This window comes from Bradyrhizobium sp. Y36, from assembly GCF_002531575.1.
In the GTDB taxonomy this organism is placed as follows: domain Bacteria; phylum Pseudomonadota; class Alphaproteobacteria; order Rhizobiales; family Xanthobacteraceae; genus Bradyrhizobium.
On the sequence record NZ_NWTI01000026.1, the window covers coordinates 55,456 to 102,355 of the forward strand.

Sequence of the window (46,900 nt, forward strand, 5' to 3'; positions counted from 1 at the left end):
ACGTGTTGCGGGATCATCCGCAATTCGTCGGCCGCGAACGGATTACGCTGCTCCAGAGCTTGCGGACCGTGCGCCTGACCTTGTGGGATGAGGAACGGCTGCGGCTGGTATCCTTTGGCGAGGCAGCCTCGGCTTCAACCGCCTCGCCCGTGATCAGCTAGTTACCCCTCCGGCCAATATTCAGCAGAGAAGCGCTGGGCGCTTAACTGCCCTTTTCAGCCAAAGCTTGTCGCTCGGCAACAAGACGCTGGCGCAGTGCGCAGTCGTCAAAGCGGGGACGTGGGCGATCTGTGACCGGATTGTGGTCTCTGGGGCGCTCGGCTCGGAAATGGGGCGGATATCCGGGATTTCGTCGTCGCGGCGGCGGACATTCTGCCGCAGCGATGGACCACCAGCTTCAGGCCAGTCTTGGCCACAAGCCGCCCTTTCGCCCGCGCGGGCCGTCGTATATGAGAGATTTGCCGCCGGAAGAGGCCGTAGAGCGTTGGATTCGGAACAGATGGCGGCTGCGATTTCTTAATCCAAAGACTGCAATCTGACCGATGATCGACGTAAGCACGGACTGACAACCGGGGTAAGGCATGAAAGACCGACTGACAACGGCGCAATTCACCGGTGCGATGCGGCGTTGGGGCCCTCCCGGACTTGTGACGTTGGCGGCGATGGCGGTCCTGGCGGCGGTCGCGCCGGCGAGCGCGGCCAAGCAGGCGCGCCAGCCGGCCGAGGCGGTGGCCCCGCGCCCGGCCGGCGAGCCGATCATGGCGATCGTGTCGATCAAGAGCCAGCAGGTCACGTTCTACGATTCCGAGGGCTGGATCCTGCGCGCGCCGGTGTCGACCGGCACCACGGGACGCGAGACGCCGGCCGGCGTCTTCGCCATCGTCGAGAAGGACAAGGACCACCGCTCGACCATGTATGACGATGCCTGGATGCCGAACATGCAGCGCATCACCTGGAACGGCATCGCGCTGCATGGCGGACCGCTGCCGGGCTACGCCGCCTCGCACGGCTGCGTGCGCATGCCGTTCGGCTTTGCCGAGGGCCTGTTCGACAAGACCTATATCGGGATGCGGGTGATCATCTCGCCCCACGATACGGTCCCGACGGAATTCTCCCACCCCTCGCTGTTCGTGCCGAAGCCGGAAGCCATCGCCGCCGTGCCCGGCCGGGCGTCCAAGCTCTCCGCCGAGGCCGAGGAGGCGACACGAGCTGCCGACGAGGCCAAGAAGGCTGCTTCCGCTGCTGCAAAGGAAGCCTCCTCGCTGCCTGCTGCGCTGCGCAAGCTGGAACAGCAGAAGGCCCGCGCCGACGCCGAGCTCGCCTTCGCCGACAAGACGCTCGCCAACGCCAAGACCGATCAGGCCCGCGCCAAGGCCGAGGAATTGAAGCAGAAGGCGGCGACCAAGGCCGCCGACGCGGCGACGCAGCTCGACGCCGCCAAGGCCGCGGCGCAGCCGAAGCGCGATGCGGTGGCAGCGACCAAGGACGCCGCGAAAGCCGCTGCGACCAGGAAGACCGAGGCCGTCCAGGCGGCGACCGATGCAAAGCTCGCGGGCGAGCCGGTCTCTGTCTACATCAGCCGCTCGACGCAAAAGCTCTATGTGCGGCGAAACACGCATAAGCCGGCGCCCGATGGCGGCGGCGAGGTGTTCGACACCAGCATCGAGGTGCCCGTCACGATCCGCAATCCCGAACGGCCCCTCGGCACGCATATCTTCACGGCGATGGCGAAGTCCGACACGGGCCTGCGCTGGAGCGTGGTGACGATCGAAAACGGCGACGAGGCCCGCAACGCGCTCGACCGCATCACCATCCCGCAGGACGTGTGGGACCGCATCGGCCCGACCGCCTTGCCGCGCTCCTCGATCATCATCTCGGACGAACCGCTGAGCGCCGAGACCAATTACCGGACCGAGTTCGTCGCGGTGCTGAGCGACCAGCCGCAAGGCGGCTTCATCACCCGCAAGCCGACCGCGCCGGCCATGATCGCCAGCGATGACGGCTGGGACAATGGCGGCAACGGCTTCGGCTTCTTCTACCAGCGTGATCCCTACGTCCAGCCGGCCAATCCGCGCCGGCAGCGTGGCCAGTACCAGTATTATCAATCGACGCAGCCGATGCAGCGGAGCTGGTGGTAACTGCTCGCCCGCTGCGGCGGACCGCGGTCGTCTCTACGCGCGCGCTTCGATCACGATCGCCTGGATCTTGCCGTCGACCGCTCCGGATCCATGCTGGCTTCGGAGCGCTTCGGCAACGAGGTCGGTCGCGGCCTGAAGCTTGCTGGCATCTCTTGCCTCGATTTCGCTGCGCAGCGGCGTGCCCTGGCACAGGGCGAGCGCGACATATTCGGGCGAGGGCGCGCGGCTCGTCTCGGATCGCGTCTCGATCGAGATGTCGCGGAAGCCTGCGCGTTCGAGGTCGGTTCGGATGACGGCTTTGTCGTAATAGCCGTGCGGCGTGCGGACCATAAAACGCGGCGGATCATCGGGAAACATCTGGCCGAGTGCAATTGTCGCCTCGTGGGTGACCACATTGTCCTCGATGCGGTCCCAGACGTTGAACACGAACGTGCCGCCGGGCTTCAGGACGCGCTTGATCTCTCCGTAAGCCTTGACGCGGTCGGGAAAGAACATCGCGCCGAACTGGCAGCAGACCACGTCGAACTCGGTGTCGCCGAACGGCAGGGCCATGGCGTCCGCCTGCCGCCAGGTGATGCGATCGTCGTTTGCCTGGCGCTGCGCGGCAACGGCGAGCATGGGCTCGTTGAGATCGCTCGCGACATAACGAACGCCGTCGGGCAACGCCGCCGCCACCGCGCGCGTCACGGCGCCCGTGCCAGCGGCGATCTCCAGCAGCACGGCGGGAGAGCGGGCCGCGACGCGTTTCGCGATATCCTCCGCATAGACGGAGAAGATCATCGGCACGAGATACTCGTCGTAGATTTTCGGAATCGAGCCGGCGAAAACCTTGTCAGTGTTGGACATGTTTGCCTCGCTGAAGGTTCGGACACGGGACCTATGTTAGCACGGCTCGCCGCCTACCGCGCCAGCAGCGACGTGAATCCCGCCGGTTCCTGCATCGCCTTGCGCGCTTCCAGCGACATCGGCTCGAAACGGCTGCCGCTGGAGATGCTGAGCCGGCTTTCGATGCCGTTCGAGCCGGTGTAGCAGCCCTCCGGCGTATAGCTGACATAGCCGTCGTCGCCGAAGCCGATCGCGGTGAGAAGCACGCGCCGCTCGGCGATGTCCCACACCTTGATGGTCTTGTCCTCGCTCGCCGAGATCAGCCGCGTGCCGCCCGGAAAGAACGCGACCGCCTCGACGTCCTCCTGGTGACCCGCGAAGCTGGCGAGCAATCGGCCGCTGTCGGCGTCCCACAGATTCACCGACTTGTCGCGCCCGCCGCCGCCGGTCACGATGCGCTTGCTGTCTGTGGACCAGCTCGCCGACACCACGTAATCCCGATGGCCGGCGAGGAGCCGCGATGCGCCGCTCCTGACGTCCCACACTTTTGCCGAGCCGAGCTCCGCATCCGAGCCGGCGGTGACCACGCGCAGGCCGTCGGGCGAATAGGCCACGCGCAGCGCCTTGCGGCCATAGGCGTCCTTTGCGTCGATGGCACCGCTGGTGCGATAGAACCTGATCTTGCCGTCATAGCCGGCCGAGACGAACTCACCCGAGCCGGACGGCGCGTAGCTCAAGGAGCGCACTGCGGCGCGCGCCGCATCGCCGCTCTGGTGATCGAGCTTGCTCTTGGCGAGCTCGCGGGTCACGAGGTTCCAGATCCGCACGACGCCGTCCTCGCCGGCCGAGGCCAGGTATTTGAGCGACGGCTCCGGCGCGAAGGCGACGGCGAACTGCTTCGCGCCGGCGTCGAAGCTCACACTGCGACCGTCGCTTCCGAGGTCCCATACCCTCACCTTGCCGTCCCATCCGGCGGAGGCAAGCTGTTTGCCGTCGGTCCAGTAGTCGAGCGCGTAGACCGCCCCGGTGTGTCCCCGCAGCACCCGCGTCAGCCGAAATGAGGCGGCGTCCCAGAGCCGGATCACGCCGTCGTCGCCCGCGGTGGCGACCTCCCGGCCATTGGGCGATACGGCGATCGTGCGCACGCTCGCCCCCTCGACATTCGGCTTGATCGAGACCGGAATGAACGGGCCGCCGACGGCATCGTTGCCGCGGCGCGCGGTTCGCGTGGTGCAAGTCGATGCCGGCCCGGCGGCAACGCTCTTCGTCTCGCCTGCCGCGGCGCCGGTGAGCGCGAGCGGGACCACGGCGGCCGGAGCAGCCGCCATTTTGGGTGCAGCCATGGGTTTTGCGGCGTCTGGCTGCGGCGGCAGGACAGGTGAGGTCTGCACCTTCTTCGGCTCGTTCTCCACCGTGGCCGGAGGCGTGCGGGGCGTTGCCGCGGCGAGCTTGTTGCGCTGAACCTTGGCCAGATCCGTGTAGAACCCGCTCGGATGCGCTGCGGTGTAGAGATCCCAGGCCTCCACGGTCCCGACGCGCTCGGCAAACTCATAGTCGCGCGATGCGCTCGCATCGCCGGAGCCCACGGGCGCGGCCGGCGCGGAAGCAAGCGCAGCCGCAGGCGCCAGTACGACGTCGTCGCCGCCGAGCGAGCCGTAGATGAACGGCTCCTGCCTGTTGGTGGTGGCCTGCAGCACCTCGTCGCGGACGTAGCCGAACGCCTTGCGCAGATCGAGGCCGGGCGTTGCGAGGTGATGCGCCAGCGCGGTGGCGAAGGGGCTGTTCTTGCCGTCGCCGTCGAGCGCCGTCAGCCCGGCCTTGGCGGCAAAGGCCACCAGCGTGTTCGGGCTCGACGGTTCGACCTTGGCAAGGCCGCGCGCGACCGCCCGCGACGCCATCGTGCGCTTCATGTTCTTTGCGAACGGATTGTCGCGGCAGGCATCGAGAATGACGAGGCGCAGCCGCTTCGCCGGCTCGATGGCGACCAGCACGCGGTCGAGCCCGATGGTCTCGTCATAGACATCGGTGTCGTTCTCGAGCTGGGCATCGACGGGAACGAGATAGTTGTTGCCGTCGATCTCGATGCCATGGCCGGCATAGTAGATCACGGCGATGTCGGCGCCACGCGCCTTGGCGCCGAAGTCGCGCAAGGTTCGGCGCATGTCCTGTGCGGAAAGATCGTTGCGTGCTTCGACGACGGTGAAGCCGGCCTTCTTGAAGGTCTCGACCAAGAGGCCGGCATCGTTGGTGGCATTGGCGAGCTTGGGCGCACGTTGATAGGCCGAATTTCCCATCACCAGCGCCATGCGCTGGTCGGCGAATGCTGCGGCCGGCTCCAGGACAAGCACCAACGTGCCGAGAACAAAAAGAAAAAGAAACTTCATCACGGCCCCCAAAAGCCGGGATCTATAATGGCTGCGAGAATAGCCGACCCTCGCCGCAAAACAAACTCTATTTGGCCCTGTCCTGCGTCTGCGGCGGTTGCGCCGCTCTGAGGCAGGCCAGCAATCGCTTGCCGGTCCGGAGGATGGGGCCCGATTGCTGGCGCAGCCGTTGTTCGGACAGACGTCCTGCGACCACCGTGCGTGCGCCTTCCCAGTCTTCCTGCGTGTCGTTGAAGTAAGGCGCCAGCTTGTTGCGGCCGTTGCCGAAAAAGAATGCGAAGGTCGCGCGGGAATCGATGCTGGCGTTGAACAGCAGATCTGGCTCGTCGGCGAGCGGTTCGCCAATCAGCGCTCCAATGTCCTGGTATCGGTCGTGGCCGGTCAGCTGAACGAAGCCACGGCCATGATACAACGAGCTTGCGGCCGTCCTGTAGCCGGGGTTTTCGGACAGCACCCTGAAATCCCAGGTCTCATAGGCCGCGGTCGCCAGCACATAGGCGAGGTGTCGAAGATCGGTGATCTCCGGATGGCGATCCCACTCTTTCACCAGCGCTTGCAGCGAGCGGATCTGGAACAGCTTGATCGGGAGCGCGGACCCGTCGGCATAGCAGCGGCTGATCGCGCGTATGTCGAGACGTGATGGAGCGTCCTGGCGGGCATCTCCGAGCTCGCGGTAATGGTTCGCGATCGCGATCTCGTGCGCGGCCCGGTCGACCGTTTCATTCAGTTCGTGCGCGAGCAGCACCTGGATGCAATCGGCCATCGCGCCGCTGGGATCATCCTGCGTGAAATCGCGACTCGCTTCACAGTCCCAGAAGCGCCCGCTTTGCTTGTCGATGATCTGGCGGGTCTTGTCCGACATGGTCCAGCCGAGCGGCAGCGGATAATAGGGGTTCGTCAGCGTGGCGAGGCGGAGGTCCCTGACGGTGCTGATCTCCTGCGTGCCGTGGACCTCGCTGTCGAAGGCTCGTGTCGGCATCGCGCGCGCGGCGCGGTTGATCGCGATGTAGCCACGGGAATCGCGGGTGTTCAGCAGGGCGTTGATCGGTTCGAGGATCTCCCCGAACCCGAACGAGCTCCGCTCGGGATAGCTGCCGCCGCCGAGCACGATCAACTTGATCGAGACACGCGCCTGCCGTTTCGTCTCGGTGTCCTGGGCCGCGTCGATGGATTTGTTGATCTCGGCAACGGTTCCTCGCAGCGAGTCGATCAGGTCCATCGCGGTGTCGACGCCCGAGTTCTCGAAGTAGCCGCCGTCGACGAGCCGCATCTTGTTCGCGCGCGGCGACAGAGGGTCCCTGGCAAGAACAGTCGCGGCCGGCGAGACCCACGGAAACCGCGCACTGACGAAGGCGGCGGTGCTCAGGCGGACATTGATGGGGGTTGAGGCGGCTTGCCCGTCGCTCGAGGGTTTGAGCGATTGAAAGAACGAGAGGGAATCGACGTTGTCTCCGCCAGTATCCGTGCCGAACGTGAACGGGGAGAACACCACCCGCCGGCCGCTTGCCGCATCGGTTGCGTTGAGGAGCAGCGCCGGTCTGCTGCCGTTCGCCTGCCAGTGCGCCATGAACGGCTGCTCCAGCGGTCCAGGCGTCGTGCCGGATCGCGCCGCGCTTTCGAGCGAGAATTCCAGTGCGCGAGCGCGGTCGAGCGGTCCTATGGGGCGGAAGATGAAGCGCTGAAGGAAGTCGCCGAACAGCGTCGACGCCACGAGTGGCGACAGCAGATCGGCGGACAGGACGTTCCGAACGTGCTGCTCGTTGGGTCCGGGCTCCTCGATCCCTGCGTCCAGAGCGGACTTCTGATCGAGATAGGCGGCAATTTTCGGGCATGCCGTCGTGCCGGCCTCTTTCTGTGGGACAGTGGCCAGCGCCGACGAGAACACCGACGCGCCGATGCTGCCGCCGGAGACGCCGCTGATGGCGAAGAGGTGATGGCGAAAGGCCGGGCAGAGGTCCTGCAGGCGGGCCAGGAAGATCGCGCTTTGATAGGCGGCATAGATGCCGCCGCCGCGGGCCGCCACGACGTAGACGGGATAATCCTTGCTGAACTGATCGCGGTCGGGACGGAGCGAGAGCCACCTCGTGAATTCGGCTGTCGCGGAATCCAGCCCGGATGCCGGCGGCGGCCCGTCCAGCATCCGGATGCCGTGATTGTCGTTGCAGTCGATCCAGGACAGCACGATGGCGAGGCCGATCAGCAGCGGCATCCAGGGCAGGCGCGAACGAACGGTCAGCAGGCTTGCATAAGTGCAGAACGCGGTGACGCAGACCGCGAAGAGAGCGAGGATGACGAAGGGCCCGAGATGCCCGGCGAGGCTCGCCGGACCGGCAGCGAAGATCACGGTGGCTGCAGTGATCAGCCCGATCGTGACGAGCAGAAATCGCCGGCCGCGAAAGCGTCGAACGTAGGAGGGGTTCTTCGCGTATTGCCTGGCCGCGGAGGACCAGCACCAGGCAGCAAGAACGGTGAGAATGAGGACCGCAAAGCCGCTCCAGCGCAGCCGCTGCCCCACCGAGATCGCGAGCAAGGCGTCAAACTTGTCGAACGCGCTTCCCGGCGCATCGTAGATCTCGCTCAGCTTGGCGTCGGCTTCGCCGAGCCGCAACGGAATTGCGCTGAAATGTCCGGCCACACTCGCGATCAGCGGGAGCACTCCCAGCACGATCGGCGCGAATCTGGCGGTCCGGTCGAACGCTCTCGTCGGTTCGGCGGCGAGCCGAGCCCGGGTCTCCAGAGCCACCATGGCGGACCCGAACCATGTCAGGCTGCCGATGAAAAGGAGCGTCAGCCACAACAGAACGAGGTTCGGAATGCTGAAATCGGCGTAGCCGATGCGATAGAGCTCGACCACCTGCGCAGGCAAGGACAGGATTGCGCAGAAGACCAGGCTGAGGGCGACGAACCACTTCAGACTGCGAAGCAGCTCAAAGACCTGGTCTCGGCTCATCTGTCTGTCCCTGACGGTCCCGGGCCGGCCCTCTTCCGGACAGCACACGGAGGTGTTGGTCGGTGCAGACTATCACACAAGGTGCGAGCCCGGCGCGGTCGCCGCCAACGCCGTGAAGCCGGCTCGACCCGGACCGATGAATGCGCCGCGCCGACGCTATGATGTCGCGCCGCCGACCTCGCGGATCGGCCGCGTGCCGTCCCACCTCAACGCCGCCTGGCGGACCCGCTCGAAGAACGGTCCCTTGGTGCCGCTGATGTCGGAGATCTCGATTACCGTGCCCGGATGGGCCTGCGTGTCGAAATAGGCAAAGCGCCCCTTGTCGCCGCCGATCTGACCCTCATGCCCGATCCTGTAGCCGAGCCCGAGCGCCTTGTCGTAGAGCGCCTGGTAGTCATGGCTCCAATAGGACATGTGCTGCAGTCCTTCGTGGCCGGCGTCGAGGAACTCCTTGTACAGCGAAGGCGCGTCGTTGCGCTGCTGGATCAATTCGATCTGGAGATCGCCGGAATTGGCGAGCGCAATGCTCATCTCGACGGATGAGTCCTGGCCGCGATGGCGAAACCAGTCGGTCTTGACGCGGTCCATGTAGTACCAGGGACCGACACCCATCACCTCGATCCAGTGCTTCATCGCGGCCTGGATGTCCCGCACCACATATCCGTTCTGGCGCACCGCGCCGAAGATGCGGCTCATGCCTGCGCTCCTGTTCTCAATCCAGTCACTTGACCTCGATGCCGGCGTCCTTGGCGACCTGCTTCCAGGCCGCGATGTCGCGCGCGTTGATGTCGCGCTGCTCCTCGCCGGGGACGAATTGCGGGGTGATGCCGAGCGCCAGCAGCTTCTCCTTCACCACGTCATCACCAAGCGCCTCCTTGAGGGCCGCGGACAGCTTCTTCGCGATGGGTTCGGCAAGGCCCGCGGGCGCATACATCGCCCAGGACAGGCTGCGGTCGAACGGCACGCCCTGTTCCTTGTACGTCGCCACGTCAGGCAGGCTTGGCGAACGCTCGCCGCAGGCGGCCAGCGCCTTGATCGAGCCGTCCTTCACCAGCGGCGTCGCGGTCGCCATGTCGAGGGTTGCAAGCGCGATGTGGCCGCCGAGCAGGTCGCCCGCGAGCTTGGCGATGCCGTTGAACGGCACGTGGTCCATCCTGATGCCGGTCTGTTGCATCAGGATCTCCGCGCAGAATTGCCCGGTCGAGCCGACGCCCCAGCTGCCGTACTGGACCGGCTCGCCCTTCTTGGCCAGCGCGACCAGGCCCTTGACGTCGTTGGCCGCAAAATCCTTGGTCGCCACCAGCATGATCGAGGACGTGCCGACGCGGCCGATGGTCGTGAAATCCCTGATCGGATCGTAGGGCAGCTTTGGATAGATGGCCGGCGCCAGCACATGGGTGGTCATGCCGCCGACGGTGATGGTGTAACCGTCGTTCGGCGACGTCGCGACCATCTGCGTGCCGAGCGTGCCGGCCGCGCCCGTGTGGTTCTCGATATAGATGCTCTGCCCCAGCGTCTTGCCCATCCTGTCCGCGAGCAACCGGCCGACCACGTCGCCGCCGCCGCCGGCCGCATAGGGCAGCAGCATCTTGATCTTGTGCGAGGGGTAGGCGGAAGGGTCTTCGGCGCGGGCCGGCAGGGCCGCGAACCCCAATGCGAGAAGCGAAAGCGCGACGGTGCGCGGCATCACGATGGCTTGCCGCGTAGGCAAAAGGCGAGCGAAGTGCGCCATGGCGTTGTCCCCCAGATTGCTCTCCGCTTCCCGATCGAGCGGAGTTGAATGCGACCCGCACGTGCAGAGTTGCTGCAGGGCCGAGGCCGATCGCTTGACTAGCGAACGATCGTTCGTTAGTCAATCAGGCATGGCCGTCCACACCTCCAGCGCGGCGCAAGCGGCTGCGTCCACGACGCGCGAGCGCATCCTCACCGAAGCGCTCGATCTGTTTGCGCAGAGCGGCTATGGCGGCGCTTCGATGCGCGAGCTCGCGCGCCGCGTCGGCATCCGCGAGAGCAGCCTCTACAATCATTTCCCCGGCAAGGCCGCGATCCTGGAAGCGATCGTCAGCGAGCATGGCCCCGCGAGTTCTGCGAGCCGCCTCGAAGAGCCCCGCTACAAGCAGCTCGCGCGCCAGCCCGCCGCGTTCTGCCGGCAGTTCGCGCTCGACCTCGTCGAGCAATGGTCCGATCCGCGCGAGCATCAGTTCCAGAAGGTCATCACCGCCGAGCGTAACCGCGTGCCCGGCATCCGCGCCAAGTTCGCCGATCATTTCTACGCGCGCGAGCAGAGCATGATGACGGACTATTTTCGCGGTTTTGCGCTGGCGGGCCTGATCTCGACGCCGGATCCGCGCGAGACCGCGCGGCTGTTCGCGGCCGGCCTGATCTACATCCGCCTCGAGCATTACGTGATGGGCGCGGCGCCCTCGCCGCGGCCGAAGGTGATCGAGGCGATCGACCGTTATCTCGCCTTCTTCCTGTCGCTGATCGCGGCGGGACATGACGACGGCAACAAGAAACGAAAAGCAAAGGGAGAAACGCGTGGCAAGGCTGCCTCTGATTGATCCGGAGACGACGAGCGGCGACATCCGCGCCTCGTTCGACCGCATGCCGGTCAAGCTCAACATCTTTCGCATGATGGCCCATGCCGAGGCCAACATGATCCCGGCGATGCGGCTCGGCAATTCGATCCTGCACAAGCAGAAGCTCTCGGCCGTCAACCGCGAGCTCTTGATCCTGCAGGCCGCCCAGATCGAAGGCGGCGCCTATGAATGGCGCCAGCACGTGCCGATCGCGCTCGGCGTCGGCTGCACGCAAGCCCAGATCGATGCGGTCGAGCGCGGCGACTACGATGCCGCCGGCTTGAGCGAGGCCGAGCGCGTGCTGCTCAAGTTTGGCCGCGAGGTCGTCGAGAACGTCCGCGTTCCCGAGGAGATCTTTGCCGCCGCGCGAAAACATTTCAGCGACCAGGAGATCGTCGAATCCATCGTCGCGCTTGGCTTCTACATGATGATGGCGCGGCTGACGGAAGCGACCGAGACCGATCTCGATCCCGCCGCCGGCATGAAGGTCTATGACGGCGGCAGGAAGTCGGGCGGCTGAGATGGCGGAGACCGAAAGCGAACCGGAGCGCTATGTCCGTCCGCCGAGCGCGGAATCCTTGGGCGAAGCACCGGGCAGGGCGCGATTGAAGGGGCGCCGCATCCTCATCGTCGGCGGCGGCCAGCGCGTGTTCGACGCCGCCACCGATCCCATCGGCAACGGCCGCGCCATGAGCATTTTGTGCGCGCGCGAGGGTGCGAAGGTCGCCGTGGCCGATCTCAACCACGCCTCCGCGGAGCAGACCGTCAAGCGCATCACCGAGGAAGGCGGCGAGGCCTTCGCCGTTGCCGCCGACGTCACATCCGAAGCCGATGTTGTCCGCATGATCGATGAAGCGCATCGCGCCTTGGGCGGCCTCGACGGCATGGTGCTGAACATCGGCACGTTCGGCAAGACCGGGCTCGACAATGTCAGCCCCGAGGAATGGAACAGGATCTACGACGTCAACGTCCGCGGTCCCATGCTGTGCTGCCGCGCCGCGCTGCCGAAATTCGGCAACGGCGGCGCGATCGTCTTCATCTCCTCGATCGCGGCGCTGAAGGCGGGATCGCAGATGGCGGTGTATGATTCATCGAAAGCCGCGCTTGGCGGGCTGATGCGCAACATCGCCCATCTCGGATCGCGCCGCGGCATCCGCGCCAATCTCGTCTATCCCGGCCTCGTCGATACCCCCAACGGCCGCGAAGCCGGCGCCGGCCGCCCCAACCGCGGCAAGGGCCACGTCCCGTTCGGCCGTCAGGCCACGGCCTGGGAGATCGCTTACGCCGTGCTGTTCTTTCTCTCCGACGAGAGCGTTTACGTCACCGCGCAGACGCTGGCGGTGGATAGCGGCCTGAGCGGGATGTGAGAGCCCTGGCGGCGTCAACGTGGCGGCATTGACGTCGAAATAGCCGTCCTGACGTCCGGCTGGCAAAGTCGCCCCTTCACACGGATGATGTGCTGATGATATCCGATCGCCTGCGTATTCCGGACGGCCTCGAGACATGAAGACCACCCTTCTCAAATCCGAAGACTACACCCGTTCGCCCTGGAAGAACGGGGGCGGCATCTTCACCGACATCGCGGATGCCCATCGCACGGACGCGACCGCGAAGAACTGGGACACTCTGCTGTGGCGCTTTGCGTCCACGCCGATCGTGGCGCCCGGACCATTCTCTCATATGCCGGGGATCGACCGCCTGCAGATGGTCGTCAGCGGGCGCGGCCTGGTGCTGAGGGCGCCGGGGCAGGACTTCGACGAGCGCCAGCCGTTCACCACGGTGCGGTTCACCGGCGAGATCGAGATCGTGACCGAGCTCGAGGCGGGTCCCGTCGAGGTCGTCAACCTGATGGCGCGGCGCGGGGCCGCGGAGATCGATCTCCTCGCGCTCAGGGAGCCCGGCGAGCGGCGGCTCGCCGCCGGCACGCATCTGGTTTACGCGCCGTGCGGCGATTGCCGCGTCCGGCTCGACGATGCGGATTTCACCATCCCCGGCAACGGCACCCTCAGGGTCGAATTGACCGAGCCGTCGCGGCTCGCGCTCGTGTCCGGCCTGGTGGTGCTGGGATCGATCCGGCTTCTCGGTTAGCCCGCATCGACAGCCCGATGCGTACAATCCATGCAATTGGCTAGGTTGACGCGGCGGAGCCCCGGCACGATATCTGCCCTGATGCAGGCCACAGCTCGAGGGGCAGGACATGAACGCGCCGGACAACAATGCCCCTACGCTGGCCGACGGCGTCGTCGACTGGCTGACCAACGGCACGCGCGACGAACGCTTCATCGACAACATTTTCGCGCAGATGTGCATCCGCCTGCAGCAGGCGGGCATTCCGCTCAAGCGGGCGACGCTTCACGTCCAGATCAATCATCCGCAATGGCTGGGGGCCCGGATGATCTGGTCCGAGGGCATGACGGGCGCGGAGATCGCGCGGGTGGATTACGACGTCCGCGAGCGGCCCGAATACATCGGCAGCCCCGCCAGTGAGATCATTGAGGGCGCTGCCGAGCTCCGCGAGAATCTGGAACAAGATCCCTCGCTCGGCCGCAAGCACGCGATCTACGGCGAGATGCGGGCCGGCGGGCTGACCGACTACGTCGCCTGGCCGCTGTACCACACGCTCGGCAAACAGCACGTCGTCACCTTTGCCACCGACCGGCCCGGCGGTTTTGACGACTCGCATATCACCGCCCTCAAGAAGCTCCTGCCGGTGCTGGCGCTGGTCAGCGAGATCCGCATCAAGAACCGCCTGGCGCGAACCCTGCTGGAGACCTATGTCGGCTCCCACGCCGGCGAGCTCATTTTGGCCGGCGCCACCAGGCGCGGCACCGGCACGACGGTGCGCGCAGCGATCATGATCTGCGACCTCCGGGATTTCACCAAGATCTCCGACAACTGGCCGCGCGACGACGTCATCGACCTGCTCAACGATTATTTCGACGCGATGTCGGAGCCGATCGCGCGGCACGGCGGCGAGATCCTGAAGTTCATCGGCGACGGCCTGCTCGCGATCTTTCCGCTGCGAGCGCCCAACGCCTGCGCAAACCTGCTCCTTGCCGTATCGGAGGCCCGTCGGGCCATGGCGGCCTTGAACGAGCGGAACAGCGGCACGGGCCGCGCGCCGCTGAACTACGGCATCGGTGTCCATGTCGGCGACGTCATGTACGGCAATATCGGATCGTCCAGCCGGCTCGACTTCACCGTCATCGGCCCCGCCGTCAACATGGCCTCCCGCCTCGAAACCCTCACCAAGAAATTGGGACGGACGGTGCTGCTGTCGCGCGACTTTGCCGAACTGGTGGAGGGGACGCGCGAGCTGGAGCGCGTCGGCAAGCACGAGGTGCGCGGCTTCAGTGATCCGATCGAGTTGTTTGCGTATCACGGGTGAGTTCTCGCGACCTGCAGCCTGTCCCGTCGCGAGAGGCGAATATTCCAAAGCTACTGTTTTGAACCGGTCCAGGTTCCGACGCATCCGTCGGATCGCTTGAATGTCCCGGAGCCGCTGCGGCCCGAAAACCGGCCGGACATCGTCCAGGTCAGGCCTCCGGCGGCTCCCGTTCCGGATGTGGCGCCGCTCGGGCTGACTTGACCGGTGCCGTATTGCCCCACCAGCCTGCCGCTGGTGATGACCACCGTGTCGGTGGAGCCGGCGCAGGTTGCACCGACGCTGGTCAGGACCCATGCTCCATCAAAATTGCCGCCTCCGCCGCCGCTGCTCCTTTGCGGGGCGCGGCCCGACTCGCCGGCCGCGGGTGTGCTGCGTCGTGCGGGCTTTGAGGGCTCCGCCGCACGAGGCGTCTCGCGCGATCCGGATAGTGACTTTTCGTCATTGCCGATGCTGCCGCCGGCGCTGCCCGATTGCGCATGCGCGATGTCCGGCATGACGGCAATCGCCAGCGCTGCCGACAACAGGGTGGCTTCAAGAGAACATCGGACCTGGTTCTTCATCTTGCGTTGGTTTCAAATGGATTGGTTTCGAATATTCGGAATTTCAAATGAGCACGCCCAGACACCGTTGGTCCCATCGGGATGGGCGCCGCGCCAACGGCAAAGCAAAGATTTGCCGTTCGCGCCGCGGACGTCAAGCGCGGCGTATGCTGCTCCCGGGACTGCCTCGCGGCGGATCGTATTGCCAACACGCGCATGTGCCACTACGCTTTGCCACAAATAGCTCAAACGGTCCTGTGATCGGCCGCGCGTTCATGCCCAAATTCCTGCGCATCGGAGTCCATCAGTCGAACGTATCGGGATACACGTCGAAGGCCTGGTGTGTCCGGCGGGTTGGTTCGGCGGTTTTCCTGAAGTGGGGCGCCGTGGAGGTTCAGGGCGCCGGTGATGGGCGAAAGGTCTACTGGACGCGTCTGCCGCAGGAGAAGACGGTTCGGTGCGGTACGGCGCAGCGTGCCCAGGATTATGCCAAAGCCGCGATCGCCCGGCGTCGTAGCCATCGCTATGAACCGCTCTCCGGACCGATCGCGCCCCGGCGCCGGATAGCCGAGGCGGGCGCCGAGTCCAAACAAGTGCTGGCCACGATCCTGATCGTCGACATCGTCGGCTCCACCGCGAAAGCCGCGAAGCTCGGCGATGCGCGCTGGACCAAGATCATGGGGCACTATTACGCTGCCGTCCGCAAGGAGCTGAAGAGCTCGCGCGGCAAGGAGGTCGTGACGACCGGCGACGGCGTGCTGGCGACCTTCAAGGTGCCGGTGGCCGGAATCACATGCGCGACCGCGATCCAGAAGGCGGTGCGCACATTGGGGCTCGACATCAGGATCGGGCTGCATGCCGGCGAATACAAGGTGAGCGGAGGCGAGATGGTCGGCCTTGCCTTTCACATCGGCACGCGCGTCGCCGCCAAAGCACGGGCCGGCGAAGTCCTGGTCTCGAGCGCTGTCCGGGACCTGATGGCGAAGTCCGAGATCCGCTTCAGGGATCACGGCATGCATCAGCTCAAGGGCGTGCCGGCGCGATGGAGGTTGTACCGGGTGGAGAACTGAGCGGGATCGCGAAGAAGCGTTCTCCTGGGCACGGGCCCCGCTTGCCGGGACCACAGGCCGCTTTAACCGCCTGGAACCGGCGAGTTCCTCCAGCGCGCCCGGAACTCATTGACGGGATTGGCTTCTTTGAGGCCGCAACGATCCCGTTAAGGTCGAAGATACCAAGCGCTTTTACGGGTCCTTCGCGTCTCTGTCCTAGCCTTCCGTGTGACTGGGACAATCTCGATGGGCTTCTTCGCGCGGGTTCGTGACGCATTCGTGGTCGGCGATACGACCGATCCGCTCGGGCGCTCGCTGCTCGTCGAGCAATTCCGGGTGCTGCGCGAGCAGGTGCCGGTTCTCTACGCCGTTCTTCTGGTCGACAGCATCAGCGTGGGCCTGGTGCTCCCTGACACGGTGTCGCCGTGGCTGAGATTTGCCCTGCCGGCCACTCTCCTCGCCATTTGCATGTTTCGGCTGGCACAGTGGCTCCGGCTGAAGAAGGCCGACTTCACCGCAGAGGAGGCCTACCGAGCGCTTGCCGGGGCTCGTCTCGCCACGGTGGTGATCTGCTCCAGCTTCGTGATCTGGATTCTGGCGTTGTTCATGGCCGTCGATCCCGGCCTGCGCGCTCCGATCGCCCTGCTTCTCTTCATGGGATGCGTCGGGACCGCTTATTGTCTTGGCAGCTTCCCGCCGGCGTCCCGGCTGACGATGTTGATTGCCGGCGCCCCGATCGCGACGCTGCTGCTGCTCTCCGGCGACGGGATGATGATCTCGGTCGGGATCAATCTGCTGGCGCTGCTGGCCTTACTCGCCCGGATGATCAACACCAATTTCCGTTCTTTCGTGAAGCTGGTCGAGACCCACGCACGACTGTCCGAGGAGGGCGATCGCGCGCGAGCCGCGGAGCAGACCGCGACCGCGTTCGCCGAGCGCTTCGACAGGGCGCTCAACAACATGTCCCAGGGACTCTGCTTCTTCGATGCCGACCAGCGCCTGATCGTCTGCAACAGGCAGTATCTCGAGATCTACGATCTGGACCCGAAACTGGTCCGGCCCGGCATGGAGCTGAACGACATTGTCGAGCTCCGCTATTCGGCCGGCAGCGCTCCAAAGATGTCCAAGCAGGATTACCTGGTCTGGCGCAACAGCGCTGCGGTGAACGGCGACAACTCGGATACGACCGTGGAATTGACCAACGGGCGGATCGTGCGGATCCGGCATCGCCCGATGGAGGGGAAGGGCTGGGTCGCGACCCACGAGGACATCACGGAACGGCATCGCACCGAGACGGCGCTTGCGGAAGCCGAAGCTTCTTTCCGCCTGCTCTTCGAAGAGAACCCGCTTCCGATGTGGGTGGTCGATGCGAAGACGCGTCAGCTCATCGCCGTGAACGGTGCGATGTGCCGGCACTATGGCTATTCGCGCCAGGATCTTCTCGCCATGTCCGAGCATCAGCTCGCCTATGGCGAACCGCAAGCGGAGGCCGAACGCGACTGCGAATTGCACAGGACCGCCGACGGTGAGGCGATCGAGGTCGTGATCGAATCCCGGCCGCTCCTCCATGAGGTGCAGTCCGCTTATGTCTGCGTCGCCTTCGATGTGACGGAACGGAATCGGGCGCAGCAGAAGGTCAGCTATCTCGCGTGTCACGACGCGCTCACGGAGTTGCCCAACAGGGCCGCCCTGGACGAGTACCTCGGCGCCGCGATCGAGCGAGCGGAGATCACCGATAGCGCCTTTGCCGTGCTCTGCATCGATCTCGACCATTTCAAGGAGATCAACGACCGCTTCGGTCATGCCGTCGGCGACGCGGTGCTGCGCGAGGCCTCGCGCCGGCTGCAGCAAGCCGCGCAAGGATCCTACGTGGCCCGCGTCGGCGGCGATGAATTCATCGGCATCACCGATCAGTCGCCGCTCCCGGCAACCGCAGAGCTGCTCGCCACGAGGATACGGACTCTCTTCGAGCAGCCCATCGAGGTCGATGGCCACGTGCTCAAGATCGATCTCTGCGTCGGCGTCGCGCTCTATCCGCGAGACGCCGACAATGCCGTGTCCCTGCTGGCGAATGCGGACGCCGCGCTGTATCGTGCCAAGCACGAGGGCAGGGGAGCCGTCCGCCTGTTCACCAGCGCGATGGACCAGCAGCTGCGGGACCGCCGCGCGCTGGAGCACGATTTGCGGACGGCCGTCGAGCGGGGCGAGCTTTATCTGGAGTATCAGCCGCAGCAGCATCGCGACGGCACGCTGATGGCCTACGAGGCGCTCGTGCGCTGGCGGCATCCGGTGCGCGGCATCATCCCTCCGGGCGAGTTCATTCCGATCGCGGAGCAGAGCGGCTCCATCGCGCAGATCGACGATTGGGTGCTGATGGAGGCGTGCAGGGAAGCGGCATCTTGGGATCAGCCGCTGCGGGTGGCCGTCAACGTCTCGGCGGCGCAGTTCCGCCGGGAAAATCTCGACCGGCAGGTCCGTCGGGCGCTGCGCGACAGCGGGCTTGCGGCCGCACGTCTCGAGCTCGAGATCACCGAGGGTGTCCTGATCGAGGATATGCCGCGCGCCAAGAGAACGATGCAGTCGCTCAAGGCGCTCGGCATCCTGATCGCACTCGACGATTTCGGAACGGGATACTCGTCGCTGTCATATCTCGAGGCGTTTCCACTGGACCGGATTAAGATCGATCAATCCTTCGTCGCCTCGCTCGGCCAGAGCGAGCGATCGCTCGCCATCGTGCGGGCCGTGATCGGCCTAGCTCATGGTCTCGGAGTGCCGGTCCTGGCGGAAGGTATCGAGACCGATGCCCAGATGTCGCTGCTGGTGCAGGAGGGCTGCGACGAGATGCAGGGATATCTGGTCGGGCGGCCGCGGAGCCTCGTGCCCTCCAGCTCAAGCAAGAGCACGTCCAGGCGTGCGGCGTCCTGAGCGGCGAAGGCGGGCGCCCAGCGCCTAGCCGGCCGCACCGGTCCGGTCGCATTTGGGGCATCGGCCGTCCGCGGCGATTGCGAGTTGGCGACCGATCTCCTGCCTGACCGCATCGGGCTGGTGGGCCGTTCCATCGCTCTTCAGGATGCGCTTGGCGCGTTCGTAGGCATGGCTTTCGGCGGCATCGTCGCCCACGCGGATCATCACCTCGTCGTGGAAAGGGCAGACGGTGGTCGCACGGGTCGTCTCGAGCGCGTAGCGCACGGCTGCAGAGAGATCGTCGAAATTGGCGGACATCATGGCTGCTCTCCCGATCGGGGCGGTCCAGATGGTGGCCTGTTGCCAGCGACGCGCGGTCGCCGAGCCCTGTGTTCCGAAGCGGCGCCCGGAGTGCCTAGGAGTCCGGGCTCCGCTTCGTCCGGTATCGGACAGCGCGCCCGATCCCGAGGAGAGCATAGGCGCGAGAAGGCGGTTCGCCTTGACCCATCGCAAACCTAGGAAAGGTCCGTAAGGGATCGTCCGCAATTTCGACGGCAGCGGTTCGGGAGCATGAAGGGAACATGCCGCGCCAGATTCTCTTCAGGTGCCCGCGCACCGGCACGAACGTCCAGCATCGGATCGATGACGAGCGGCCCGAGAGTTCCGAGCCGGCGGACAGCTATGTGCCCGTGAGGTGTCCGGCTTGCATGTCGCTGCACTTCGTCAACATCATCACCGGCAAGCTGCTGAGCGAGCGAGATGGGCGGCCCGCCTCCAGGCCGCGTTCCGCATGATCTGTCCGACTCGATCGTGCTGCGAAGTCTCGGCGGGGAGCCGTCAGTGGATCGCCGCGTACATGATGGCTTCCTCCGTCGCCTCCAGCGCGGAGAACTCCTCGACCACCTTGCCTTGCCTGCAGACCAGGATGCGGTCCGACAGTGCCATGATCTCGGGCAGGTAGGAAGAGATCACGACCACGGCCTTGCCTTTGTCGGCCAGCGAATTGATCAACTCGTGAATCTCGACGATGGCGCCGACATCGACGCCCCGCGTCGGCTCGTCGAAGATGATCAACTCCGGATCCTGGATCAGCGATTTGGCGATCACGACCTTCTGCTGGTTGCCGCCGGACAATTCGACGACCTTGGCCTCGTCGCCGATGGCGCGCACCTTGAGGCGCTCGATCCAGGACTTTCCGGTCGACGTGCTTTCACGCCGCGACAGCCAGGCACGTCCCTTCGGAAACTTGGCGAGCAGGCCGAGGTAGATGTTGCGCGCTATGGACGCCGTCTCGAAAAATCCTTCGACCTTGCGGTCCTCGGTCACGTAGGCGATGCCGGCCTGCACGGCCGGCGCGGGGACGCGGTAGCGGACCGGCTTGTCGTCGAGGATCACCTCGCCGCCATGGAAGAAGTCGCGCTTCATGACGCCGGCGACGATCTTGAACGTCTCGGTGCGCCCGGCGCCGACCAGGCCGAACACGCCGGTGATCTGGCCCGCGAACACCGACAGCGAGTTGTTCTTCACCATCGGCGCCATCTTCAGGTTCTGCACCGTCAGCACCCGCCTGCCCGAGGGACGGACCGTCGCCTTGCGCGCGCCATAGAGCGTGTTGGAGAGATCGCGTCCCACCATCGCCTGGACGATGCGCGCGCGGTCGAAGCGGGCGGCGTCGTCGGTCACGACGTGCTTGCCGTCGCGCAGCACCGTGATGCGGTCGGCGAGCAACAGCGCCTCTTCGAGGGCATGGGAGATGAAGATGATGGAGACGCCGCGCTTCTTCAGGTCCTTGACCAGGTCGAAGAAGTATTTCTTCTCTTCCGGCGTCAGCGTCGCGGTCGGCTCGTCGAAGATGATCACCTTCGCCTTGTGCAGCACGGCGCGGGCGATCTCGACCATCTGCTTCTTGGCCGCCCCCAGGCCGCCGACCGTCGCCGTCGGCGTCACGTCGAAATTGAGCGATTGCAGGAATTGCTGGGCCGCGATGTAGATGCCGCGCAGGCGGTTGTAGAATTTCTCCTGTCCGAGAAACAGGTTCTGCGCCACCGTCATGGTCGGCACCAGGCTGTTCTCCTGGAACACCATGGCGATGCCGAGGTTGCGCGACTCCAGCGGGGTCTTCGGGGTGACCTCGACGCCGTCGACCATCATGCCGCCCGACGTCAGCGTCACGACGCCGGCCATGACCTTGGTCAGGGTGGATTTTCCCGCGCCGTTCTCGCCCACGAGGGCGTGGATCTCGCCGCGCCTGAGATCGAAATCGACGCCGTCGATGGCGGGCACGCCGGCGTAAAGCTTGGTCGCCTTCGACAGCGACAGGACGAGGTCGTTCATGCGCGGGCCTCCTCGCCGAGGGAGGCTAGCGGCAGCTTGATGACGCGGCCGGGTCCCTTTGCGATCATGACGAGGTCGCCTCCGAATTCGACGGCGGCGACGATGCCGTGGTTGACGCCGTCGGCCCGGCTATGGAGCGAGTAGCGCGGCAGGCCGTCGGGCCCAAGCCGGATGACGAGACCATACGACCGCGGCGGCGCCCACGGCTTCATCACGCCCATGGTCTTGATGTGCGCGCCCTGCAGCGGCTCCTTGAAGGAATGGCCGGACCGCAGCCGCGGTGCGACCCAGAACTCCGGGTCGATCTCCGCGATCATGCGGCGGCGATAGGCCGGCTCGCGCAGCACGAACTCGACGAGCTGGGTGCGTGCCGTGAAGGCGGTGAGCCAGAAGCCGCCGCCGCGCGCCGGCGACAGCCGGGACGGGTAGACCGGCAGGTGCCGCAACACATCCTTGCGAACTCCGTCCGGTGCGATCGAGACCAGGCGATGCCGCCAGCTTTCGCTGACGAGCACGCCGCCGTTGCCCGCGATCGCGCCGAAAGCGTAGCCCAGGCCACCGGCAAGCTGTGTCACCGCACGGGTCTTCGGATCGAGCCGCAGCACCCGGCCGGTCTTGCCGAGCTCCATCAGATCGCGCGCCCAGTCGCCGACGCCGCGCAACGACGATCCGTCGGTTGCGATCAGCGTGCCGTCAGGCCCGGGAGCGAGCGCGTTGACGGCGTGCAGGCCTTGCGAAAACGTGGCCGCCGGCGTTTCAGCCGTAGCGCTGTCGTAGAGCCGGACTTCCGTGCCGCCAAGCGCGACGGCCAGACCTCCACCCGGCAAGGACGCCAGCGCGGAGATCGGCCGCTCGAACGTGCGCACCGTCGTTGCCGAATGTCCGCTCAGCCGCGCCAGCCGCTTGCCATCGGCAAGCAGCAGTGAGGTGCCGTCCGTGGCGAGGTCCTCCGGGGCTTCGCACGCGAGCAGGATATCCGCCTGCTCGAGTGCCTGATTGGGCTTCAACGCCCCGTCGAACGACGGGACGGTGATGGCCGCCTCGCCACGGCCGAGGAAGTGGTTGGCGAATTCGCTGATGGCGGCGATCACGACGACTTCCCCCAGCGCTTGTCGTATTGCACGAAGTTGGGATCGGCATTGTCGAGCTTGAAGCGGCCGATCCGGTTGTTGGCGATGCCGCCGAGATAGAGATAGCCGCGATGCTCACGCATCGAGGTGATCATGGGATGATTGAGGCCCTTGAGGTCCCAGAACGATTCCAGGATCTTGCCCTGCTCGTTGAACTTGACGACGCAGCCGGTGTTGATGTTCGGAAACAGCCATTCGTCGACCGGCACGCGCTTGGCCATGCGCCGGCGGAAGCCCGGCATCTTCCATGCGAGATCGAGCGAGGGGCTGCGCATGCCGACCAGCGCCAGCCAGTAATTGCCGTCCGAGGCGAGGTTGATGTTGTCGGGGTAGCCCGGCAGGTTGTCCATGACGATCTCGACGTCGCCCTTCCTCGGGCCTGCGAACCAGTAGCGCTTGATCGAGCAGCCGAAGGTCTCCGCGAACAGGATCGATTGCCCGTCACTGGCCACCGCGACGCCATTCGGGAATTTGAGGCCGCGCAGCGCGGTGTGGGTCGTGCCCGTCTTGGTGTCGTAGCAGATGATGCGGCCGTTGCCGCGCGCCTCGAGCCCGTCGACCGGCCATTCGTCCATTTCGTAGCGAACGGTGGCCTCGGAGAAGAAGATCAACCCGTCGTCGGTGATGTCCAGGTCGTCGGCAAGCCGCAGACGGCTGTCGTCGTTCACGGAGTAGAGGCTGCGGTTGGTCTCGTCGGTGGCCTTCTCCACGGTGCCGTCGGGCCTGATGCGATACAGGCCCATGCCGCCGATGCAGACATAGAGGTTGTCTTGCTTGTCGAACGCCATGCCGAGCGGCTGGCCGCCGATATGCGCAAACACCTCCATCCGCTCGTAGTCCGGCGGGAAGAAGCGGATGATGTCGCCGTGGCGCGATCCCGCGTAGAGCACGTCGTTGCGATCGAGGATGACGTCCTCGGGCGCCTCGATCCGGCCGAGCCCGATCAGCGAGACCTCGCGCAGCCTGTCGTTCTGCTCGAACGGCCCGCCCTCGCCGATCTCGGTCGGCGGCGGTGGCGGCAGCGCATGGTAGGTCGGGGCGACATAGACCTTGCTGATGATGCGGGTGCGGTTCTTCTGCCAGCGGATGTCGACCATCGCGGCCACCAGCAGGATCGACGCCAGCGCCATGCGGTTGACGCCGCCGCGCGCGTTCATGGCGGTCAGGCCGTTGGTGACGAGGAGGACGATGAGCACGCCGACCATGGACTTGACGACCGAGCCCTTGCCGCCGCCGAGCGTGATGCCGCCGAGCACCGTTGCCGTCAGCACGATCACCTCCAGGCCGACGCCGATATCGCCGCCGACCGTGCCGAGCCGGGCTGCGAAGAACAGCGCGCCGATGCTGGTCAGGACGCCGCTTGCGACGTAGCAGAGCGCGATGGTGCGGCGGACGGGGATGCCGGAATTGTAGGCCGAGCGCCGCGATCCGCCGATCGCGGTGATGTGCCAGCCGGGCCGCAATCGCGTCAGGAAGATATGGCCGAAGATCGCGATCACGATGTAGACCAGCGCGACGCTGGGGATGCCGAGCACGGTTCCGCCGCCGATGAAATCCCATGACGGGATATCGGGAAAGGCCGACGCGATGGCGTTGGAATAGCGCTGGATCAGGAGATCGTAGGCCGAGCGGTAGATGATCAGCGTGATCAGCGTGGTGATGAAGGCGCGCAGCCTGAGATAGCCGATCAGCACGCCGTTTACGGCGCCGAGCAGCCCGCCGACGATCATGGTGACGACCACCACGGCGGGGACCGGCCAGTTGAGCACGTCGAGCAGATAGAGCGCGCAGAAATCCGTCAGCGCGAAGATCGATCCGACCGACAGGTCGATGCCGCCGACGATGACGACCAGCGCCATGCCGAGGCCGATGAAGCCGATCTCGCCGGCCTGCCGCGCGGTGTCGGCGAGGCTCGCGGGGGAGAGGAAGTGCTCGAGCGAGCGGCTGAGCGCGAAGCCGACGATCAGGAGCAGGATCACCGGAATGGCGGTTTCGGTCCATCGTTTGGACAGGATCTCGCCGAGGAGATGGTCCGGCCAGTAGCGATATCGGAGCCTCGTCAGTGTCTCGCGCATCTGCCTTCCGCTGATTTATGTGCAAGGTTGCGCGTTCCGCATCCGAAGGGGCGGAACGCGCAGCTTTCTTATGCGATCACTTCTTGAGATCGGAGAGATTCCAGCACGCCGTCTGGGTGTCGGCGTTCTCCTTGGTGATCGGGATCAGCGTGGTGTATTCCGAGCCCTTGACCGAGCCCGGCTTGGCACCCGACGACAGCAGCCATTTGATCGTGCCGGCCATCTGGGCTGCCTGCGTCGGCACGTCGTAGCTCATGTTGAGGTCGAACGAGCCGTTCTTGACGAGCTCGCATGCGCCCTTGCGCTCGCCGCCGCCCGACGTCGCCAGGAACACCTTGCCGGTCAGGCCGGCTTCCTTGATCGCGGCGGCAGTGCCGATGTCCATGCCGTCCCAGAAGCCGACGATGCCGCAGAGATCGGGGTTCTGCTTCAGCACGGTCTGGGTGATCGCCTTGGCCTTGGCGGCGTCCCAATCGGCCGCCTGGCTGGAGACGACCTTGATCTCGGGATGCTTGGCGAGGATGTTCTCGACGCCCTTGAGCGTGTAGGCGCTGGCCGCCGCGGAGAGCGCGCCCTGGATGATGGCGATCTTGTTCGACTTGCCCTGGCAGGCCTTCACCACGCCTTCGGTCTGGCGCTCGCCGATCTCGATCCAGTTGGCGCCGACGAAGGCCGAGCTGCGATAGGCCGATCCCATGTTGATCTGGATGACGTAGATGCCTTCGTTCTCGGCGCGCTGCAGCAGTTTGGCGTAGGTCTGGACGTCCGGATTGTGGATCACCATCACCGCCGGCTTCTCGGAAATCAGCGAGGTGACGGCCTGCGCGCCCGCATTCGTATTCCAGTTGGGATCGCGAATGACGAACTTGACGCCGAACGGCTCGAGCTCCTTCTTGAGGCCCGCATACCAGCCTTCGGTGAGGTCGAAATTCATCGCGACCGGCACATAGGCGACCGTCTTGCCGGCCAGCGCTTCCCGGAACGTCTTCTGGAACGGCTCGTCGAGCCCCTGCTGGGCGAGGGCCGGAACGGTGCCGGCTGAAAGCGCCAGTGCGGCGAGACTTCCAAGCGCGAACTTATGCATGCAGGCCATTGTCTTCCTCCTTGTTGGACAGGCGTATTCTTCTGGCAGTTCAGATGTCGCCCTGTTGGGCCGTTTCTTCGTTGCGTGGATTGAGGAACGTGTCGGTGATGACGGCGACCAGGAGCACGAGGCCCTTGATGAGGTTCTGGCCGGCATAGGGGATGTTCAGGATCGTCATGCCGTTCAGCATCGTTCCGATCAGCAGCGTGCCGATGATGACGTTGACGACACCGCCGCGTCCGCCCGACAGGCCGATGCCGCCGAGCACGACGACGAGGATGACATCGTAGATCAGCGTCGAATTGAAGATGCGGGTCGGCATGGAGTTGACGGACGCGGCCATGACGAGGCCGGCAAAGCAGCCGATCAGCGCGGCGACGACATATTGCAGCACGATGATGGGCCGCGTGGGGATGCCGGTGACGCGCGCGGCGAACGGGTTGTCGCCGATCGCGTAGATATAGGCGCCCCAGCGCGTCTTGCGCAGCAGGATGAAGACCACGACGCAGGCGATCGCGAACATGACGATCGAGGTGGGGATGCCGAGGATGCTGCCCTGGCCGAGCCGCTCGAACCCGGCCAAGCCCTCGCTCCATTGCACGACGTCGAGCTGGAACAGGGCGGCCTGGCCGAGACCGGCGACGAACAGGCCGGTCGCGAGCGTCGCGAACAAGGGCGGCACTTCCGCATAGGCAATCAGCCAGCCGTTGACGAGGCCGACCGCGATCGACAGCAGGCCGGCCGCGAGCAGCGAGGCGGGCAGCGAATGTCCGTTCTGCACCATCTGCAGCACGAGGCCGCCGGGGACCGCGAGTGCCGCGATCAGCGACAGGTCGATGCCGCGGCCGATCACGACGATCGCCATGCCAAGGCCCAGGATGCCGAGCACTGCCACGTTCTGCAGCAATGTCAGCATGTTGTCGGCGGAGAGGAAGCCGTTGAGGAAGATCGAGAAGGTCAGGAAGAGTGCCGCGAAGACCGCAAACACGATCTCCTGCTGGCTGACCCGAATGCGCTTCATCGCTTGCCTTCCCCGGGATCGGCATCGCGCGTGCGGGATCGCCGTCTCCGCGCGCGCTTGCCTCCCCCCGTCCCAAGTTTTGTTTTGCGCTTGATAGGCGAGAGAGCTCACGCTGACTTGCGTCAACGCGCAAACCTTTTGCGCTGGCGCGCAAAGAGTCTTGCACCAGGCTGACAGGAACCTAAGATCGACCGGCACGCTTTTGTGCGCTGCACAGACAAACCTCGCTGCAACGGGCCGCCGATGGATCTGGTGTTCACGACCGAGGAGCTGGATCCAGCCAAGCGCTTTGCTGCCTGGCAGGACGCGATCTGCGATCACTACGTCCATGTCGACGTGAACGCGGTGAGGCCGGCCGATTATCAGGGCTTTATCCGCGAGGCGCAATTTGGCCCCGTCACGATGAGCGACGTCTTCCTGTCGGAGCAGCGCATCTCGCGGCGCGAGCGGCACATCGCCAAGCTCGACAAGGATTGTTACTACGTCCAGTTTCTGCAAGCCGGCAGCATGGACGTGCTTCAGGCCGGCCAGACCCTGGTGACCAGCCCGGGCATCGGTGCGATCTTTTCGGCTTCCGACGCTTACGATCTCGAATGCTCGAACCAATTCCGGTCGTTGTATCTGGAGATTCCGCGCAAGGAATTTTCGTCGCGCTTCGCCGAAGGCAAGATGCCGCTCGCGGCGACGATCGCGACCGGGCGGGGCCTGGGGCGGATCGCCGCCGAATTCTGCGTGCTGCTCGCCTCGGAGGCATCAAGCCTGGAGGAGACGGCGCGAGGCCGGCTCGGTCACGAGCTGATGGACGTTCTGGCGCTTGCGCTCGACATGGGCGACAAGGACGAATTCTCGGAGGATGCCACCGCGCGGAGGGCGCGGCTGCGCTCCGTCAAGGCCTGGATCGAGGAGCACCTCACCGAGCCCGACCTGTCGCTGGAAAAGATTGCCCGGAGCAACGGCGTCTCGCTCCGGCATCTGCATTATCTGTTTCGTTCGACCGAGATGTCGGTGTCGGAGTGGATTTTGAACCGCCGCCTGCAGCGTTGCTACGACGCGCTGATGCGCCCTGAGCTGCGCGCGCTCTCGGTGACCGAGATCGCCTATCGGCTGGGCTTCAGCAGCTCATCGCATTTCAGCACGGTGTTCCGCAGGAAGTTCGGCCACAGCCCGTCCGAGCTGCGCCGGCGGCAGACGACGGCGATGGATTAGCAAGGCAATCGCATACGGCGTCTTGCGCGTTCCGAGCGAGCGCCTCGTCCCTCGCGACGACCGCCGAGCCTGTCACCGGGCCGGGCTTTGCGCGGACCCGGAGACGGTCTCCTCAGGCTCGGCGGCATCGTCGTCGTCGAAATGTGTGCCGCACATGAGGTCCTCTGCCTGAGGGCCCGCGCAAGCGGGCGTCTCGAAGGATGCGCAGCGGGGGCGAGCTATCGTTGCGCGCCGGCTGGCCAGCGATCGCTATTTCTCGACCGCCCCCGTCCAGTCCTTGAAGCCGCCGAGATTGTAGACCTTGTCGTAGCCCAGATCCTTCAGCAGCTTGCCGGCCAGCGCCGAGCGGCCGCCGGACGCGCAATAGAGAATGACGCTCTTGCTCTTGTCGAACGCCTTGTCGTGGGACGGCAATTCAGGATCCGCACGAAACTCCAGCATCCCGCGCGAGACGTTCACGGCGCCTTCGATCTTGCCGCTGGCCGCGACCTCGGGGGCGTCGCGCACGTCGACGACCAGCGTGTTGCCGTTTTTGATCATCTCGGCGGCCTGTTCCGACGTGATCTTGGGGACGGCCGCGTTGGCGGCTTCGAGCATTTGCTTGACGCTGGTTGGCATGGCTTTTCTCCGTGACTGCTTCCGGCGGAGGATAACATATCGGCCGTGCCGGGCGTCATCCTATCGGAGGAAGCTTCGCATGCGAAATGATTGATCTTGCCGAGCCCTCAGGGCTTGAGCCGCGACATGCAGAGCTTCTTGTCCTGCTCCTTCCGCTGGAATCCGTAGTTGATGCAGGCCCGGTCCTCCTCCGGCGTATGCTTGGCGATCTCCAGATAGATGCGGGACGGCTTGCCCTCGCCGTAATAGAGGTCTCCCGAGACGTTGACCGCCCCGTCGCCGACGAACTGGTGCCGATAGAACTCGCCGTCCTCCTTCACTGACCCGAAGCAGCCGCGGACGAGATTGAGCAGCCGGTCCGTGCGCTGCTCGAGCTCGCGGCGGTTGGTCTTGTCGTATCGCCAGTCGCAGGCGTAGGTCGGCACGATGCGAAGCGTGATGTCCTTGTCGGTGCCGACCTTGATGGCGCACTCGGCTCGCGCGGCGAGAAAGTCCTGCGAGACCGTGATCGGGGTGGCGTATTCGTCGATCGCCGCGATGTCGCTGATCTTGACGCCCTTGCTGCCGAGCGTGCCCGGTTCGATGAACCACTTCTCCTTCTTTTCCTTCGTGATGGCGGCGAACAGGTTCGGCGCATGGCCGGTCACGGCGCGAATCTGATCGCAGAACGGGGCGCTCTTCTGGCTGGCATCGACGGTCTTGACGGCCGGGGTGGACTTCTCCTCCTTGGCGAGCTTGTCGGCCTGGATCTCCTTCAGCTGCTTGACCATCTGGGCCAGATATTCGAGATCGGCCTTCGCACAGGCCTTGGCCTTGCGCTCCTGGCCCTCCTTCAGCCAGCCGGCGTACATCTTGTCGACCGGGCCCTTCTGGCAGCCGGCCTCGATCAGCTTGGTCTGCTCGGTGTAGTAGGACTGCTGGTCCTTCAGATTGTTGTCGGCGTCGATGCAGTTGAGCGCGTCGTCGCGCTGCTTGGTGAGGCGGTTGTACGCGTCGCGATCGATCTCGTTCCTGTCGTACTTCTCCCTGATCGGCGCCATGGTCGCGTATTTCAGGTCCTCGATGGCCGCGCGCTCGCGCGCATTGAGATTGAGGGCGGCCTTCTGCTCGGCGTCCAGGCGGTTTTCGACGCTGAAGTCCGGCGGGCAACGCTTGGCGTCGCGCGCCGCGGCCGGGGCGAGATGGGCGGCAAGGGCGAGGACGAGGCAGAGGACGCGGGCACGCATGCAAATGTCCTTGGTTGAGGCAATGCGGCCAGAATAGCGGGGCCGTTTGGACGGACAAGGTGAGGTGAGGCGCAAGGGGGACTGCCGCGATGGTTCGTTCGCTCGCGAGCACCACCCCTCGGCCACCGGGGGGCAATCTCGTTTCGCAGCTGACGTGACGCTTGCGGGGCCCGCGAGGTGGCGGGCAATATATCACGCCGAAGCGAGCGTTGAATGACCCCTTTGGGTCATGTTGGTTACGGCCGCCGTCAATGAATGATACTGACGCGACCTGTCCCGTAGCGCGCTCAAATTGCCCGCAATTCGCGGCAGGAGATGACGATGACTTGCGCCATATCGACCGGTCGGCCCTGCAAGCATTGTCGTCCGCCCGCAGAGATCGAGCCGCTCGGCTTCCAGGCCGACTTTACCGCGGCCGAGCATGAACTGATCCTGCGCGGCTTCCAGCCGGAGGAGATGGAGCAGAAGTGGTCCGTCTGCTGCGACGGCGACTGGGTGTATTTCTGCCGGAGCTGGACCAGGTTCATGATATTTGCGCTTCGCCTGGAACGAACGGCATCCGGTGCGCGCGTTGCCGATTCCCTGGTCAGCAGGGATCCCAACCAGTATCGCTCGACGGACCTCGATCACGATCGCCGACTTGTCCGCGAGCTCATCGACGGATGGTTGCTTTCTCCCGATTGATGCCGCTTGCAGTCTTCCAGCCCTCGGCTTTCTTGCGCGTAAGGTGGCAGCGGTCATCAGCGTAAGGTCAGCGCACGCCGGTGCCTTTGCAGCGCTGGCACTTCAGCACCTTGTCGCCTTTCTTGACCAGGCCTTTGCCCTCACAATTCTTGCATTTCTGCTTCTTCTTGATGTTCGGGCCTTTTTCACTGGTCATGACATTCTCCTGCCGCCAGACGGCGGCCCCGTGGGGGTGCTCGGCGAAGGGGCGGAGCGATGCGACATGAATCCTACACTTGCGCTGCCTTTTTCTCCACAAGCCATGTCGGAACCCCGGCCGGCCGTTCGTCTTGACTCAAAGTCGCCTCGAACCGGAGTTCCGCGTAAATGGCCCCCCGCGCCAACTGGAAAGGCTTCCTGAGACTGTCCCTCGTCACCTGTCCGGTGGCGCTCTATCCGGCCACATCCGAGAGCGAGAAGATCTCGTTCAACCAGCTCAACCGGCAGACCGGGCACCGCGTCAAATACGTGAAGGTGGACGCCGAGACCGGCGACGAGGTGCCGAACGAGGACATCGTCAAGGGCTACGAGCTCGAGAAGGGCCAGTACATCGAGGTGTCCAAGGAGGAGCTCGAGGAGATCGCGCTGGAGTCAACGCGCACCATCGAGATCGACGAGTTCGTCGCCAGGTCGGACATCGACCCGCGCTACCTGATCCGCCCCTACTACATCCGGCCCGACGGCAAGGTCGGGCATGACGCCTTCGCGGTGATCCGCGAGACCATCCGCGAGATGGACAAGGTCGCGATCGGGCGCGTGGTGCTGACCAACCGCGAGCACATCATCGCGCTGGAGCCGATGGACAGGGGCCTCGTCGGCACCCTGTTGCGCTACCCCTACGAGGTGCGCAGCGAGCAGGACTATTTCGACGACATCCAGGACGTGAAGGTCACCAAGGACATGCTCGACCTCGCCAGGCACATCGTCAACCAGAAGGCCGGGCGCTTCACACCCGAAAAGTTCGAGGACCATTACGAGACCGCGCTGATCGAGCTGATCAACGAAAAGCGCGCCGGCAAGGTCATTCGGCCGAAGGAGCGGCCGAAGGGCGAGAACGTCGTCGACCTCATGGAGGCGCTGCGCCGCAGCGTCGGCAAGGCAGCTGGGAAGTCAGCCGGGACGGAGGCCGCGCCCGCGAAGGCGGCCAAGCCCGCCAGGAAGCCGAAGAAGGCCGCGGCGGGCCAGAAGGAGATGCTGATGCCGATCGCGGGCAGGAAGGCGGCCGCAAAGGAGACGTCCGCGAAGAAGCCGGCCTCAGGGGCGCGGCGCAAATCGGCATGAAATATCCGGTGACGCCGGACGGACGCTACTTCGTCGTCCGCGGTCGCCTGTGGCGGATGGCCAATCCGCATCTAAGCGAGCGGGAAAGGTCGGAGCTGGTCAAGCGCCTGATGACGGCGCGGCGCGCCGTCCGCGACGCCAAGGCGGCGGCCGATGCCGAGTCCGAAGCGGCGGCCCATCGCGCTGTCGACGACGCGAAGCGCGCGCTCGGCGAGCGCGGCCCGGTCTGGTGGCCGGACGGCGCTCCCGACCTCAACCGGCACATGGCGAAAAACACGCCCTACGCCGAATGGTATGCCGAAGTGCAGCGGCGGAGAGACTAGCCATCGAACGGGAGCCGGCGGTCCTGCCTCCACGGACCATTGAGGTACTCCCAGACCAGCAGCCCGCCAACGGCCCCTGCGCGCGGCACGAATTCCGCGTGAAGCTCGTCGTAAAGACCGCGCGCTGCAGCGGCCGCGACCTTGTTCTGGATCGTGACATGCGGCCGCCAGCCCTGGCTGTCCTGCCGGGACAGCTCGCCGCCCATCGCGGTCTGCAGCGCAGTCCGCAATCGCGCAAGTTCAGGGCAGGTGATTTCGATGGCGACACCGAAGCCGAGCAGGCGAACGCCAGTGTATCGCATCGGCACCGGAGCTGCAGGCAGGGTGACATCGGCCAGCCGGCTCGTCTGCGCCGGCGAGAGGCGATGAAACAGCGTGAGATGCGCCGGCAGCAAATTGCGCTCCCGCGGGAAATGCGCGCGGCGCAGCCCGTCCAGCCAATCAAAACTGGCGGGGTCCAACTCAGCTGTCAGAATGAACGTCCGGTCCATGCGAACACCGGATATCGCGTTCGATGCCGCTTCAGCAATCTCCGGCCGGGCATTCCGGACAATTGTCTCCGATGGAATCGAGCACGTCGCGCATCTCCGCGATCGCTTCGTCCGGAGATACGCCAGCCGGAGGAACCTCGCGGGCGCGATCGATGGCACGTGCGCGGGCGTGCGGGTCGGCCCGGTCCTTTGCCCAGCCATGCTCTTCGCACTCGTGGATGGCGCCGGCCTCCTGCAGCACGTTGAGCGCCCATCCACGCAGCGTGCGGATCTCCGGCCGTCTCTCCTTCGTCATCAGCATCGAGATTGCTCCTTAGCCTGGACGAATCCGCCCCGCCCCTGCTTGTTCCCGCCGCTTAGCACGGGTCAGGGATTCCCAAACGGCAGAGCCGGGCCTGTCTACATATTCCCTAGGGCTGTGGAGAATGCGCGTGAAATGGTCGTCTCGAAGGACGAGGCGTCCACTCAGGTCTCGCAAAGCGCGAATGCAAATGGTCTGTCTGGAGAAGTGGATAGGATGTGATCTCAGCGCCGGCTTGGTCCGATGTTTCGGCGCTGGGGCACTTTCACCACCTTTTTCAACCGTCACCGGCGAGCACCGGGGAAGCCGGGCAATGCCGTGAGCAGGATCCGGTTGTTACGCCGATAGATCGACGAGACTGCCGGTTTTTTGGCCCTGCTTTTCGAGCTGCTTTTCAATTGCATCTCTGATCTTCTCCTCGACAGCTTTTCGCTGGTCCGGAGACATTCTGGCGAGGTCGTCCTCAGTGAGATTCATACTCTTCAAAATGCCGGCCCGCATACGGTCGAAGGGAGTCATCTTGGCGTACTTCAGGAAGTCCGCCTCTACGCTGCTCTCGTTCGATGCGCTGTCCGCGTTCGCTTGCGCGATCCCGCCATCGCTCGACGCCGGCGTCTTCGTGCCGCTGGTGGATGAAGCGGCCTTGGCAGGCTGGTAGCCGAGGATTGATGTTCCGGTCGCGACTTGCATGTTCGGTCCTCAAGACGATCCCCGATAAGCAACGTGCGTGCCAAAGCGTTTCCCATGATTTCTCGATGCTTCCGGTTTGGGTTGTCCTCACTGGGGTGAAAAAATTACCGATGTCCCCTCGCGGTGCAGGCAAAGTTTGCCCGGTTTGTTTCGCTGTTCGCGGGGTGGTGTCCGAGCCTTCGAGCCCGTGAATCAAGTGCACCATCACCCATATGCGTCGAGCCGCGCGACTGCGCGATACCGGTTGAGCTTGACCCCGTCACGCCTTGCGCCACATCGATCACGTGACGGTCCGATCCTACGATGATCACCACGGTATAGGTCTTTTGCGCACTGCCCTGATCGGTCGGCGTGATTACGGTGGCAGTGCATTTAATTCTCGCCTTCCGTCCCGGTCAGAAGCGATGGGCGGCGATTTAGTGCACTGTCACCGTAACGAAGGTTGAGGCGCAGTCCGGTGGCGCGGCGTCTAAGGCGATTGGCGGTTGTTGCTATTTGCCGCGGTGGGTCCAGGAGAATTCGCAACAAAGGCTGGCGGAGGCTTGGCAAGGCTCGAGCCCGCAACCGGACCGTCATGAGTGCACGGCGGCTCTCCAGCCCCCTATTTTGCATTCGAGAAAACATCCGCTGCATAGACGACCTTGCCGCCCACGACTGTGAGCAGAGACGCCGTGGCGCCGATTTGCTCGACGGGGACGGACATGAAGTCCCGATCGAGAATCGCGAAGTCGGCGAGCTTGCCGGTTTCGAGCGAGCCGCGCCGCGTCTCATCGAAGCAGAACCAGGCGCTTCCCATGGTGTAGAGGCGCAGGGCATCCTCGCGGCTCGGTGTTTCGTCCGGCCCGCGCGTCGATAATCCGCCGACGGTCTTGCCGTCGAGCATCCATTGCAGCGCAACGAACGGATTGTAGGACGCGACCCGATGCGCATCCGTTCCCGCCCCGACATGGACGCCCATGCGCAACGCCGCGACGATGGGCGGCATGCTGCGCGCGGCTTCGCCAACCTGCGCCACGACGCGGTCGCCGCCGAGATACATCGCGTCCTGCATGGTCCAGCCGACACCCAGGGCTTTCATCCGCGCCAGCGTTTCGGGCGAGGCGTTGTCGAGATGGGCGATGGACCAGCGCAGCGGCGCGATCGGCGTCTCCTTGTTGACCTCTTCATAGAGATCGAGGAGCTGATGGACGGATTTGTCTTCCTGCCAATGGATCGTGACCGTCAGCCCTTGTTTGGCCGCCCAGCGAACGATCTCGAGGAACTTGTCCCTGGTCGCCGCGTCGGGCGCGTTGTTGTTGTACATGGCGCCCGTGATCCGCTCGCCGATTCCATTGAACCGCAGCATCTCGTCGCCGAATCCCATCGGCAGGAACGGCGTGAGGGTCTTGTACTCCTCGAATTCCGCGCCGACATTCTGGGCGAACAGGCTGTAGGCGACCCGCACCGACAGTGATTTCTCGCGCCAGAGCTTTTGCAAGGCGGCGTAGTGGCTGGGATAGATGCTAAAGCCCCCGGGATCCACGACCCCGGTAATTCCGAGACGATTGAGCTCCGTGAAGAACTGCCGGGTGCCGGCGACGTTGTCTTCGAAATTCGGCCGCGGCAGGCGATCGAACAGCGCGGAGATACTGACAATGGAGCCGTTGAACCAGCCCGTGGCTTCGCCCGACGCGGCGCGCTCGGCGGTGATGCCGGCCGGCAACTGATCCGCAGATATCCCGAGGGCCTGCTGCGCCTTCGACGTCATCAGCAACGCCGAATAGAACAGCTGGATGTAGGCCGGATTATCAGGAACGGCCGAGGTCACTTCGGCCAGGGTTGGCCGCCGCTTCTCCGCAAATTGCAGTTCACTCCAGCCGCCGGCCACAATGATCCAGGACGCCGGGCGCGTTTTTGCCGCCTGGCGCAGGCGTTCCATGGCCTCGTCGATGGTCTTCGCGCCGATCCAGTTGACCTCGGTCGCGTAGGTGAGGCCGGCGCGCACCGCGTGAACATGGGAATCGATCAATCCCGGAATGATCGTGCGGCCGGCTGCGTCGATGCGGCGCGTGGCGGACCCGATCAGGCCTTGCATGGCGTCGTTGCCGCCCACTGCAACGATCTTGCCGTCGCGGACCGCGAGTGCCTGCGCGGTCGTTGATGCTGGATCGAGCGTCACGATTTTTGCGTTCGTGACAATGAGGTCGGCCTTTTGTGCGTAGGCCAAACTGGCCCAACACGAGATCAGCAAAATCGCGAGATATTTGCGCATGTTCAGTCCCGGAATGAGAGCGCTAAGCGTGAGAGAGGTACCGCCGCCGCGGGATGCACGCGCGGACGTCGGGTGTCGCAATGGGAGTGTCGCGATCTTGATCATGTCTGGCTGCCGGTCCACTGAAAAATTCGGTAGAGGCCTTCACAGCCCGCCTTCGCCCGGCGGGCTTCGGCGCGGCAGCCTTCGCCCGCTTCGCTCGCAGTTCGTCCGTCTTCGCTTCCGCTGCACTCCAGCTACGCCGGACACCACGCTTCGCCCTCGCTCTGCGCTTGGCTGCGCCACGCGTAGCCCGCAGGGCGAAGCGTGGTGGGCCCGGCAGGACTCGAACCTGCAACCAGACCGTTATGAGCGGCCGGCTCTAACCATTGAGCTACAGGCCCCGCCGCGAGCGGCTCGCGGGAACGCGCGGCCGGCAACGGTGCGCGGTTCGTTTACAGGGATGGGGGCGGGGGTGCAATGCTGGCCCGGGTGGATGGGAACGCCGAAGCAGCATCGCCGGAGATTTCTATATAACCGAAATTGGCGATGATGTCTGTATACCCCTGTTTTGCCCGACGAAGCAAAACGACCTCGTCCGGGTCCGTTTTTCGGGGTTGCTAACCCTTTGAAATTGCTAGCCTCGTCTACTGTGCATGGGGTTGTTTTGCGACTTTTTGGTATGGAGGGGGCCAACCAAACCCCCTCCGGCTTCGTACTGCCTATGGCCGAGCCTTCGCTAGTCCACCGAGACCCCGGCGAACTCCACCACCTTGCGCCACTTCTCGGTCTCGTCAGCGACCAGCTTGCCGAACTCGGCCGGCGTCATCGGCTTGGGGAGGCCGCCGACTTCCGTGAGGCGGGCGACGACCTTCGGGTCCTTCAGCACTTCGCCGACGGCCTTGTTGAGGGTCTCGACCACCTCGCTTGGGGTGCCCTTCGGCGCGGAGATGCCGTAGAAGCCGACCGATTCGAAGCCCGGCACGGTCTCGGCGATCGCGGGCACGTCAGGCACGCTCGGCCAGCGCTGCGGTGAGGTCACGCCGAGCGCGCGGACGTTGCCGCCCTTGGCCTGCTCCAGCGCGGAGGGCAGATTGTCGAAGATCAGCTGCACCTTGTTGGAGATGATGTCGGGGAAGGCGATCGCCGAGCCCCGATAGGGCACGTGGATCATGTCGCACTTGGTCATCGCCTTGAACAGCTCGGCCGACATGTGCACCGAGGTGCCGTTGCCGGAGGAGGCATAGGAGATCTTGCCGGGATTGGCCTTGCAATAGTCGATGAACTCCTGGACCGACTTCGCCGGGAACGCGTTGGAGACGACCAGCATGTTGGTGAGCTGCATGATGCTCGCCACCGGCACGGTGTCGCGGATGAAGTCGAACGGCAGCTTCTTGTAGAGCGAGGTCGAGATCGCGTTGTTGGGCGCGACGAACAGCAGCGTGTAGCCGTCGGGGGCTGAGTTGATCGCAGCCGCGGCGGCGATGTTGCCGCCGGAGCCGGCCTTGTTCTCGACGATGAATTGCTGGCCGAGCCGGTCCGACAGCGCCTGCGCCATGATCCGCGCCACGATGTCGACCGGGCCGCCGGCGGCGAAGCCGATGAACCAGTGCACGGGGCGGTCGGGGTAAGCGGCGGAGGCGGGAGGAGGGGCGCTGAAAAGACCTGAGAGAACCGCGAGCCCGAAAACACCCCGACGCAAAATTCGCAACATGACGCCTCCCATTGCATTATTGTCGTTGGGGGCATGCTTTCACAAAATCGGCGCCCTGCCTACATCGCCGCAAGTCGGTGTTGACGCAGGCCCGTCAGGGACGACCATGAGATTCGCGATCATCGTTCTCGCAGCCGCGTTGCTCGCCGGCCCTGCTGCTGCTCAAACCGGAGGCACGGCCATTTCGACCACGACGATCAGTCTGGGGACTGCAACGCCCGGCGGCGGCTTTCCGCTCTATGGCAACGCCTTCGCCGAGGTGATGAACGCGGCCGATCCGCAAATGTCGATCGCGCCCCGCAACACCAAGGGCAGCAACGAGAACATTCCGCTGCTGGAGAAGGGCGAGCTCGATCTCGCGCTGGTCGCGGGCGAGCCGGCCTATGAGGCCTTTGCCGGCATCGGCCGCGCGCCCGTGCGGCTGAAGATATTGACGGCGATCTACTCCAACCCCGGCATGTTCGTGGTGCGGGCGGACAGTCCCTACAAGACGATCAGGGATCTCGTCGGTCAGCCCGTCGCCTTCGGCGCCAAGGGCTCGGGCCTGCCGATCCTGGCGCGCTACGTGCTCGATGGGCTCGGGTTGAAGCAGGACGAGGATTTTAGGGCGGTCTATCTCGACCGCGCCGGCGACGGCCCCGCGATGGTCGAGGACGGCCGCGTCGCCGCGCTGTGGGGCGCCGGCATCGGCTGGCCCGGCTTTGCCGCGGTGGCCTCGAGCGCATCAGGCGCGCGCTTCATTGCCCCCAGCGTGGAGGAGATGACCCGCATCCGCGCCAAGCATTCCTTCCTGAAGCCGCTGCTGGTGCCGGCGAACAGCTATCCGCAACAGACCGCGCCGATCGCCTCGCTGGGATCCTGGAGCTTCGTGCTGACGCGCGAGGATCTGCCCGACGATGTCGCCTATCGCCTGGCGAAGACGTTGCACGGTGTCGAAGCAAATTTCTGCAAGAAGCTCGCCCAGGCCTGCGAGACCACGGCGTCGAACACGGTCGCGGCGGCGCCAAGGCCGGAGCTGATCCATCCCGGCGTGATGAATTATTTTCGCGAGATCGGCGTGGTGAAATGACGGTCGCCTAAGGCAACCGGCATTCCGGGGCGCGTTGAAGACGCGAACCCGGAATCTCGAGATCGCCCGGTGCGCAATTGTGCATCTGAGGTTCGGTGCTTCGCACCGCCCCGGCATGACGATCGCTTTAGGCGATCGTCACTTCTTCACCAGCGGGCATGCCGGGTCCGGCGGACCGAACGCCTTGTCGCCGGAGATGGTGGTGAGGATCTTGTAATAGTCCCACGGATATTTGCTCTCCTCCGGCGTCTTCACCTGCACCAGCCAGAGGTCGTGCACCATCAGATTGTCCTCGCGCAATTTGCCGTTGCGGGCGAAGAAATCCTCGATCGGCTTTTCGCGCATCTTGGCGGCGACCTTGAGCGGATCGTCGGTGCCGGTTTCCTTGATGGCGTTGAGATAGTGCATCACGCTGGAATAGACGCCGGCCTGCCACATCGACGGCATCTTGTTCATCTTGGCGAAGTAGCGCTTCGACCATTCGCGGGTCTTGTCGTCCATGTCCCAATAGAACGACGTCGTCAGCAACAGGCCTTGCGCCGCCTGCAGGCCGAGGCCGTGGATGTCGGTGATCAGCGCCAGCAGCGCCGCCATCTGCTGGCCGCCCTTGAACACGCCGAACTCCGAGCCGGTCTTGATCTCGTTCATGTTGTTGGGGGGGCCCGCCGCAATGCCGATGATCTTGGCCTTGGAGGCCTGCGCCTGCAGCACGAAGGAGGAGAGGTCGGGCGTTGCCAGCGGCGGCCGCACCGAGCCCAGCACCTTGCCGCCATTGGCGGTGACGACGGCGGAGGCATCGCGCTCCAGCGAATGGCCGAAGGCGTAATCGTCGGTGATGAAGAACCAGCTGTCGCCGCCGCGCTTGACCACCGCGTCCGCGGTGCCGACCGCGAGCGCGCGGGTGTCGAACACCCACTGGATCGCGTAAGGCGAGCAGAACTTGCCGTGGAAATCGGCAGTGCCGGTGGAGTGGGTGATGAACAGCCGCTTCTTCTCGTTGGCGATGTTCTGCACCGCGAGCCCGACCGCCGAGACCGGCACGTCGACGATAAGATCGACCTGCTCGACGTCGAACCAGCGCCGCGCGAGCGAGGCGCCGATGTCGGCCTTGAGCTGATGGTCGCCGACCACGACGCTGATCGGCTTGCCGAGCACGGTGCCGCCGAAATCGTCGATCGCCATCTGCGCCGCCGTCACCGAGCCCTGGCCGGTCGGCGCGGAGGCCGGGCCGTTCATGTCGGTGAGCACGCCGATCTTGACGATGTCGTCGGAAACCTGCGCCATTGCGGCACCCGACATCAGCGTCGCCGCCAGCGCGGCGGCGACCGGTAGTCCAAATCTCGTTGGATTCACGTTGCTCCTCCCCTGATCCGGCGCGTTGGCCGGTGTTGCCCCGGGTGTGCCCCCGGCTGAATTGGTTTCTTTTGCAACTATTTGGGGGCGGGCGTCAATGTCAGGCTGCGAAGCGGATCTGGCCTGCGGGCGAGGGATCGTAGCCGGTCAGCTCCTCGGCGCGCTGCCGCAGCCGTCTTTCGCCGAGAAACCGGAGCAGGGCCTGCATCGGCGGGCGGAAATAGCTGCGCTGCCGCATCGCAAGGTCGAAATTCTCCCAGACCAGCGGCACGAAATCGAGACCCGCCGAGCGCGCCGTGGCGCGTGTCGCGATGCCGCAATCGGCCTGGCCGGCGCGAACCAGTTCGGCAAGGTCCGGACCGGTCAGGCATGGGGTATCGACCCGGCGCAAATCGCGTGTCGAAGCGCCCGCGCGCTTCAGCAGCACGTCGAGCAGCATCTGCGCGCCCGTGCCTTGTTGCCGCATCGCCATCCTGGCGCCGAGCGTGAGCACGTCGGTCAGGCCGTGCAGGTGTTTGGGATTGCCTTGCGGCAGCACGAGACCCTGCTCGCGGCGCACGAACGCGACCAGCACCGCATCATGCAGGTCGGGCGCCGCGCGCAGCGCTTCGACGCTGGCATCGCCGGCGAGGTCATTGGTTGCGTCGAGGCCGTGGAAGTGCACCGCCGCCGCCATCACCTCGTTACGCTGCAAGCGCTCGAGCCCGCGCACGCTGCCCTCGCTCATCGATCCCAGGCCCGAGCCGGATTCGCGCAAGGCCCAGTCCAGCAGTTCGTCCTGGCTGCCGCCGACGACCGGCGGCGGCTCGGCGATCAGCATGCCGGCCGGACGCGCGAGGCCCGACAGCACCCAGAGATCGAGCTCGTGTCGTGGGAAGAGCCACTTCCCGGTCACCTTGGTGCAGGGGATCGCGCCGGTGGTGACGAGTTCGTAGAGCTTGCGTTCGCCGAGCCGAAGATAGTCGGCGGCTTCGCTGGTCGTCAGGAATTCCATCCTGCATTCCTATGCAAATTCTTGCTTCTTTTTGACGTTCGACGCAGGTGGAATTCTGCATTTCAATTTTCGTCCGCCGGGACCATGCCTGATGATCTCGTTGCTTTGCAACACATCCGCATGCGCGATTTCTGCTTTGGTGAACGATCCTGCAGCACACGCTTGGTGCGCGTGATTGCAATCGGTATGCCGATCCGCGTTGCCGAAATTTCCCGAGCATCACGATGGCGGCGACGCGGCGAAGCCCGTCGCCGGTAGTGACTTGGTTTGCGCTCTATCTGTTGTTGTCCGCTTCAAGCGCCGCAGCGCGCAAATGCGCAAAGGCGTCACGAGTGCGGCGCAATCGATGATCATCATGATCATGTCATAGCCAATGGGAACCTGATCATGGGCCGCCTGTCCGTTGCATTCGCGCTCTTCTGCGGCCTCACCGCGGGTGTTGCGGCCTCATCCGCGGAGGACCGCGGCATCGTCCTCGCCACGACGACCGCGACACAGGAGTCCGGCCTGCTCGAATATCTGCTGCCGATCTTCCACGACAAGACCGGCATCGAGGTGACGGTGATCGCGCGCCGCACCGATGAGGTGCTGAACGGGCCGCGCAGGGGCGAGGCCGACGTCGTGCTGATGCATGCCCGGCCGCAGGAGGAGAAGTTCGTCGCCGACGGCTTGGGCGTGAAACGCTTCGACGTGATGTACAACGACTATGTGCTGATCGGGCCGAAGAGCGACCCCGCGGCCGTGAAGGGCAAGGACATCGCGACGGCGCTGAAGGCGATCGAAGCCAAAGGCGCGCCGTTCGTGACGCGCGGCGACCGCTCCGGTACTCACGCCGCGGAGCTCGCGCTTTGGATCGTCGCCGGCATCGACATCGCGGCCGCCAAGGGCGCCTGGTATCGCGAGGCCGGACAGGGTATGGCCTCGGCCCTCGACGCCGCGCGCGCCGCCAATGCCTACGTCCTGTCGGACCGCGGCAGCTGGATCGCCTTCCGGGATCGCGGCGATCTCGACATCGTCGTCGAAGGTGACAAGCGGCTGCTCAATCAGTACGGCGTGATGCTGGTCAATCCGGAGAAGTTTCCGAACGTGAAGAGGGAACTGGCGCAGACCTTCATCGACTGGCTGATCTCGCCGGAAGGGCAGGCGGCGATCGCAGGTTACAAGGTCGACGGCCAGCAGCTGTTCTTCCCCAATGCGGGCAAGTCCGGCGGTTGACGTCCTCATCGCCGGCGGTTGCCAAACCGTGCGATGCATGGTCCATCATGGCGCATGACCCAGCGCCTGCCGCCATCGCTGACACCGCTCGACACCGCGCTCGCCGCGTTGCTGCAAGGCGTCGGATCGCTTGCACCGATGGACTTGGCGCTGACCGACGCGGTCGGTTGCATCGCCACGGGCACTCCGCTGCTTGCGGTCCATCCGCCGCACGACGTTGCCGCCGCGGACGGCTGGGCGCTCTGCGCCAATGATCTCGTCGGCGCGTCCTCCTATTCGCCGCTGCCTTTGACGAAGCTTCCGGCATGGGTCGATGCCGGCGACGCGATGCCGGCGGGATGCGACTGTGTGCTCGACGCCGACGCCGTCGAGGTGTCTGGGCCGCTCGTGCAGGTGTTGGCCGAAGGCGTGCCGGGGCAGGGCGTCAGGCGTGCCGGCAGCGACATCGCGGAACGCACGCCTGCCGCGACGGACGGCTATCCGGTCGGCGTGGCTGATCTGCTGCTCGCACGCGTAGCGGGTCTGGAGCAACTCGGCGTGCGGCGGCCCCGGTTGTGCATCGTCAACGTGCCCGGCGCGACGGCGACGATGCATCTGATCGCCGGTCTCGCGCGTGCAGAGGGACTGGACGTGGAAACGCGTGAAGCCGGTGCGCGCGATGAAGCCTCGATTGCCGAGGCGCTTGATGCGTCCGCTTGCGATCTCCTGCTGATGGTCGGCGGCAGCGGCGTCGGCCAACGGGATGCCGCCGTTGCGGCCCTGGCCCGGCGCGGCGAAGTGATGGCGCACGGCCTTGCGCTCCAGCCTGGGCGTACCGCGGCGGTGGGCCGGCTCGGACGGGTTCCCGTGGTCGCCTTGCCTGGCTCGCCTGATCCTGCGCTCGCAGCCTGGTTCGCGCTCGTGCTTCCGCTCGTCGATCGCCTGTCGGCGCGTCGGACGCGCCGGCAGATGACCTTGCCGCTATCGCGCAAGATTGCCTCCAGCGTCGGCATTGCCGAGATCGTGCTGCTGGTGGAGGAACATAAGGCCTGGAGGCCGCTTGCCGTGGGCGAATGGCCGCTTCAGGCGATCGCTTGTGCGGATGCGTGGCTGCTCATTCCCGGCAATCACGAGGGATTTGCGGCAGGCGAGCCGGTCGATGCTTATCTGATGCGGGAGTGATATGGGTTCCGCATGACGATGATCCCGAAACCGCCAAACCGCAGCGCGCTCGAGCAGGAGCAATTCCTCAAGATCCTCTCGCGCGAGGAGGCGCTGGCGCGCTTCGAGGCAGCGCTGTTTCCGCGTGCGCTTCCGTCCGAAACGCGCAAGCTTGGCGCCGCGATCGGCGCCGCGCTCGCGGAAGACATCACGGCGCCGATCGACGTTCCCCCGTTCGACCGGTCCAATGTCGATGGCTTCGCTGTGCGCTCTGCAGATCTCTCCGCGGCCGGCGAGGGTGCTCCTCGGCGCCTCACGCTGAACGGCGAGACCATCCATTGCGGCACGGCGCCGGCGCTGCAAGTTGCGGCGGGAACCGCGACGCCGATCGCCACCGGCGGTCCGGTGCCGCGCGGTGCCGACGCCGTCGTCATGGTCGAGCACACCCAGCCGGCCGACCTCGATGCGATCGACGTGCGTCGGGCGGTCTCGCCTGGACAGTTCGTTTCGTACGCCGGATCCGACATCGCGCGCGGGGAGGCGCTGCTGCGCGCCGGCACCATCATCGGCTCGCGCGAGATCGGCATGCTGGCAGCCTGTGGCATTGCCGAGGTGAAGGTCGCGCGCAAGCCGCGGGTGGCCGTGATCTCCACCGGCGATGAACTGGTTCAGCCCGGCGGGGCCCTTCCGCCCGCCGCGATCTACGACACCAACGGCGCGATCGTCGCCGCCGCCATCGACGAGAACGGCGGCGAGGCCATCTTCCTCGGTGCCATTGCCGACGACGAAGCCAGGCTCGAAGCTGCCATGCGCGGTGCGCTTGTGGATGCCGACATGCTGGTGCTGTCGGGCGGTACTTCAAAAGGCGCGGGCGACCTGTCCCATCGCATCATCGGGCGGCTTGGCCAGCCCGGCATCATCGCGCATGGCGTTGCGTTAAAACCCGGCAAGCCGCTGTGCCTTGCGGTGTGCGACGGCAAGCCAGTGGTGATCCTGCCGGGATTTCCGACGTCGGCGATGTTCACCTTCCACGATATGATCGTGCCGGTGCTCCGCAAGCTTGCCGGCCTGCCGCCGCGCTCCGATGCCAAGGTGAGCGCGACCGTGCCCGTGCGCATCGCGTCCGAGCTCGGCCGCACTGAATTCGTCATGGTCTCGCTGGTTGCGGGCAAGCACGGCCTGATCGCCTATCCCTCCGGCAAGGGGTCCGGCGCGATCACGTCCTTTGCGCAGGCCGACGGCTTCCTGCGCGTCGAAGCGCTCGCCGACCAGATGCCGGCGGGGACCGAAACAGAGGTGACGCTGTTCACGCCGCATGTCCGCGTGCCCGATCTCGTCGTCGTCGGCAGCCATTGCACCGGCCTCGACCTCGTCACCGCTGGGCTCGCGCATGCCGGCCTCACCGTGCGCTCGATCGCCGTCGGCAGCCTCGGCGGCCTCGCGGCGGCCAAGCGCGGCGAATGCGATCTCGCGCCGATCCATCTGTTCGACGATCGAAGCGAGACCTACAACACGCCTTATCTCGTCGATGGGCTCGAGCTCGTGCCGGGCTGGCGTCGGATGCAGGGCATCGTCTTCCGCAAGGGTGACAGGCGTTTCGAGGGCTTCGGTGCGAAGGAGGCCGTTGCCGCGGCGCTCTCCGATCCCGCCTGCATCATGGTCAACCGCAACCAGGGCGCCGGCACGCGCATCCTGATCGACCGGCTGCTCGGCGGCGCGCGGCCGGAAGGCTATTGGAACCAGCCGCGCTCGCACAATGCCGTGGCGGCGGCCGTCGCGCAGCGCCGCGCCGATTGGGGCATGACCATTGCGCCGGTCGCCCATGCGGCCGGCCTCGGTTTCATTCCGCATGCGGAGGAGCATTATGATTTCGCGCTGGTAACGGCGCGCAAGGACCGGCCGGCCGTGCGGGCGTTTCTCGAGGCCCTTGGCTCGGACGAGGCGCGTGCGGCGCTGGAGCGGGCCGGCTTCCGGCCCGCGTAGGGACAGACGACGACGCGGCATTCAAGCCGCGCGACAGGGTGGGGGACGCGATGGCGAGGCCGCTTTCGGTTGCGATCGTCGGTGCCGGCATGGGCGGGCTTGCGACCGCCGCGGCGCTCAGGCGCGTCGGCGTCGACGTCATGGTCTACGAGCAGGCCGCGCAATTCGCCCGCATCGGTGCCGGCATCCAGATCGGCTGCAACGCCATGAAGGTGCTGCGTGAACTGGGACTGGAGGAGCGGATGCGCCGTCAGTCCTTCTATCCGCGCTCCTGGAATAATCGTGACTGGAAGAGCGGCGACATCAAGTTCGACATGATCTTTGGCGAGAGTGCGGAGGAGAAATTCGGCGCGCCCTACCTGCTCGCCCATCGCGGTGATTTGCATGCCGCGCTGGCGAGCGCGGTGCCGGATGAACTCGTGAAGCTGAACCACAAGCTGGTCGGTCTCGACGCGACCGGCGAGGGCGTCCGCTTGAGCTTTGCCGACGGCAGCAGCGCCGTCGCCGATGCCGTGGTCGGCGCGGACGGCGTCCATTCGACAGTGCGCGACATTCTGTTCGACACCGCGCCGGCCAAATTCACCGGCCGCATCGCCTATCGCACCACGTATCCAGCGACACTGCTCGGTGGAAAGACAATCGACGACTGCACGAAGTGGTGGGGCGAGGACCGTCACATCGTGATCTATTACGTCAAGCCTGACCGCAGCGAAGTCTATCTCGTCACCAGCCAGCCCGAACCGGACTTTCGCATCGAGTCGTGGTCCGCGAAGGGCGATGTACGTGATCTGCGCGCCTCGTTCGAGGGCTTTCATCCGGAGGTCGGCAAGGTGCTCGCGGCGTGTCCCGACGTGCACAAATGGGCGATCATGGACCGCGAGGCGCTCGACCGTTGGGCCGACGGCAAGGTGACCCTGCTCGGCGATGCCTGTCATCCCATGACGCCCTACATGGCGCAGGGCGCGGCGATGGCGATCGAGGATGCCGCGGTGCTGTCGCGCTGTCTCGATGGTGTCGACCGCGACGGCGTCGCAGATGCATTCCGCCGCTTCGAGGCGACGCGCAGAGCGCGCACGACCCGGGTGCAGGAGACGTCTCGCGCCAACATCTGGCTGAAGGAGAGGACCGATACGAGCTGGGTCTACGGCTACGACGCCTGGTCGGTGCCGCTGGCGGCTTGAGCGGCCTGCTCGCGCGCATGCTCGCGTTCCTCGGTTTCGGCGAGCGCGCGCTGTGCGGCGGGCGACAGCGGCGGCGGATCCGGCGGGACTTCGACAGTGTCCGGCCTGCTTGATCGCTTCGTGTCGTCAATCGTGACGGAGAGATCGAGCGCGAAATCGACAACCTCGAATATGGCGTCCAGGAGGGTGTCAGTCATGGCTCATCCGGGGCATGTCCTGATCGGTAGTCGCAGCCTTCTCTGGTCCGGTTCAACGTTCCTATGAACGCGAAAGGCTGCTGTCGCGACCAAGGGGCATGAGCCAAGCCATGACCGGGTCAGTCCCTCTTAATTTTCGCAAGATCGCCGCGCTCGTCGCGGCTGCCGGCACGCTGTTCTGGCTCTACACCTTCTATTTCATCGCCCATGTCCCGCCGGGCGACGGCACCGGCTTTCAATGGCTCGCGGTGTTCCCGCTCGGCATGATCTTCGGATTGTTCTTCCTCTCGGCGTGGCTGCTCGTCGCGATCAACCGGCTGCCGCGGCTTACCACGCTGGTCGGCGTCTGCGGCCTGATCGCCTTCGCGATCGTCTGGGCACAGCTCCTCAACGAGTTTCCAAAATCGTAAGGCGGCTTAGGCGTCTCCTCGTTAAGCAATGTCGGCTCCTGAGGGACTAGCGGAAGTCTCTTGACTGGCCCGGGCGCTACCGCTTTTGACCGATTCTGTTGAAAAAGGCGGCTGTTGCGACGCAGAGGGATCAGTGATTCAGTCTGTCTAATTGG

General features: G+C 65.3%; 43 protein-coding genes and 1 tRNA gene (1 of these 44 cut by a window edge). 20 read left to right on the forward strand and 24 right to left on the reverse strand.

Annotated features, from left to right (window positions below; translation table 11 throughout):
* Window positions 1-161, forward strand: the 3' portion of a protein-coding gene (locus tag CO669_RS31045; RefSeq protein WP_097665794.1) for a fatty acid desaturase. It extends 868 nt beyond the left edge of the window; only the last 161 of its 1,029 coding nucleotides appear in the window; the start codon falls outside the window, past its left edge; its stop codon occupies window positions 159-161.
* A 420-nt stretch (window positions 162-581) separates the two neighbouring features.
* Window positions 582-2,138, forward strand: a complete 1,557-nt coding sequence (locus CO669_RS31050) for a L,D-transpeptidase (protein WP_097665796.1) — start codon at window positions 582-584, stop codon at window positions 2,136-2,138.
* A gap of 33 nt (window positions 2,139-2,171) precedes the next feature.
* On the opposite strand, the gene CO669_RS31055 is transcribed toward CO669_RS31050, so the two are convergent.
* From CO669_RS31055 to CO669_RS31075, 5 genes are all read right to left on the reverse strand, one after another.
* Complete coding sequence (locus CO669_RS31055) at window positions 2,172-2,984, reverse strand: class I SAM-dependent methyltransferase (protein ID WP_097665798.1); 813 nt, start codon at window positions 2,982-2,984, stop codon at window positions 2,172-2,174.
* A gap of 53 nt (window positions 2,985-3,037) precedes the next feature.
* Complete coding sequence (locus CO669_RS31060; protein WP_097665800.1) at window positions 3,038-5,347, reverse strand: caspase family protein; 2,310 nt, start codon at window positions 5,345-5,347, stop codon at window positions 3,038-3,040.
* A gap of 67 nt (window positions 5,348-5,414) precedes the next feature.
* On the reverse strand, window positions 5,415-8,297 hold the full coding sequence (locus CO669_RS31065) for a hypothetical protein (RefSeq protein ID WP_097665802.1): 2,883 nt from the start codon (window positions 8,295-8,297) through the stop codon (window positions 5,415-5,417).
* Between the two features lie 156 nt (window positions 8,298-8,453).
* On the reverse strand, window positions 8,454-8,993 hold the full coding sequence (locus tag CO669_RS31070) for a VOC family protein (protein WP_097665804.1): 540 nt from the start codon (window positions 8,991-8,993) through the stop codon (window positions 8,454-8,456).
* 25 nt (window positions 8,994-9,018) lie between these two features.
* The gene (locus tag CO669_RS31075; RefSeq protein WP_245444595.1) at window positions 9,019-10,029 is read right to left on the reverse strand and encodes a Bug family tripartite tricarboxylate transporter substrate binding protein; all 1,011 of its coding nucleotides are present in this window, start codon (window positions 10,027-10,029) and stop codon (window positions 9,019-9,021) included.
* Window positions 10,030-10,159: 130 nt separating this feature from the next.
* Between CO669_RS31075 and CO669_RS31080 the strand changes: the two genes are divergently transcribed.
* From CO669_RS31080 to CO669_RS31100, 5 genes are all read left to right on the forward strand, one after another.
* The gene (locus CO669_RS31080) at window positions 10,160-10,858 is read left to right on the forward strand and encodes a TetR/AcrR family transcriptional regulator (RefSeq protein ID WP_097665807.1); all 699 of its coding nucleotides are present in this window, start codon (window positions 10,160-10,162) and stop codon (window positions 10,856-10,858) included.
* Window positions 10,836-11,396 carry a carboxymuconolactone decarboxylase family protein gene (locus CO669_RS31085; protein ID WP_198964352.1) on the forward strand — a complete coding sequence of 187 codons (561 nt, stop codon included), beginning with the start codon at window positions 10,836-10,838 and terminating at the stop codon, window positions 11,394-11,396. Before CO669_RS31080 ends, CO669_RS31085 begins: the two co-directional genes overlap by 23 nt.
* A complete protein-coding gene (locus tag CO669_RS31090) occupies window positions 11,368-12,243 on the forward strand; it encodes an SDR family NAD(P)-dependent oxidoreductase (RefSeq protein WP_097665811.1) in 876 nt (291 codons plus the stop codon). Before CO669_RS31085 ends, CO669_RS31090 begins: the two co-directional genes overlap by 29 nt.
* 136 nt (window positions 12,244-12,379) lie before the next feature.
* Complete coding sequence (locus CO669_RS31095; RefSeq protein ID WP_097665813.1) at window positions 12,380-12,964, forward strand: HutD/Ves family protein; 585 nt, start codon at window positions 12,380-12,382, stop codon at window positions 12,962-12,964.
* 109 nt (window positions 12,965-13,073) lie between these two features.
* On the forward strand, window positions 13,074-14,264 hold the full coding sequence (locus CO669_RS31100) for an adenylate/guanylate cyclase domain-containing protein (RefSeq protein WP_097665815.1): 1,191 nt from the start codon (window positions 13,074-13,076) through the stop codon (window positions 14,262-14,264).
* Between the two features lie 50 nt (window positions 14,265-14,314).
* Here the strand turns inward: CO669_RS31100 and CO669_RS31105 are convergent, their stop codons facing one another.
* Window positions 14,315-14,824 (reverse strand): hypothetical protein, encoded by a 510-nt coding sequence (locus tag CO669_RS31105; RefSeq protein ID WP_097665817.1) that lies wholly within the window; start codon window positions 14,822-14,824, stop codon window positions 14,315-14,317.
* 254 nt (window positions 14,825-15,078) lie between these two features.
* Between CO669_RS31105 and CO669_RS31110 the strand changes: the two genes are divergently transcribed.
* A complete protein-coding gene (locus tag CO669_RS31110; protein ID WP_097665877.1) occupies window positions 15,079-15,873 on the forward strand; it encodes an adenylate/guanylate cyclase domain-containing protein in 795 nt (264 codons plus the stop codon).
* A gap of 225 nt (window positions 15,874-16,098) precedes the next feature.
* A complete protein-coding gene (locus tag CO669_RS31115) occupies window positions 16,099-18,777 on the forward strand; it encodes an EAL domain-containing protein (RefSeq protein ID WP_097665819.1) in 2,679 nt (892 codons plus the stop codon).
* Window positions 18,778-18,801: 24 nt separating this feature from the next.
* On the opposite strand, the gene CO669_RS31120 is transcribed toward CO669_RS31115, so the two are convergent.
* On the reverse strand, window positions 18,802-19,077 hold the full coding sequence (locus CO669_RS31120) for a hypothetical protein (RefSeq protein ID WP_097665821.1): 276 nt from the start codon (window positions 19,075-19,077) through the stop codon (window positions 18,802-18,804).
* A gap of 260 nt (window positions 19,078-19,337) precedes the next feature.
* Here CO669_RS31120 and CO669_RS31125 point away from each other — a divergent pair, with 260 nt between their 5' ends.
* Window positions 19,338-19,550 (forward strand): hypothetical protein, encoded by a 213-nt coding sequence (locus CO669_RS31125; RefSeq protein ID WP_097665823.1) that lies wholly within the window; start codon window positions 19,338-19,340, stop codon window positions 19,548-19,550.
* Between the two features lie 43 nt (window positions 19,551-19,593).
* On the opposite strand, the gene CO669_RS31130 is transcribed toward CO669_RS31125, so the two are convergent.
* The 5 genes from CO669_RS31130 to CO669_RS31150 form a co-directional block, all read right to left on the reverse strand.
* Complete coding sequence (locus CO669_RS31130; RefSeq protein WP_097665825.1) at window positions 19,594-21,090, reverse strand: sugar ABC transporter ATP-binding protein; 1,497 nt, start codon at window positions 21,088-21,090, stop codon at window positions 19,594-19,596.
* Window positions 21,087-22,181 carry a hypothetical protein gene (locus CO669_RS31135; RefSeq protein ID WP_097665827.1) on the reverse strand — a complete coding sequence of 365 codons (1,095 nt, stop codon included), beginning with the start codon at window positions 22,179-22,181 and terminating at the stop codon, window positions 21,087-21,089. Before CO669_RS31135 ends, CO669_RS31130 begins: the two co-directional genes overlap by 4 nt.
* Window positions 22,178-24,295: an ABC transporter permease gene (locus tag CO669_RS31140; protein WP_097665829.1), complete on the reverse strand. Its 2,118-nt coding sequence runs from the start codon at window positions 24,293-24,295 to the stop codon at window positions 22,178-22,180. Before CO669_RS31140 ends, CO669_RS31135 begins: the two co-directional genes overlap by 4 nt.
* Window positions 24,296-24,371: 76 nt before the next feature.
* Window positions 24,372-25,388, reverse strand: coding sequence for a sugar ABC transporter substrate-binding protein (locus tag CO669_RS31145; protein ID WP_097665831.1), 1,017 nt, complete (start codon window positions 25,386-25,388; stop codon window positions 24,372-24,374).
* A 40-nt stretch (window positions 25,389-25,428) separates the two neighbouring features.
* Window positions 25,429-26,400 (reverse strand): ABC transporter permease, encoded by a 972-nt coding sequence (locus tag CO669_RS31150; protein WP_097665833.1) that lies wholly within the window; start codon window positions 26,398-26,400, stop codon window positions 25,429-25,431.
* A 243-nt stretch (window positions 26,401-26,643) separates the two neighbouring features.
* On the opposite strand from CO669_RS31150, the gene CO669_RS31155 reads away from it, so the two are divergent.
* Window positions 26,644-27,606: a helix-turn-helix domain-containing protein gene (locus tag CO669_RS31155; RefSeq protein ID WP_097665835.1), complete on the forward strand. Its 963-nt coding sequence runs from the start codon at window positions 26,644-26,646 to the stop codon at window positions 27,604-27,606.
* Between the two features lie 249 nt (window positions 27,607-27,855).
* Here the strand turns inward: CO669_RS31155 and CO669_RS31160 are convergent, their stop codons facing one another.
* Window positions 27,856-28,224, reverse strand: a complete 369-nt coding sequence (locus CO669_RS31160; RefSeq protein ID WP_097665837.1) for a rhodanese-like domain-containing protein — start codon at window positions 28,222-28,224, stop codon at window positions 27,856-27,858.
* 107 nt (window positions 28,225-28,331) lie between these two features.
* Window positions 28,332-29,450 (reverse strand): hypothetical protein, encoded by a 1,119-nt coding sequence (locus CO669_RS31165; RefSeq protein WP_097665839.1) that lies wholly within the window; start codon window positions 29,448-29,450, stop codon window positions 28,332-28,334.
* Between the two features lie 321 nt (window positions 29,451-29,771).
* Here CO669_RS31165 and CO669_RS31170 point away from each other — a divergent pair, with 321 nt between their 5' ends.
* Window positions 29,772-30,134, forward strand: a complete 363-nt coding sequence (locus CO669_RS31170; protein ID WP_198964354.1) for a hypothetical protein — start codon at window positions 29,772-29,774, stop codon at window positions 30,132-30,134.
* Window positions 30,135-30,201: 67 nt separating this feature from the next.
* Here CO669_RS31170 and CO669_RS36575 read toward each other — a convergent pair whose 3' ends face one another.
* Window positions 30,202-30,330: a hypothetical protein gene (locus tag CO669_RS36575; RefSeq protein ID WP_256438918.1), complete on the reverse strand. Its 129-nt coding sequence runs from the start codon at window positions 30,328-30,330 to the stop codon at window positions 30,202-30,204.
* A 170-nt stretch (window positions 30,331-30,500) separates the two neighbouring features.
* Between CO669_RS36575 and ku the strand changes: the two genes are divergently transcribed.
* Entirely contained in the window at window positions 30,501-31,454 is a 954-nt protein-coding gene (gene ku, locus CO669_RS31175) for a non-homologous end joining protein Ku (protein ID WP_097665841.1), read from the forward strand.
* Window positions 31,451-31,777 carry a hypothetical protein gene (locus tag CO669_RS31180; protein WP_097665843.1) on the forward strand — a complete coding sequence of 109 codons (327 nt, stop codon included), beginning with the start codon at window positions 31,451-31,453 and terminating at the stop codon, window positions 31,775-31,777. The genes ku and CO669_RS31180 overlap by 4 nt, the downstream gene beginning before the upstream one ends.
* On the opposite strand, the gene CO669_RS31185 is transcribed toward CO669_RS31180, so the two are convergent.
* The 6 genes from CO669_RS31185 to CO669_RS31210 all read right to left on the reverse strand — a co-directional run bounded on the left by CO669_RS31185 (window position 31,774) and on the right by CO669_RS31210 (window position 37,203).
* The gene (locus tag CO669_RS31185; RefSeq protein WP_097665845.1) at window positions 31,774-32,268 is read right to left on the reverse strand and encodes a 2'-5' RNA ligase family protein; all 495 of its coding nucleotides are present in this window, start codon (window positions 32,266-32,268) and stop codon (window positions 31,774-31,776) included. The genes CO669_RS31180 and CO669_RS31185 overlap by 4 nt on opposite strands.
* A gap of 31 nt (window positions 32,269-32,299) precedes the next feature.
* A complete protein-coding gene (locus CO669_RS31190) occupies window positions 32,300-32,569 on the reverse strand; it encodes a hypothetical protein (protein ID WP_097665847.1) in 270 nt (89 codons plus the stop codon).
* Between the two features lie 336 nt (window positions 32,570-32,905).
* Window positions 32,906-33,259: a hypothetical protein gene (locus CO669_RS31195; protein WP_097665849.1), complete on the reverse strand. Its 354-nt coding sequence runs from the start codon at window positions 33,257-33,259 to the stop codon at window positions 32,906-32,908.
* Window positions 33,260-33,860: 601 nt separating this feature from the next.
* Entirely contained in the window at window positions 33,861-35,615 is a 1,755-nt protein-coding gene (locus tag CO669_RS31200; RefSeq protein ID WP_245444597.1) for an amidohydrolase, read from the reverse strand.
* Between the two features lie 202 nt (window positions 35,616-35,817).
* A tRNA-Ile gene (locus CO669_RS31205) sits at window positions 35,818-35,893 on the reverse strand.
* A 335-nt stretch (window positions 35,894-36,228) separates the two neighbouring features.
* The gene (locus tag CO669_RS31210; protein ID WP_097665881.1) at window positions 36,229-37,203 is read right to left on the reverse strand and encodes a Bug family tripartite tricarboxylate transporter substrate binding protein; all 975 of its coding nucleotides are present in this window, start codon (window positions 37,201-37,203) and stop codon (window positions 36,229-36,231) included.
* A 106-nt stretch (window positions 37,204-37,309) separates the two neighbouring features.
* Here CO669_RS31210 and CO669_RS31215 point away from each other — a divergent pair, with 106 nt between their 5' ends.
* Entirely contained in the window at window positions 37,310-38,272 is a 963-nt protein-coding gene (locus CO669_RS31215; RefSeq protein ID WP_097665853.1) for a TAXI family TRAP transporter solute-binding subunit, read from the forward strand.
* Between the two features lie 138 nt (window positions 38,273-38,410).
* On the opposite strand, the gene CO669_RS31220 is transcribed toward CO669_RS31215, so the two are convergent.
* Together CO669_RS31220 and CO669_RS31225 are read right to left on the reverse strand one after the other, a co-directional pair.
* Complete coding sequence (locus CO669_RS31220) at window positions 38,411-39,625, reverse strand: ABC transporter substrate-binding protein (protein WP_097665855.1); 1,215 nt, start codon at window positions 39,623-39,625, stop codon at window positions 38,411-38,413.
* A gap of 100 nt (window positions 39,626-39,725) precedes the next feature.
* The gene (locus CO669_RS31225; RefSeq protein ID WP_097665857.1) at window positions 39,726-40,619 is read right to left on the reverse strand and encodes a substrate-binding domain-containing protein; all 894 of its coding nucleotides are present in this window, start codon (window positions 40,617-40,619) and stop codon (window positions 39,726-39,728) included.
* Between the two features lie 387 nt (window positions 40,620-41,006).
* Here CO669_RS31225 and CO669_RS31230 point away from each other — a divergent pair, with 387 nt between their 5' ends.
* The 4 genes from CO669_RS31230 to CO669_RS31245 are packed head-to-tail and all read left to right on the forward strand — an operon-like array spanning window position 41,007 to window position 46,138.
* Window positions 41,007-41,834 carry an ABC transporter substrate-binding protein gene (locus CO669_RS31230; RefSeq protein WP_502694537.1) on the forward strand — a complete coding sequence of 276 codons (828 nt, stop codon included), beginning with the start codon at window positions 41,007-41,009 and terminating at the stop codon, window positions 41,832-41,834.
* Window positions 41,835-41,888: 54 nt separating this feature from the next.
* Entirely contained in the window at window positions 41,889-42,995 is a 1,107-nt protein-coding gene (locus CO669_RS31235; RefSeq protein ID WP_097665859.1) for a molybdopterin-binding protein, read from the forward strand.
* A gap of 12 nt (window positions 42,996-43,007) precedes the next feature.
* Window positions 43,008-44,957, forward strand: a complete 1,950-nt coding sequence (locus CO669_RS31240) for a molybdopterin biosynthesis protein (RefSeq protein WP_097665861.1) — start codon at window positions 43,008-43,010, stop codon at window positions 44,955-44,957.
* 50 nt (window positions 44,958-45,007) lie between these two features.
* The gene (locus CO669_RS31245; RefSeq protein ID WP_097665863.1) at window positions 45,008-46,138 is read left to right on the forward strand and encodes an FAD-dependent monooxygenase; all 1,131 of its coding nucleotides are present in this window, start codon (window positions 45,008-45,010) and stop codon (window positions 46,136-46,138) included.
* Here CO669_RS31245 and CO669_RS31250 read toward each other — a convergent pair.
* Window positions 46,105-46,335 (reverse strand): hypothetical protein, encoded by a 231-nt coding sequence (locus CO669_RS31250; protein WP_097665865.1) that lies wholly within the window; start codon window positions 46,333-46,335, stop codon window positions 46,105-46,107. The two genes, CO669_RS31245 and CO669_RS31250, sit on opposite strands and share 34 nt — an antisense overlap.
* 110 nt (window positions 46,336-46,445) lie before the next feature.
* On the opposite strand from CO669_RS31250, the gene CO669_RS31255 reads away from it, so the two are divergent.
* The gene (locus tag CO669_RS31255; protein WP_245444599.1) at window positions 46,446-46,745 is read left to right on the forward strand and encodes a hypothetical protein; all 300 of its coding nucleotides are present in this window, start codon (window positions 46,446-46,448) and stop codon (window positions 46,743-46,745) included.
* Window positions 46,746-46,900 lie beyond the last annotated feature (155 nt).

Bases quoted from the DNA above. Each gene is read 5' to 3' on its own strand.
- CO669_RS31050 (WP_097665796.1), top strand. From the start codon at position 582: ATGAAAGACCGACTGACAACGGCGCAATTCACCGGTGCGATGCGGCGT.
- CO669_RS31055 (WP_097665798.1), bottom strand. From the start codon at position 2,984: ATGTCCAACACTGACAAGGTTTTCGCCGGCTCGATTCCGAAAATCTAC.
- CO669_RS31060 (WP_097665800.1), bottom strand. From the start codon at position 5,347: ATGAAGTTTCTTTTTCTTTTTGTTCTCGGCACGTTGGTGCTTGTCCTG.
- CO669_RS31065 (WP_097665802.1), bottom strand. From the start codon at position 8,297: ATGAGCCGAGACCAGGTCTTTGAGCTGCTTCGCAGTCTGAAGTGGTTC.
- CO669_RS31070 (WP_097665804.1), bottom strand. From the start codon at position 8,993: ATGAGCCGCATCTTCGGCGCGGTGCGCCAGAACGGATATGTGGTGCGG.
- CO669_RS31075 (WP_245444595.1), bottom strand. From the start codon at position 10,029: ATGGCGCACTTCGCTCGCCTTTTGCCTACGCGGCAAGCCATCGTGATG.
- CO669_RS31080 (WP_097665807.1), top strand. From the start codon at position 10,160: ATGGCCGTCCACACCTCCAGCGCGGCGCAAGCGGCTGCGTCCACGACG.
- CO669_RS31090 (WP_097665811.1), top strand. From the start codon at position 11,368: ATGACGGCGGCAGGAAGTCGGGCGGCTGAGATGGCGGAGACCGAAAGC.
- CO669_RS31095 (WP_097665813.1), top strand. From the start codon at position 12,380: ATGAAGACCACCCTTCTCAAATCCGAAGACTACACCCGTTCGCCCTGG.
- CO669_RS31100 (WP_097665815.1), top strand. From the start codon at position 13,074: ATGAACGCGCCGGACAACAATGCCCCTACGCTGGCCGACGGCGTCGTC.
- CO669_RS31105 (WP_097665817.1), bottom strand. From the start codon at position 14,824: ATGAAGAACCAGGTCCGATGTTCTCTTGAAGCCACCCTGTTGTCGGCA.
- CO669_RS31110 (WP_097665877.1), top strand. From the start codon at position 15,079: ATGCCCAAATTCCTGCGCATCGGAGTCCATCAGTCGAACGTATCGGGA.
- CO669_RS31115 (WP_097665819.1), top strand. From the start codon at position 16,099: ATGGGCTTCTTCGCGCGGGTTCGTGACGCATTCGTGGTCGGCGATACG.
- CO669_RS31120 (WP_097665821.1), bottom strand. From the start codon at position 19,077: ATGATGTCCGCCAATTTCGACGATCTCTCTGCAGCCGTGCGCTACGCG.
- CO669_RS31125 (WP_097665823.1), top strand. From the start codon at position 19,338: ATGCCGCGCCAGATTCTCTTCAGGTGCCCGCGCACCGGCACGAACGTC.
- CO669_RS31130 (WP_097665825.1), bottom strand. From the start codon at position 21,090: ATGAACGACCTCGTCCTGTCGCTGTCGAAGGCGACCAAGCTTTACGCC.
- CO669_RS31140 (WP_097665829.1), bottom strand. From the start codon at position 24,295: ATGCGCGAGACACTGACGAGGCTCCGATATCGCTACTGGCCGGACCAT.
- CO669_RS31145 (WP_097665831.1), bottom strand. From the start codon at position 25,388: ATGGCCTGCATGCATAAGTTCGCGCTTGGAAGTCTCGCCGCACTGGCG.
- CO669_RS31150 (WP_097665833.1), bottom strand. From the start codon at position 26,400: ATGAAGCGCATTCGGGTCAGCCAGCAGGAGATCGTGTTTGCGGTCTTC.
- CO669_RS31155 (WP_097665835.1), top strand. From the start codon at position 26,644: ATGGATCTGGTGTTCACGACCGAGGAGCTGGATCCAGCCAAGCGCTTT.
- CO669_RS31160 (WP_097665837.1), bottom strand. From the start codon at position 28,224: ATGCCAACCAGCGTCAAGCAAATGCTCGAAGCCGCCAACGCGGCCGTC.
- CO669_RS31165 (WP_097665839.1), bottom strand. From the start codon at position 29,450: ATGCGTGCCCGCGTCCTCTGCCTCGTCCTCGCCCTTGCCGCCCATCTC.
- CO669_RS31170 (WP_198964354.1), top strand. From the start codon at position 29,772: ATGACTTGCGCCATATCGACCGGTCGGCCCTGCAAGCATTGTCGTCCG.
- CO669_RS36575 (WP_256438918.1), bottom strand. From the start codon at position 30,330: ATGACCAGTGAAAAAGGCCCGAACATCAAGAAGAAGCAGAAATGCAAG.
- ku (WP_097665841.1), top strand. From the start codon at position 30,501: ATGGCCCCCCGCGCCAACTGGAAAGGCTTCCTGAGACTGTCCCTCGTC.
- CO669_RS31180 (WP_097665843.1), top strand. From the start codon at position 31,451: ATGAAATATCCGGTGACGCCGGACGGACGCTACTTCGTCGTCCGCGGT.
- CO669_RS31185 (WP_097665845.1), bottom strand. From the start codon at position 32,268: ATGGACCGGACGTTCATTCTGACAGCTGAGTTGGACCCCGCCAGTTTT.
- CO669_RS31190 (WP_097665847.1), bottom strand. From the start codon at position 32,569: ATGCTGATGACGAAGGAGAGACGGCCGGAGATCCGCACGCTGCGTGGA.
- CO669_RS31195 (WP_097665849.1), bottom strand. From the start codon at position 33,259: ATGCAAGTCGCGACCGGAACATCAATCCTCGGCTACCAGCCTGCCAAG.
- CO669_RS31200 (WP_245444597.1), bottom strand. From the start codon at position 35,615: ATGATCAAGATCGCGACACTCCCATTGCGACACCCGACGTCCGCGCGT.
- CO669_RS31210 (WP_097665881.1), bottom strand. From the start codon at position 37,203: ATGTTGCGAATTTTGCGTCGGGGTGTTTTCGGGCTCGCGGTTCTCTCA.
- CO669_RS31215 (WP_097665853.1), top strand. From the start codon at position 37,310: ATGAGATTCGCGATCATCGTTCTCGCAGCCGCGTTGCTCGCCGGCCCT.
- CO669_RS31225 (WP_097665857.1), bottom strand. From the start codon at position 40,619: ATGGAATTCCTGACGACCAGCGAAGCCGCCGACTATCTTCGGCTCGGC.
- CO669_RS31230 (WP_502694537.1), top strand. From the start codon at position 41,007: ATGGGCCGCCTGTCCGTTGCATTCGCGCTCTTCTGCGGCCTCACCGCG.
- CO669_RS31235 (WP_097665859.1), top strand. From the start codon at position 41,889: ATGACCCAGCGCCTGCCGCCATCGCTGACACCGCTCGACACCGCGCTC.
- CO669_RS31240 (WP_097665861.1), top strand. From the start codon at position 43,008: ATGACGATGATCCCGAAACCGCCAAACCGCAGCGCGCTCGAGCAGGAG.
- CO669_RS31245 (WP_097665863.1), top strand. From the start codon at position 45,008: ATGGCGAGGCCGCTTTCGGTTGCGATCGTCGGTGCCGGCATGGGCGGG.
- CO669_RS31250 (WP_097665865.1), bottom strand. From the start codon at position 46,335: ATGACTGACACCCTCCTGGACGCCATATTCGAGGTTGTCGATTTCGCG.
- CO669_RS31255 (WP_245444599.1), top strand. From the start codon at position 46,446: ATGACCGGGTCAGTCCCTCTTAATTTTCGCAAGATCGCCGCGCTCGTC.